The 57,671-nt window shown below is 60.1% G+C and carries 52 protein-coding genes (2 of these 52 cut by a window edge); 39 read left to right on the forward strand and 13 right to left on the reverse strand.

Annotated elements, in window-relative coordinates; all coding sequences use genetic code 11:
- From cysE to TU73_RS16890, 20 genes are all read left to right on the forward strand, one after another.
- Positions 1-683 carry the 3' portion of a serine O-acetyltransferase gene (cysE, locus tag TU73_RS16795; RefSeq protein WP_057013166.1) on the forward strand. Its footprint begins 103 nt before the window's first position, so only the last 683 of its 786 coding nucleotides appear in the window; its start codon lies beyond the left edge, outside the window; the stop codon is at positions 681-683.
- 287 nt (positions 684-970) lie between these two features.
- Positions 971-1,462, forward strand: a complete 492-nt coding sequence (gene iscR / locus TU73_RS16800) for a Fe-S cluster assembly transcriptional regulator IscR (protein ID WP_003194020.1) — start codon at positions 971-973, stop codon at positions 1,460-1,462.
- Between the two features lie 50 nt (positions 1,463-1,512).
- Positions 1,513-2,727 carry an IscS subfamily cysteine desulfurase gene (locus TU73_RS16805; RefSeq protein WP_057013167.1) on the forward strand — a complete coding sequence of 405 codons (1,215 nt, stop codon included), beginning with the start codon at positions 1,513-1,515 and terminating at the stop codon, positions 2,725-2,727.
- A 99-nt stretch (positions 2,728-2,826) separates the two neighbouring features.
- Positions 2,827-3,213 carry a Fe-S cluster assembly scaffold IscU gene (iscU, locus tag TU73_RS16810; RefSeq protein ID WP_043046816.1) on the forward strand — a complete coding sequence of 129 codons (387 nt, stop codon included), beginning with the start codon at positions 2,827-2,829 and terminating at the stop codon, positions 3,211-3,213.
- A 28-nt stretch (positions 3,214-3,241) separates the two neighbouring features.
- The gene (gene iscA, locus TU73_RS16815; RefSeq protein WP_003209680.1) at positions 3,242-3,565 is read left to right on the forward strand and encodes an iron-sulfur cluster assembly protein IscA; all 324 of its coding nucleotides are present in this window, start codon (positions 3,242-3,244) and stop codon (positions 3,563-3,565) included.
- Between the two features lie 8 nt (positions 3,566-3,573).
- Complete coding sequence (gene hscB / locus TU73_RS16820; protein WP_043046817.1) at positions 3,574-4,095, forward strand: co-chaperone HscB; 522 nt, start codon at positions 3,574-3,576, stop codon at positions 4,093-4,095.
- Positions 4,096-4,146: 51 nt separating this feature from the next.
- The gene (gene hscA / locus TU73_RS16825) at positions 4,147-6,009 is read left to right on the forward strand and encodes a Fe-S protein assembly chaperone HscA (protein ID WP_057013168.1); all 1,863 of its coding nucleotides are present in this window, start codon (positions 4,147-4,149) and stop codon (positions 6,007-6,009) included.
- Between the two features lie 3 nt (positions 6,010-6,012).
- On the forward strand, positions 6,013-6,354 hold the full coding sequence (gene fdx / locus TU73_RS16830) for an ISC system 2Fe-2S type ferredoxin (RefSeq protein WP_057013169.1): 342 nt from the start codon (positions 6,013-6,015) through the stop codon (positions 6,352-6,354).
- Positions 6,355-6,368: 14 nt separating this feature from the next.
- Positions 6,369-6,569, forward strand: coding sequence for a Fe-S cluster assembly protein IscX (gene iscX, locus TU73_RS16835; protein ID WP_057013170.1), 201 nt, complete (start codon positions 6,369-6,371; stop codon positions 6,567-6,569).
- A gap of 91 nt (positions 6,570-6,660) precedes the next feature.
- Entirely contained in the window at positions 6,661-7,086 is a 426-nt protein-coding gene (gene ndk, locus TU73_RS16840) for a nucleoside-diphosphate kinase (RefSeq protein WP_003175956.1), read from the forward strand.
- 29 nt (positions 7,087-7,115) lie between these two features.
- Entirely contained in the window at positions 7,116-8,264 is a 1,149-nt protein-coding gene (gene rlmN / locus TU73_RS16845; RefSeq protein ID WP_005791178.1) for a dual-specificity RNA methyltransferase RlmN, read from the forward strand.
- Positions 8,265-8,276: 12 nt separating this feature from the next.
- On the forward strand, positions 8,277-9,035 hold the full coding sequence (gene pilW, locus TU73_RS16850) for a type IV pilus biogenesis/stability protein PilW (RefSeq protein ID WP_057013171.1): 759 nt from the start codon (positions 8,277-8,279) through the stop codon (positions 9,033-9,035).
- Positions 9,035-10,012: a RodZ domain-containing protein gene (locus tag TU73_RS16855; protein ID WP_057013172.1), complete on the forward strand. Its 978-nt coding sequence runs from the start codon at positions 9,035-9,037 to the stop codon at positions 10,010-10,012. The genes pilW and TU73_RS16855 overlap by 1 nt, the downstream gene beginning before the upstream one ends.
- 2 nt (positions 10,013-10,014) lie before the next feature.
- Positions 10,015-11,124 (forward strand): flavodoxin-dependent (E)-4-hydroxy-3-methylbut-2-enyl-diphosphate synthase, encoded by a 1,110-nt coding sequence (ispG, locus tag TU73_RS16860; RefSeq protein WP_034115889.1) that lies wholly within the window; start codon positions 10,015-10,017, stop codon positions 11,122-11,124.
- 23 nt (positions 11,125-11,147) lie between these two features.
- Positions 11,148-12,437, forward strand: coding sequence for a histidine--tRNA ligase (gene hisS, locus TU73_RS16865; RefSeq protein WP_057013173.1), 1,290 nt, complete (start codon positions 11,148-11,150; stop codon positions 12,435-12,437).
- A gap of 41 nt (positions 12,438-12,478) precedes the next feature.
- On the forward strand, positions 12,479-13,120 hold the full coding sequence (locus tag TU73_RS16870) for a YfgM family protein (RefSeq protein ID WP_003194010.1): 642 nt from the start codon (positions 12,479-12,481) through the stop codon (positions 13,118-13,120).
- Positions 13,113-14,264 (forward strand): outer membrane protein assembly factor BamB, encoded by a 1,152-nt coding sequence (gene bamB, locus TU73_RS16875; protein ID WP_057013174.1) that lies wholly within the window; start codon positions 13,113-13,115, stop codon positions 14,262-14,264. The genes TU73_RS16870 and bamB overlap by 8 nt, the downstream gene beginning before the upstream one ends.
- 134 nt (positions 14,265-14,398) lie before the next feature.
- The gene (gene der, locus TU73_RS16880; protein WP_046069439.1) at positions 14,399-15,868 is read left to right on the forward strand and encodes a ribosome biogenesis GTPase Der; all 1,470 of its coding nucleotides are present in this window, start codon (positions 14,399-14,401) and stop codon (positions 15,866-15,868) included.
- A 134-nt stretch (positions 15,869-16,002) separates the two neighbouring features.
- A complete protein-coding gene (locus tag TU73_RS16885; RefSeq protein ID WP_057013175.1) occupies positions 16,003-17,151 on the forward strand; it encodes a pyridoxal phosphate-dependent aminotransferase in 1,149 nt (382 codons plus the stop codon).
- Positions 17,139-17,930, forward strand: a complete 792-nt coding sequence (locus tag TU73_RS16890) for an amidohydrolase (protein ID WP_057013176.1) — start codon at positions 17,139-17,141, stop codon at positions 17,928-17,930. The genes TU73_RS16885 and TU73_RS16890 overlap by 13 nt, the downstream gene beginning before the upstream one ends.
- Positions 17,931-18,092: 162 nt before the next feature.
- On the opposite strand, the gene leuA is transcribed toward TU73_RS16890, so the two are convergent.
- The 4 genes from leuA to TU73_RS16910 all read right to left on the reverse strand — a co-directional run bounded on the left by leuA (position 18,093) and on the right by TU73_RS16910 (position 23,200).
- Positions 18,093-19,772 carry a 2-isopropylmalate synthase gene (gene leuA, locus TU73_RS16895; RefSeq protein WP_057013177.1) on the reverse strand — a complete coding sequence of 560 codons (1,680 nt, stop codon included), beginning with the start codon at positions 19,770-19,772 and terminating at the stop codon, positions 18,093-18,095.
- A gap of 322 nt (positions 19,773-20,094) precedes the next feature.
- Positions 20,095-20,916: a M23 family metallopeptidase gene (locus TU73_RS16900; RefSeq protein WP_057013178.1), complete on the reverse strand. Its 822-nt coding sequence runs from the start codon at positions 20,914-20,916 to the stop codon at positions 20,095-20,097.
- A gap of 3 nt (positions 20,917-20,919) precedes the next feature.
- A complete protein-coding gene (gene xseA / locus TU73_RS16905) occupies positions 20,920-22,299 on the reverse strand; it encodes an exodeoxyribonuclease VII large subunit (RefSeq protein ID WP_057013179.1) in 1,380 nt (459 codons plus the stop codon).
- A 10-nt stretch (positions 22,300-22,309) separates the two neighbouring features.
- Complete coding sequence (locus TU73_RS16910; protein WP_057013180.1) at positions 22,310-23,200, reverse strand: LysR family transcriptional regulator; 891 nt, start codon at positions 23,198-23,200, stop codon at positions 22,310-22,312.
- Positions 23,201-23,299: 99 nt separating this feature from the next.
- Here TU73_RS16910 and TU73_RS16915 point away from each other — a divergent pair, with 99 nt between their 5' ends.
- From TU73_RS16915 to guaA, 4 genes are all read left to right on the forward strand, one after another.
- Complete coding sequence (locus tag TU73_RS16915; protein ID WP_057013181.1) at positions 23,300-24,067, forward strand: sulfite exporter TauE/SafE family protein; 768 nt, start codon at positions 23,300-23,302, stop codon at positions 24,065-24,067.
- 143 nt (positions 24,068-24,210) lie between these two features.
- Positions 24,211-24,759, forward strand: coding sequence for a hypothetical protein (locus TU73_RS16920; RefSeq protein ID WP_057013182.1), 549 nt, complete (start codon positions 24,211-24,213; stop codon positions 24,757-24,759).
- Positions 24,760-24,877: 118 nt separating this feature from the next.
- The gene (gene guaB / locus TU73_RS16925; RefSeq protein WP_016977684.1) at positions 24,878-26,347 is read left to right on the forward strand and encodes an IMP dehydrogenase; all 1,470 of its coding nucleotides are present in this window, start codon (positions 24,878-24,880) and stop codon (positions 26,345-26,347) included.
- An 81-nt stretch (positions 26,348-26,428) separates the two neighbouring features.
- Positions 26,429-28,006: a glutamine-hydrolyzing GMP synthase gene (gene guaA, locus TU73_RS16930; RefSeq protein WP_057013183.1), complete on the forward strand. Its 1,578-nt coding sequence runs from the start codon at positions 26,429-26,431 to the stop codon at positions 28,004-28,006.
- Between the two features lie 232 nt (positions 28,007-28,238).
- On the opposite strand, the gene TU73_RS16935 is transcribed toward guaA, so the two are convergent.
- Both TU73_RS16935 and TU73_RS16940 read right to left on the reverse strand, forming a co-directional pair.
- Positions 28,239-28,721, reverse strand: coding sequence for a M24 family metallopeptidase (locus tag TU73_RS16935; protein ID WP_231984763.1), 483 nt, complete (start codon positions 28,719-28,721; stop codon positions 28,239-28,241).
- 108 nt (positions 28,722-28,829) lie between these two features.
- On the reverse strand, positions 28,830-29,732 hold the full coding sequence (locus TU73_RS16940; RefSeq protein WP_057013184.1) for a LysR substrate-binding domain-containing protein: 903 nt from the start codon (positions 29,730-29,732) through the stop codon (positions 28,830-28,832).
- Positions 29,733-30,052: 320 nt separating this feature from the next.
- On the opposite strand from TU73_RS16940, the gene TU73_RS16945 reads away from it, so the two are divergent.
- From TU73_RS16945 to TU73_RS29015, 5 genes are all read left to right on the forward strand, one after another.
- On the forward strand, positions 30,053-30,448 hold the full coding sequence (locus tag TU73_RS16945) for a hypothetical protein (RefSeq protein ID WP_231984764.1): 396 nt from the start codon (positions 30,053-30,055) through the stop codon (positions 30,446-30,448).
- Positions 30,441-30,767, forward strand: a complete 327-nt coding sequence (locus TU73_RS16950) for a hypothetical protein (RefSeq protein WP_057013185.1) — start codon at positions 30,441-30,443, stop codon at positions 30,765-30,767. The genes TU73_RS16945 and TU73_RS16950 overlap by 8 nt, the downstream gene beginning before the upstream one ends.
- 21 nt (positions 30,768-30,788) lie before the next feature.
- Entirely contained in the window at positions 30,789-31,628 is an 840-nt protein-coding gene (locus TU73_RS16955) for an MBL fold metallo-hydrolase (protein WP_057013186.1), read from the forward strand.
- A gap of 212 nt (positions 31,629-31,840) precedes the next feature.
- Positions 31,841-32,218, forward strand: coding sequence for an MFS transporter (locus tag TU73_RS16960; protein WP_057013187.1), 378 nt, complete (start codon positions 31,841-31,843; stop codon positions 32,216-32,218).
- Between the two features lie 7 nt (positions 32,219-32,225).
- Positions 32,226-32,399 (forward strand): hypothetical protein, encoded by a 174-nt coding sequence (locus tag TU73_RS29015; RefSeq protein ID WP_156421236.1) that lies wholly within the window; start codon positions 32,226-32,228, stop codon positions 32,397-32,399.
- A gap of 74 nt (positions 32,400-32,473) precedes the next feature.
- Here TU73_RS29015 and TU73_RS29365 read toward each other — a convergent pair whose 3' ends face one another.
- The 4 genes from TU73_RS29365 to treR form a co-directional block, all read right to left on the reverse strand.
- A complete protein-coding gene (locus TU73_RS29365) occupies positions 32,474-33,157 on the reverse strand; it encodes a TerD family protein (RefSeq protein ID WP_231984765.1) in 684 nt (227 codons plus the stop codon).
- Between the two features lie 824 nt (positions 33,158-33,981).
- Positions 33,982-34,776 carry an APH(3')-II family aminoglycoside O-phosphotransferase gene (locus TU73_RS16970; RefSeq protein WP_331713907.1) on the reverse strand — a complete coding sequence of 265 codons (795 nt, stop codon included), beginning with the start codon at positions 34,774-34,776 and terminating at the stop codon, positions 33,982-33,984.
- A 7-nt stretch (positions 34,777-34,783) separates the two neighbouring features.
- Complete coding sequence (locus TU73_RS16975; RefSeq protein ID WP_057013189.1) at positions 34,784-39,496, reverse strand: membrane-targeted effector domain-containing toxin; 4,713 nt, start codon at positions 39,494-39,496, stop codon at positions 34,784-34,786.
- Between the two features lie 88 nt (positions 39,497-39,584).
- Positions 39,585-40,289, reverse strand: a complete 705-nt coding sequence (treR, locus tag TU73_RS16980) for a trehalose operon repressor (protein WP_057013190.1) — start codon at positions 40,287-40,289, stop codon at positions 39,585-39,587.
- Between the two features lie 237 nt (positions 40,290-40,526).
- Here treR and treP point away from each other — a divergent pair, with 237 nt between their 5' ends.
- The 5 genes from treP (at position 40,527) to TU73_RS17005 (ending at position 47,959) form a co-directional block, all read left to right on the forward strand.
- A complete protein-coding gene (treP, locus tag TU73_RS16985; RefSeq protein ID WP_057013191.1) occupies positions 40,527-41,969 on the forward strand; it encodes a PTS system trehalose-specific EIIBC component in 1,443 nt (480 codons plus the stop codon).
- A gap of 119 nt (positions 41,970-42,088) precedes the next feature.
- Positions 42,089-43,735: an alpha,alpha-phosphotrehalase gene (gene treC / locus TU73_RS16990; protein ID WP_057013192.1), complete on the forward strand. Its 1,647-nt coding sequence runs from the start codon at positions 42,089-42,091 to the stop codon at positions 43,733-43,735.
- Positions 43,736-43,826: 91 nt separating this feature from the next.
- Entirely contained in the window at positions 43,827-45,047 is a 1,221-nt protein-coding gene (locus TU73_RS16995) for a maltoporin (protein ID WP_057013193.1), read from the forward strand.
- A gap of 102 nt (positions 45,048-45,149) precedes the next feature.
- A complete protein-coding gene (gene ptsP, locus TU73_RS17000; protein ID WP_057013194.1) occupies positions 45,150-47,678 on the forward strand; it encodes a phosphoenolpyruvate--protein phosphotransferase in 2,529 nt (842 codons plus the stop codon).
- A 2-nt stretch (positions 47,679-47,680) separates the two neighbouring features.
- Complete coding sequence (locus TU73_RS17005) at positions 47,681-47,959, forward strand: PTS sugar transporter subunit IIB (protein WP_057013195.1); 279 nt, start codon at positions 47,681-47,683, stop codon at positions 47,957-47,959.
- 136 nt (positions 47,960-48,095) lie between these two features.
- Here TU73_RS17005 and mltF read toward each other — a convergent pair whose 3' ends face one another.
- The gene (gene mltF, locus TU73_RS17010) at positions 48,096-49,556 is read right to left on the reverse strand and encodes a membrane-bound lytic murein transglycosylase MltF (protein ID WP_057013196.1); all 1,461 of its coding nucleotides are present in this window, start codon (positions 49,554-49,556) and stop codon (positions 48,096-48,098) included.
- A 286-nt stretch (positions 49,557-49,842) separates the two neighbouring features.
- On the opposite strand from mltF, the gene purL reads away from it, so the two are divergent.
- The 5 genes from purL to TU73_RS17035 all read left to right on the forward strand — a co-directional run bounded on the left by purL (position 49,843) and on the right by TU73_RS17035 (position 55,455).
- Positions 49,843-53,739, forward strand: coding sequence for a phosphoribosylformylglycinamidine synthase (purL, locus tag TU73_RS17015; protein ID WP_057013197.1), 3,897 nt, complete (start codon positions 49,843-49,845; stop codon positions 53,737-53,739).
- Between the two features lie 4 nt (positions 53,740-53,743).
- Positions 53,744-54,055 carry a YqfO family protein gene (locus TU73_RS17020; RefSeq protein ID WP_054897795.1) on the forward strand — a complete coding sequence of 104 codons (312 nt, stop codon included), beginning with the start codon at positions 53,744-53,746 and terminating at the stop codon, positions 54,053-54,055.
- A gap of 331 nt (positions 54,056-54,386) precedes the next feature.
- Positions 54,387-54,665 carry a type II toxin-antitoxin system RelE/ParE family toxin gene (locus TU73_RS17025; RefSeq protein WP_057013198.1) on the forward strand — a complete coding sequence of 93 codons (279 nt, stop codon included), beginning with the start codon at positions 54,387-54,389 and terminating at the stop codon, positions 54,663-54,665.
- 14 nt (positions 54,666-54,679) lie between these two features.
- A complete protein-coding gene (locus TU73_RS17030) occupies positions 54,680-54,967 on the forward strand; it encodes a HigA family addiction module antitoxin (RefSeq protein WP_057013199.1) in 288 nt (95 codons plus the stop codon).
- A gap of 194 nt (positions 54,968-55,161) precedes the next feature.
- Positions 55,162-55,455 (forward strand): DUF6124 family protein, encoded by a 294-nt coding sequence (locus TU73_RS17035; RefSeq protein ID WP_231984766.1) that lies wholly within the window; start codon positions 55,162-55,164, stop codon positions 55,453-55,455.
- Positions 55,456-55,571: 116 nt separating this feature from the next.
- Here TU73_RS17035 and nagE read toward each other — a convergent pair whose 3' ends face one another.
- Both nagE and ptsP (TU73_RS17045) read right to left on the reverse strand, forming a co-directional pair.
- The gene (gene nagE, locus TU73_RS17040; protein WP_057013200.1) at positions 55,572-57,278 is read right to left on the reverse strand and encodes an N-acetylglucosamine-specific PTS transporter subunit IIBC; all 1,707 of its coding nucleotides are present in this window, start codon (positions 57,276-57,278) and stop codon (positions 55,572-55,574) included.
- 26 nt (positions 57,279-57,304) lie between these two features.
- Positions 57,305-57,671 carry the 3' end of a phosphoenolpyruvate--protein phosphotransferase gene (ptsP, locus tag TU73_RS17045; RefSeq protein WP_057013201.1) on the reverse strand. Its footprint extends 2,144 nt past the window's final position, so 367 of the gene's 2,511 nt are visible here — the last part of the coding sequence; the start codon falls outside the window, past its right edge; the stop codon is at positions 57,305-57,307.

The following is a 57,671-nucleotide window of genomic DNA, read 5'->3' on the forward strand; positions in this document are numbered from 1 at the left end:
TCTGGATCCATCGCCTGTCTGCTGTGTTGTGGGGCATGGGTTGGAAATGGCTGGCGCGGCTGGTATCGAACTTCGGTCGCTGGCTGACCGGCATCGAGATTCACCCTGGCGCCAAGGTCGGTCGCCGCTTCTTCATCGACCATGGCATGGGCATCGTGATTGGCGAGACCGCCGAGATTGGTGATGACGTGACGCTTTACCAGGGTGTGACCCTGGGCGGTACCACTTGGAATAAAGGCAAGCGTCACCCGACCCTGGAAAATGGCGTAGTGGTAGGGGCGGGCGCCAAGGTGTTGGGGCCGTTTACCGTGGGCGCCGGCGCCAAGGTAGGCTCCAATGCCGTGGTGACCAAGGCTGTACCTGCTGGCGCCACCGTGGTGGGCATTCCGGGTCGCATCATCGTCAAGCCGGAAGTCGGCGACGAGCAGGAAGCCAAGCGCAAGGCCATGGCCCAGAAGATCGGCTTCGATGCCTACGGCGTCAGCGAAGACATGCCCGATCCGGTGGCCCGCGCCATTGGCCAATTGCTCGACCACCTGCAGGCGGTGGATGGCAAGTTGGACGGCATGTGTGGCGCCCTGAAGGACCTGGGCAGCCCCTACTGTGCCAAAGACTTGCCTGAACTGCGTGAAGAAGACTTTGCTGAAATCAAGGACGAAGCCGCTACCACCAAGGCAGGCTGAACGCGGTCCATTGTGGGAGCTGGCTTGCCTGCGATTGCGGTGGCCAGCAACCTATAGGCAAGCTGATAGACAGCTGTCGCAGGCAAGCCAGCTCCCACATTTGATCTCCATTGGCTCAATGGTCTTGCGGCAGGCCTGGTTACGCTGTTCGATCCCACCCCATACTGCTATGATTCGCGCGCCCTTTTTACGGGTAATCCCGACTAAAGCACTAGGTCTTATAGTTGACTTAAATACTCGGGAATCGCATACTTGCTCCCATTCTGAAACACCTTGGTACCTTGTCCATGAGACTGACTACAAAAGGCCGATACGCGGTGACCGCCATGCTTGACCTGGCTTTGCACGCGCAAACTGGGCCGGTGTCCCTGGCCGATATCTCCGAGCGCCAAGGCATTTCCCTGTCTTACCTCGAACAGCTGTTCGCCAAATTGCGCCGCAGCAACCTGGTTTCCAGCGTTCGTGGTCCAGGTGGCGGCTATCAATTGTCCCGCGACATGCAGGGCATCCAGGTAGCCCAGGTGATCGACGCGGTGAATGAATCCGTCGATGCCACCAAGTGCCAGGGCCTGGGTGATTGCCACGCTGGCGACACCTGCCTGACGCACCACTTGTGGTGTGACTTGAGCCTGCAGATCCATGAGTTTTTGAGTGGTATCAGCTTGGCTGATCTTGTGACTCGCCGTGAGGTGCAAGAAGTAGCCCAGCGTCAGGACCAGCGCCGTTGCAACACCAAGGCGCCGCGCCTGGACAAGATCGAAGCGTCCGCCGTCGAGTGACAGCCGCAGAGCTAACGGCACGCCAGCCAGCCTGATTTAGGAGAAAGTCCATGAAATTGCCGATTTACCTTGATTATTCAGCGACCACCCCGGTTGATCCGCGTGTTGCGCAAAAAATGAGCGAATGCCTGCTGGTCGACGGAAACTTCGGCAACCCGGCCTCCCGTTCCCATGTATTCGGCTGGAAGGCCGAGGAAGCGGTGGAGAATGCTCGTCGCCAGGTCGCTGACCTGGTCAATGCCGACCCACGTGAAATCGTCTGGACCTCTGGTGCTACCGAGTCCGACAACCTGGCTATCAAGGGCGCCGCGCATTTCTACGCGACCAAGGGCAAGCACCTGATCACCACCAAGATTGAGCACAAGGCTGTCCTCGACACCATGCGCCAACTGGAGCGTGAAGGTTTCGAGGTCACCTACCTCGAGCCGACCACCGACGGTATCGTCACCCCGGCCATGATCGAAGCCGCGATGCGTGAAGACACCATCCTGGTTTCCGTGATCCACGTGAACAACGAAATCGGCACTATCAACGACATCGCAGCCATCGGCGAGCTGACCCGCTCCAAAGGTGTGTTGCTGCACGTCGACGCTGCCCAGTCCACCGGCAAGGTCGACATCGACCTGTCCAAGCTGAAAGTCGACCTGATGTCGTTCTCGGCCCACAAGACCTACGGCCCTAAAGGCATCGGCGCGCTGTACGTGAGCCGCAAGCCACGCGTGCGTATCGAGGCCACCATGCACGGCGGCGGTCACGAGCGCGGCATGCGTTCCGGTACCCTGGCGACCCACCAGATCGTCGGCATGGGCGAAGCCTTCCGCGTAGCCAAGGAAGACATGGCTGCCGAGAACGTGCGCATCAAGGCGTTGAGCGACCGCTTCTACAAGCAGGTCGAGAACCTTGAAGAGCTGTACGTCAACGGCAGCATGACTGCCCGCGTGCCGCACAACCTGAATTTGAGCTTCAACTACGTCGAAGGCGAGTCGCTGATCATGGCGCTCAAGGACCTGGCGGTTTCGTCCGGTTCGGCCTGCACCTCGGCGTCCCTTGAGCCTTCGTACGTACTGCGCGCCCTGGGCCGCAACGACGAATTGGCCCACAGCTCGATCCGCTTTACGTTCGGCCGCTTCACCACCGAAGAGCAAGTCGACTACGCCGCGCAGAAGGTCTGCGAAGCCGTGACCAAGCTGCGTACCTTGTCCCCGCTGTGGGATATGTACAAGGACGGCATCGATATTTCCAAGATCGAGTGGGCGGCACACTAACTATAGAAGCCGCCACCCAAGCTCTGTAGGAACGTGGCGGAAAACGCAGGCGTTTCTACAGGGTTCCAGAGCGGCCCTGATGAGTGAGGATTCAGTACCATGGCTTACAGCGAAAAGGTCATCGACCACTACGAAAACCCGCGCAACGTCGGCAAGATGGACGCGCAAGACCCTGATGTGGGCACCGGCATGGTCGGCGCTCCGGCGTGCGGCGATGTGATGCGCCTGCAGATCAAGGTCAACGAGCAGGGCATTATCGAAGATGCCAAGTTCAAGACCTATGGCTGTGGTTCGGCCATCGCCTCCAGTTCCCTTGCGACCGAGTGGATGAAAGGCAAGTCCCTGGATGAGGCTGTCACCATCAGCAACACCCAGCTGGCCGAAGAACTGGCCCTGCCGCCAGTGAAAATCCACTGCTCGGTGCTTGCGGAAGACGCCATCAAGGCGGCTGTTCGCGACTACAAGCAGAAGAAAGGCTTGATCTAAGCATTTGGCGACGAGTAAGGAGTCAACGATGGCTATCAGCATGACAGAAGCGGCTGCGCAGCACATTCGCCGCTCCCTGAATGGGCGCGGTAAAGGTGAGGGGATTCGTCTGGGTGTTCGCACCACAGGCTGTTCCGGCCTTGCCTACGTGCTGGAGTTTGTCGACGAGGTGGTTGAAGAGGACCAGGTGTTCGAAAGTCACGGCGAGAAAGTGATCATCGATCCCAAGAGCCTGACCTACCTGGACGGCACCGAACTCGATTTCGTCAAGGAAGGGTTGAACGAAGGCTTCAAGTTCAACAACCCCAACGTGCGCGGTGAATGTGGCTGCGGCGAAAGCTTCAACATCTGAGGCTACTCGTGGGTACTCCTTGTCATTTCGCTTTATTCGAGCTGCAGCCGAGCTTTCGCCTGGACCTCGATCAGCTTGCCACGCGCTATCGAGAACTGGCGCGTGGCGTGCATCCGGACCGCTTTGCTGACGCTTCCGAGCGTGAACAACGCCAGGCCCTGGAGCAATCGGCCAGCCTCAACGAAGCCTATCAGACGCTCAAAAGCCCTGCGAAACGCGCGCGCTACCTGCTTGCGATGAACGGTGGCGAGCTGCCATTGGAAGTGACCGTGCATGACCCGGACTTCCTGATGCAGCAGATGCAGTGGCGCGAAGAACTCGAAGACTTGCAGGACGAAGCCGATGTGGCGGGTGTCGCGGTTTTCAAGCGTCGTCTGAAAACCGCCCAGGATGAGCTCAACGAAAGCTTCGCAGCCTGTTGGGATGATGCTGCGCAACGCGAGCAGGCCGAACGCCTGATGCGGCGCATGCAGTTCCTCGACAAGCTCACCTACGAAGTGCGCCAGCTAGAAGAGCGCCTCGACGATTAACCCAGTGCTGCCCGTGATGCACGCCTGATAGACAGATAAGACCTGATTACCATGGCCCTACTGCAAATCGCCGAACCCGGCCAAAGCCCTCAACCGCACCAGCGTCGCCTGGCGGTCGGGATTGACTTGGGCACTACCAATTCCCTGGTCGCCGCCTTGCGCAGCGGCCTGTCCGAGCCACTGCCCGACGCCGATGGCCAGGTGATCCTGCCGTCCGCCGTGCGTTACCACGCTGATCGTACCGAAGTCGGTGAGTCGGCCAAGTTGGCGGCGTCCTCCGACCCCCTGAATACTGTGCTGTCGGTCAAGCGCTTGATGGGTCGTGGTCTGTCCGACGTCAAGCAATTGGGCGACCAGCTGCCGTACCGCTTTGTCGGCGGTGAGTCCCATATGCCGTTTATCGATACCGTCCAAGGGCCTAAGAGCCCCGTGGAAGTGTCGGCCGATATCCTCAAGGTGCTGCGCCAGCGTGCGGAAACCACCTTGGGCGGAGAACTGGTCGGTGCGGTGATCACCGTTCCCGCGTATTTCGATGACGCGCAGCGCCAAGCTACCAAGGACGCGGCGAAGCTCGCCGGCCTGAACGTGCTGCGCCTGCTGAACGAGCCGACTGCGGCCGCTGTAGCCTATGGCTTGGATCAGCACGCTGAGGGCCTGGTTGCTATCTATGACCTGGGCGGCGGCACCTTTGATATTTCGATCCTGCGCCTGACCGGCGGTGTGTTCGAAGTGCTGGCCACCGGTGGCGACAGTGCCCTGGGCGGCGATGACTTTGACCACGCCATTGCAGGCTGGATCATCACCAGCGCCGGTTTGTCTGCCGACCTGGACCCAGGTGCGCAGCGTAATCTGCTGCAAACCGCCTGCGCGGCCAAAGAGGCGCTGACTGACGCTGCTTCTGTTGAGGTTTGCTACGGTAGTTGGTCCGCACAGCTGACCCGCGAAGCCTTCGATGCGCTGATCGAGCCGATGGTCGCACGCAGCCTCAGGGCGTGTCGCCGTGCTGTGCGTGACTCCGGTGTCGAGTTGGAAGACGTGGCTGCGGTGGTCATGGTCGGCGGTTCCACCCGCGTACCGCGCGTTCGCGAGGCAGTGGCCGAAGCCTTCGGTCGCCAGCCGCTGACAGAAATCGACCCGGATCAAGTGGTCGCCATCGGCGCTGCGATCCAGGCCGATACCCTGGCCGGCAACAAGCGTGACGGTGGCGAACTGTTACTGCTCGACGTGATTCCGTTGTCCCTGGGGCTGGAAACCATGGGCGGCCTGATGGAGAAGGTGATTCCGCGCAACACCACCATCCCTGTCGCCCGCGCCCAGGATTTCACCACCTACAAAGACGGCCAGACGGCCATGATGATTCATGTGCTGCAAGGTGAGCGCGAGCTGATCAGCGATTGCCGCTCCCTGGCGCGCTTTGAATTGCGCGGTATCCCGGCCATGGTCGCGGGCGCAGCGAAGATTCGCGTGACCTTCCAGGTCGACGCCGACGGCCTGCTCAGCGTGGCGGCCCGTGAGCTGGGTTCGGGCGTTGAGGCCAGCATCCAGGTCAAGCCGTCCTACGGCCTGACCGACGGCGAAATCGCCAAGATGCTCAAGGACTCGTTTCAGTACGCCGGCGACGACAAGGTCGCCCGTGTGCTGCGTGAGCAGCAAGTGGATGCCCAGCGGCTGCTCGAAGCGGTGCAGGGCGCCCTTGATGCTGATGGCGAGCGTCTGCTGGACGCCGAGGAACGCATGGTCATCGACCTGCAGATGCAGGAGTTGGCCGAACTGATGAAAGGCAACGATGGTTATGCCATCGAGCAGCAGACCAAGCGCTTGTCGCAGGTCACAGACGCCTTTGCCGCCCGCCGTATGGATCAGACGGTTAAAGCCGCGCTGGCGGGCCGCAACCTGAATGAAATTGAGGAATAACTGATGCCGCAGGTCACTTTTCTACCGCACGCCGAACATTGCCCTGACGGCATGGTCGTGGAGGCTGAGACCGGCAAGTCCCTCCTCGACGTCGCCCATGACAACCATATCGAGATCGAAAGTGCCTGTGGCGGCGTGAATGCCTGCACCACTTGTCACTGCATCATTCGTAAAGGTTTCAATAGCCTCAACGAGGCCGATGACCTGGAAGAAGACTATCTTGATAGGGCGTGGGGTCTTGAGCCGACGTCGCGCCTGAGCTGTCAGGCGAAAGTCGGCACCGAAGATCTCACTGTCGAGATCCCGAAATATTCGCTCAACCATGCGGCCGAAGCGCCGCATTGATTCAAGGAACTGTCATGAGCCTTAAATGGGTTGATGTGCAAGAGATCGCTATCCTGTTGGCCGATGGCAACCCGGAGCTGGATCCTTACTCCCTGAACTTTGTAGCTTTGCGTGACATGGTCATGGCATTGCCCGGGTTCGAAGATGAGCGTGATCGCGGCGGTGAAAAGGTTCTGGAAGCTATCCAGACAGCTTGGAAAGAAGAACAGGACTGACGCCTCCTTTACGCAGTTAGGCAATACCCAATAACCCGCGTATAATTCGCGGGTTTAATTTTTCGTAAATTACCGTTTCTGGAGTTACACCATGGCTGTTCAACGTACTTTCTCCATCATCAAGCCTGACGCTGTTGCAAAAAACGTCATCGGCGAGATCACCACTCGTTTCGAAAAAGCCGGCCTGAAGGTTGTAGCCTCGAAACTCAAGCAACTGTCCAAGGCTGAAGCTGAAGGCTTCTACGCTGAGCACAGCGCTCGCGGCTTCTTCGGCGACCTGGTTGCCTTCATGATCTCCGGTCCTGTTGTCGTACAGGTGCTGGAAGGCGAAAACGCTATCGCTCTGAACCGTGAGCTGATGGGCGCTACCAACCCTAAAGAAGCCGCTGCCGGCACCATCCGTGCTGACTTCGCTGAATCCATCGACGCCAACGCTGTTCACGGCTCGGACTCCGAAGCCGCTGCTGCTCGCGAAATCTCGTACTTTTTCGCTGCTACTGAAGTAACCGCTCGCTAAGCAACGGCTTAAAGAGTGAGGGTGAATCCATGACTACATCGACTGTTAAAACCAACCTGCTGGGTCTGACTCAGCCGGAAATGGAGAAATTCTTCGACTCAATCGGGGAGAAGCGTTTCCGTGCCGGTCAGGTAATGAAGTGGATTCACCACTTTGGCGTCGACGATTTCGACGCCATGACGAACGTCAGCAAGGCCCTGCGCGACAAGCTCAAGGCCATTGCCGAAGTGCGTGGTCCCGAGGTTGTCAGCGAGGACATTTCCAGCGACGGCACCCGTAAATGGGTGGTGCGCGTGGCGTCCGGCAGCTGCGTCGAGACCGTGTACATCCCCCAGGGCAAACGCGGCACACTGTGCGTTTCGTCCCAGGCAGGCTGTGCCCTGGATTGCAGTTTCTGCTCCACCGGCAAGCAAGGCTTCAATAGCAACCTCACCGCCGCCGAAGTCATCGGCCAGGTGTGGATTGCCAACAAATCCTTTGGTAGCGTCCCGGCAACCGTCGACCGTGCCATCACCAACGTGGTGATGATGGGCATGGGTGAGCCGCTGCTGAACTTCGACAACGTAATTGCGGCCATGCACCTGATGATGGACGACCTGGGCTACGGCATCTCCAAGCGCCGCGTGACCCTGTCGACCTCCGGTGTGGTCCCGATGATCGATGAGCTGGCCAAGCACATCGACGTCTCCCTGGCGTTGTCGCTGCATGCACCCAATGACGCATTGCGTAACCAATTGGTGCCGATCAACAAGAAGTATCCGCTTAAGATGCTGCTCGAATCTTGCCAGCGTTATATGGCGACCCTGGGCGAGAAGCGCGTGTTGACCATCGAGTACACCATGCTCAAGGACATCAACGACAAGGTCGAGCACGCGGTTGAGATGATCGAACTGCTCAAGAATACTCCGTGCAAGATCAACCTGATTCCGTTCAACCCGTTTCCGCATTCTGGCTACGAGCGGCCGAGCAACAACGCGATCCGTCGTTTCCAGGATCAACTGCACCAGGCCGGCTACAACGTCACCGTGCGCACCACCCGCGGTGAAGACATCGACGCCGCCTGTGGTCAATTGGTAGGGCAGGTGATGGATCGCACCCGCCGCAGCGAACGTTATATCGCCGTGCGCGAACTTAACGCCGCTGAAGATTTGCCGCAAATTGCTGTGAATCGAATCTGAGAGAGGACCTCTATGCCCTTGCGCCTTGCGCTGCTTTTACTGGTTACCGGCCTTGTGGCCGGTTGCGTTTCATCGGGCCATGTCAGCCCTTTGCAAACGGATAAAGGCCGTGATGAGGCGCGAGTTGCCTATGTGCAGTTGGGCTTGGGGTACCTGCGCCAAGGCATGAGCGAGCAGGCCAAGGTGCCGTTGAAAAAGGCCCTTGAGCTGGACAGCGATGATGCCGATGCCAATGCCGCACTGGCCCAGGTATTCCAGGCCCAGGCCGAGCCTGAACTGGCCGACCGCTATTTCCACAAGGCCCTGGCTTCACGCCCTGCCGACCCACGGCTGCTGAACAACTACGGCAGTTTCCTGTTCGAGCAGAAGCGTTATGACCTGGCGTCGCGTTATTTCCAGCAGGCTGCCGCCGATACCCTCTACCCGGAGCGTTCGCGGGTGTTCGAGAACCTCGGGGTGACCTCGATGCATCTTGGCCAGCGTGACAATGCACGCCAGCACCTTGAAAAAGCCTTGCACCTGAACAGCCGCCAGCCACGGGCATTGCTCGAAATGGCTGAGTTGTCGTACGAAGACAGGCATTATGTGCCGGCACGAGACTATTACGAGCGTTTTAGCCTGCTCAGCGGGCAAAATGCACGTAGTCTATTGCTCGGTGTGCGCCTGGCGACGGTTCATGAAGAACACGACACGGCCGCACGTTTTGGCCAGCAACTCGAACGACTCTATCCCGGTACGCCGGAATATCAGCAATACCTGTCGGAGCAATGATGAAAGCCGCGCACCCGGAAGATGTAGCAGCTAATCGCGTCAACCCAGGCGAAACCTTGCGCCAGGCCCGTGAAAGCAATGGTTGGACGCTGGCGGAAGTGGCCCTCAAGCTCAATTTGACCAGCACGTCCCTGGCCAACCTGGAAGCCGGCGCGTTCGACAAGCTGCCCGGGCATACGTTTGCCCGCGGCTATATCCGCGCCTATGCCAAATTGCTGGGGATCGACCAGACCGTGCTGGTGCAGGAATTCGACCAGTTCACCGGTACCGACTCCCAGGGCAGTAACGTCCATGGCCTGGGGCGCATCGAAGAACCAACACGGGTTTCCCATACGATTTTGCGGATTGTCAGCCTGTTACTGCTGATTGCCGTGATCGGCGGCGGGTTCGTCTGGTGGCAAGACCAGGCTTCCCAACGCAGCAAAGACCTGACCAGCAACGCCATGGAGCACGTCGAAGTCGAAAGCGCCGACGGCACTACCCAGATTCATCCGCTGGATGAGCCGGAAGACCAGGCCGTTGTAGAAGCGCAGACCACGCCGCAAGCGCCGGCCACTGCCGAGCAGCCTGTGCCGGAAACCGCCACGGCACCGGCTGCGACGCCTGCGGTACCGGCTCCAGGGACTCCGACAGCGCCTGTGGCTCAGGCCCCGGCCGTACCGACACCTGCCCCCGCGCCAGCCGCACCGACAGCGCCGGCGATGTCGCCTCCCACCACCCCAGCGTTGATCGCCGGTGATGGGCGCGTACAGATTACCTTCATCGCTGACTGCTGGACGCAGGTCACCGATGGCAACGGCAAAGTGCTGTTCAGCGGTTTGAAGCGTAAGGGAGATACGCTGGACCAGGGCGGCAAGCCTCCTTTGACGCTGCGTCTGGGCTTTGCCCGTGGCGCGCAAGTGGCCTACAACGGCCAGCCTGTAGACGTGGCGCCGTTCACCAGTGGCGAGACTGCTCGCCTCAAGTTGGGACAATAGTCATGCACGGCGAATCTCCAATCAAACGTCGCGTATCGCGCAAGATCTGGGTCGGCTCTGTGCCGGTGGGCGGCGATGCCCCCATTGCAGTGCAAAGCATGACCAACAGCGACACCAACGATGTGGCAGCTACCGTGGCCCAGATCAACCGTCTGGAAGCGGCCGGTGTAGACATCGTGCGGGTTTCCGTACCGGACATGGATGCCGCCGAGGCTTTCGGCCGCATCAAGCAGCTGGTCAAGGTGCCGCTGGTTGCCGACATTCACTTCGACTACAAGATTGCGTTGCGCGTCGCCGAGTTGGGCGTGGATTGTCTGCGTATCAACCCGGGTAATATCGGTCGCGAAGACCGTGTGCGCGCCGTGGTGGATGCTGCCCGTGATCGCGGTATCCCGATCCGCATCGGCGTCAACGCCGGCTCCCTGGAAAAAGACCTGCAGAAAAAATACGGCGAGCCGACGCCGGCTGCCCTGGTCGAGTCGGCACTGCGCCATGTTGAGCACCTCGAGCGCCTGAATTTCCAGGACTTCAAGGTCAGCGTAAAGGCCTCCGACGTGTTCATGGCGGTAGAAGCCTACCGCCTGCTGGCCAAGGAAATCGTGCAGCCGTTGCACCTGGGTATCACCGAAGCGGGCGGTTTGCGCTCAGGCACAGTGAAATCTGCCGTGGGTCTCGGTATGCTGCTCGCCGAAGGGATTGGCGATACTATCCGCATCTCCCTGGCGGCAGACCCAGTAGAGGAAGTGAAGGTCGGCTACGACATTCTCAAGTCCCTGCGTTTGCGTTCCCGTGGTATCAACTTCATTGCCTGCCCGAGCTGCTCGCGGCAGAACTTCGACGTGGTGAAAACCATGAACGATTTGGAGTTGCGCCTCGAAGACCTGCTGGTGCCGCTGGATGTCGCAGTGATCGGTTGTGTGGTCAACGGGCCGGGCGAAGCCAAGGAAGCCCATGTGGGCCTGACTGGCGGTACGCCGAACCTGATTTACATCGACGGCAAGCCGTCGCAGAAACTGACGAATGACAATCTGGTGGATCAGCTGGAAAAGCTGATCCGCGAGAAAGCGGCCGAGAAGGTCGCCGCTGACGCAGCGCTGATCGCTCGCGGCTGATTGAACGAATTTAAGGATCTGATGTGAGCAAGTCTCTGCAAGCCATTCGTGGCATGAACGACATCCTGCCGGAGCAGACGCCACTGTGGCGCTACTTCGAAAGCACTGTCGCGCGTCTGTGTGATAACTACGGTTACAAGCAGATACGCACGCCGATCGTCGAGTTCACCGAGCTGTTCAAGCGCTCCATCGGTGAAGTGACCGACATCGTCGAAAAAGAGATGTACACCTTTGAAGACCGCAACGGCGACTCCCTGACCCTGCGTCCGGAAGGCACTGCCGCATGCGTGCGCGCCGTTCTGGAGCATGGCATCACCGGTGGTGGCCAGACCCAGAAAATGTGGTACATCGGCCCGATGTATCGCCACGAGCGCCCGCAGAAAGGCCGTTACCGCCAGTTCCACCAGATCGGTTGCGAAGTCTTCAACCTGGACGGCCCGGACATCGATGCCGAGCTGATCGTGCTGACCTGGCGCCTGTGGGGCCAGTTGGGCATCCGTGACGCGGTCAAGCTCGAGCTCAACAGCCTGGGCACCAGCGAATCCCGCGGGCGTTATCGCGAAGCCCTGGTCGAGTATCTGTCGGCCCACCTGGACAAACTGGACGAAGACAGCCAACGCCGTCTGAAGACCAACCCGTTGCGCGTCCTGGATACCAAGAACGCCGACACCCAGGCCGTGCTGGTCGATGCGCCGAAAATGGCTGATTACCTGGACGACGAGTCCCGGGTGCATTTCGAGGGCCTCAAGGCTCGTCTGGATGCAGCCGGTATTCCCTACGTGATCAACCCTAAGCTGGTGCGTGGCCTCGACTACTACAGCAAGACCGTGTTCGAGTGGGTCACCGACAAGCTCGGCGCACAGGGCACCGTGTGTGCCGGTGGTCGTTACGACGGCCTGGTGGAGCAAATGGGTGGCAAGCCGACCCCGGGCGTAGGTTTTGCCATGGGCATCGAGCGGCTGATCCTGCTGCTGGAAACCCTGGAGCAGGTCCCGGAAGAAATTTCCCGTCAGGTGGACGTGTACCTGTGCGCCTTCGGCGAGGCTGCCGAACTGGCGGCCCTGGCCTTGAGCGAAAAAGTACGTGACCAACTGCCCAACCTGCGCCTGCAGATCAATGCCGGCGCTGGTAGCTTCAAGAGCCAGTTCAAGAAGGCCGACAAGAGCGGTGCGCTGTATGCACTGATCCTCGGCGATGATGAGCTGGGCCAGCAAGTGATAGGTTTCAAACCCCTGCGTGGCCAGGGCGAACAACAGAACATTGCCTTTGATGCGCTCGCCGCGCACTTGGCCACCTGCGTCGTGCAGGGTTGAAGCTGTCGAACAGCCGAATTTAGCGATTAAGGAGTATTGGGGTGTCGAGTACTGATGATGAGCAACTGGCCGAGTTCAAGGACTGGTGGCAGCGTAACGGCAAGCCCCTGGTCACTGGCGGCCTGCTGGCTTTAGTGGTGGTGTTCGGCTGGCAGGCCTGGACCAAGTATCAGGCCAACCAGTCCCAAGGCGCCTCGATCGTTTATCAGCAATTGCTGGAAACCACCCTGACGCCGGACGGCAAGCCCGACCCTGCGCAGGTGGCAGACCTGGCCGGCAAGCTGAAGAACGAATTCGGCGGTAGCACCTACGCCCAGTACGGCAGCCTGTTCGTCGCGAAAGTCGCGGTCGATACCGGCAAGCTGGATGACGCCGCCACCGAACTGAAGGCCATTGCCGACAAGCCGACCAACCCGACCCTGGGTGAAATCGCACGTCAGCGCCTGGCACAGGTATTGGCGGCACAGAACAAGGCTGACGAAGCACTCAAACTGCTCGACGGCGATGCTGACAAGGCATTCGTGGCCACTCGCGAAGAGCTCAAGGGCGACCTGTTGGTCCAATTGGGTCGTACCGACGAAGCCCATGCTGCGTACCAAAAAGCCAAGGCGGCGCTGTCTGATGAAGCGGCGGTCGGTGGCTTACAAATCAAGCTCGACGACTTGGCCAAAGGGGATGCGTGACGTGATCCGTTGGAAACATGCAGCATTGCTGGCTCTGGCCGTTTTGGCCGCGGGTTGCAGCAGCAACAGCAAAAAAGAACTGCCTCCTGCCGAGCTGACCAGCTTCAAGGAAGAAGTGGTCCTGCAAAAGCAATGGAGCCGCTCCGTCGGTGATGGCCAGGGCGACCTCTACAACCTGTTGCAGCCGGCCATCGACGGCGACAACATCGTCGCCACCGACTCCACCGGCGTAGTCATTGCCATGGATCGCATGAATGGCGATGTGAAGTGGAAAAAAGACCTCGAGCTGCCGGTTTCCGGTGGTGTGGGCGTCGGCTACGGCATGGTGCTGATCGGCACGCTCAAAGGTGATGTGGTCGCACTCGACTCCAGCACCGGCGAAGAGAAATGGCGCGCTCGCGTGACCAGTGAAGTGCTCTCGGCACCGGCGACCAACGGCGATATCGTCGTGGTGCAAACCCAGGATGATCGCGTGATCGGCCTGGAGGCGTCCACCGGCGACCAGCGCTGGTTGTACGACAGTACCCCGGCGGTGTTGACCCTGCGCGGTACCAGTGGTCCGATTGTGACCAACAACCTCGCCGTTGCAGGCCTGTCGACCGGTAAAGTGGTTGCCTTGAATACCCAGAACGGCGTGCCGGCCTGGGAAACTCGTGTGGCTATCCCGCAAGGTCGTTCCGAACTGGATCGCGTCGTGGATATCGACGGTGGCTTGCTGCTGTCGGGTGAAACCCTTTACGTCGCCACCTACCAGGGCCGTGTTGCCGCACTGGACCTGCAAAGCGGTCGCGTCAACTGGCAGCGTGATGCTTCCAGCTATGCGGGTGTCGCCCAAGGGTTTGGCAGCGTCTATGTGAGCTTGGCCTCCGGCACCGTTGAAAGTGTCGATGAGCGTTCCACCACTGCACTGTGGAGCAACGACTCGCTGGCTCGCCGTCAACTGTCGGCACCGGAAGTCTTCTCCAGCTACGTCGCGGTAGGTGACTTCGAAGGCTACCTGCACCTGCTGAGCCAGGTGGACGGTCGTTTTGTAGGTCGCCAGCGTATCGACAGCGACGGCCTGCGTGCGCGTCCGCTGGTGGTGGGTAACATGCTTTATGTGTATGGCAACGGCGGCACGCTGGAAGCCCTGACCATCAAGTAAGAACTATGCTTGGGGTAACACCCAGGCGGCCCTGCTTCGGCGGGGCATGCGGCATCTGACGATGCTGCCCCGAGCACCAGCCGCTGCCCTGCAGCGGCTTTTGTATTTTCTGAAATAACGAAGTGGAGAGCCGCATGGTTCCCGTAATCGCCCTGGTGGGCCGACCTAACGTCGGCAAGTCCACCTTGTTCAACCGCCTGACCAGGACTCGCGACGCCATCGTCGGCGACTTGTCCGGTCTGACCCGTGATCGCCAATACGGTGAGGCAAAGTGGCAAGGGCGCTCCTACATTATTGTCGACACCGGTGGTATCTCCGGTGACGAGCATGGCATGGACGAAAAGATGGCCGAGCAGTCGCTGCTGGCCATTGAAGAAGCCGATGTCGTGCTGTTCCTGGTGGACGCCCGCGCCGGCTACACCGCTGCCGACCAGATGATTGGCGAGCACCTGCGCAAGCGTAACAAGCGTTCCTATCTGGTCGCCAACAAGATCGACAACATCGATCCTGAGGCGGCCCGTGCCGAATTCAGCCCGATGGGCCTGGGAGACGCGATCCCGGTCGCCGGTGCCCACGGTCGCGGCATCACCCAGATGCTGGAAATCGCCCTGCGCGATTTCCCCAAGGATGATGTCGAGGAAGAAGAGGGTGATGAAGAGATCGTTGCCGAAGGCGAGGAAGCCAAGCGCATTCCTGGCCCGAGCGAAAAAGACGGTATCAAGATCGCCATCATTGGTCGCCCGAACGTCGGCAAGTCGACCCTGGTCAACCGCATGCTCGGTGAAGACCGCGTTATCGTTTACGACCAGCCCGGCACCACTCGCGACAGTATCTACATCCCGTTCGAGCGTAACGACGAGAAGTACACGCTGATCGACACCGCGGGTGTGCGCAAGCGCGGCAAGATCCACGAAGAAGTTGAAAAGTTCTCCGTGGTCAAAACCCTGCAGGCAATCAAAGACGCCAACGTGGTGATCTTCGTGATGGACGCCCGCGAAGGCGTGGTAGACCACGATCTCAACCTGCTGGGCTTTGCCCTGGAAGCTGGTCGGGCCCTGGTTATCGCGATCAACAAGTGGGACGGCATGACGCCGAGCGAGCGCGATTTCGTCAAGATCGAGCTACAGCGCCGGTTGTTCTTCGTTGAGTTTGCCGATATCCACTTTATCTCGGCGCTGCACGGTACCGGCGTAGGCAACCTCTACGCCTCCGTACAGAACTCGTTCAAGTCTGCGGTTACCCGCTGGCCGACCAACCGCCTGACCCAGATCCTCGAAGACGCCGTGGGCGAGCACGCCCCGCCGATGGTCAACAACCGCCGGATCAAACTGCGTTACGCCCACTTAGGTGGTGCCAACCCGCCGATTATCGTGATCCACGGTAATCAGATCGAGAAGGTACCCAAGTCCTACGTGCGTTACCTGGAAAACACTTACCGCCGAGTCTTGAAACTGGTCGGTACGCCGATCCGCATCGAGTTCAAGGGTGGCGAGAACCCATACGAAGGCAACAAGAACACACTGACCGACCGTCAGGTGAACAAGAAGCGTCGTTTGATGACTCACCACAAGAAGGCCGACAAGAAGCGTCGCGACAAGAAATAGCAGGCGCTTTAAGTTGTGAGCGACAAGCTGCAAGAGAGGGCTCCTTTGGAGCCCTTTTTTGTGCGCGACCGTTTGTGCCTTGACCCGATGCAATTGGCAGCTTAAAACTTGGGGCTCACCTGCAGGGGCCTCCGATGATCACCAGCAAGCTGCCGAACGTCGGCACGACCATTTTCACCACCATGTCGCAACTCGCTGCTGAAACCGGCGCGCTCAACCTGTCCCAGGGTTTCCCGGATTTCAATGGCCCGCAAGGTTTGCTCGACGCAGTGGGCAAGCATATCGCTCTGGGTCACAACCAATACGCGCCCATGACCGGCTTGCCCGTGTTGCGTCAGCAGGTGGCCGCCAAGGTTGCTCGCAGTTATGGCGCCATAGTCAATGTCGACAGCGAGGTGACCATCACCCCTGGCGCCACTGAGGCGATCTTCTGCGCGATCCAGGCGGTGATTCGCAATGGCGATGAAGTCATCGTGTTCGACCCCAGCTACGACAGCTATGAGCCCTCGGTGGAGCTGGCCGGTGGTCGTTGCGTGCACGTGCAACTGAGCCTGGACGGTTTTGCCCTCGACTTCGAGAAGATCAAGGCGGCGCTGTCACCGCGCACCCGCATGATCATCATCAACTCGCCCCATAACCCGACTGGCGCACTGATCAGCCGTGCCGAGCTGGACCAGTTGGCCGAACTGATCCGCGACCGCGATATCTACCTGGTCAGCGATGAGGTCTACGAACACCTGGTGTTCGACGGCGTGCCCCACATCAGCGTTCTTGCCCACGAAGAGCTGTATCAGCGTGCTTTCGTGGTCAGCTCTTTCGGCAAGACCTATCACGTGACCGGCTGGAAAACCGGCTACGTGGTCGCTCCCCCGGCTCTCAGCGCCGAACTGCGCAAGGTGCATCAATATGTCAACTTCTGCGGCGTGACGCCTTTGCAGTACGCTTTGGCAGACTTCATGGCCGAGCACCCGGAGCACGTTGAAGAACTGCCGGCGTTTTACCAAGCCAAGCGTGACTTGTTCTGCGACCTGCTGGCACCGTCCCGCTTCAGCTTTACCCGGGTGGCCGGCACTTACTTTCAACTGGTGGATTACTCGCAGATTCGGCCGGACCTGGATGACGTTGCCATGTCGCTGTGGATGACCCGCGAACACGGCGTGGCAACCATTCCTGTCTCGGTGTTCTACCAGCACCCACCCCAAGGCCAGCGCCTGGTGCGCTTGTGCTTTGCCAAACGCGAGGAGACGCTGCAACAGGCGGCGGAAAAACTATGCGTGATCTGAGTGCACTACCGAACCTCAACGTCGCCCTGATCCAGACCAGCCTGGTATGGCATGACCGCCAGGCCAACCTCGAGCATTTTCAACTGCTGCTGGAACAAGCCAATGGCGCCGATCTGATCGTGCTGCCGGAAATGTTTACCACCGGTTTCTCCATGGAGTCGGCCACCCTGGCCGAGCCGGAAAATGGCCTGACCCATCAATGGCTCCAGGCGCAGGCGGCTAAATACAACGCGGTGATCACCGGTAGCGTGATTATCCAGACCGCCGATGGCAGCCATCGCAACCGCTTGCTGTGGGCCAGGCCGGATGGCGAGGTGCTGCATTACGACAAGCGCCACCTGTTCCGCATGGCCGGCGAACACCATCACTACACCCCCGGCGAGCGCCAGGTGCAGTTTGAGTTGAAGGGCTGGCGTATTCGTCCGCTGATCTGCTACGACCTGCGCTTCCCGGTATGGAGCCGGGATGCCCAGGACACTGACCTGCTGCTGTACACCGCCAATTGGCCCGGTGCGCGGCGTCAGCATTGGAACCGGTTGTTGCCGGCGCGGGCGATTGAGAACCTGTGTTACGTGGCGGCGGTGAACCGGGTGGGCACCGACGGCAAGGGTTTTGTCTACACCGGCGATAGCCAGGTATTGGATTTCCAGGGTGAGACTTTGTTGAGTGCGGGGGAGGCGGATGGGGTGTTCCAGGTAATCCTGGATGCGGCGGAGTTGTCTGCTTATCGGACCCGGTTCCCGGCGAATCTGGATGCCGATAGCTTTCAGTTTGTCTGATAGACCGCTATCGGGGGCAAGCCCCCTCCCACATTTGAATGTATTCGCAAATCAAAGTGGGAGGGGGCTTGCCCCCGATGAGGCCATCAGCAACACCATAGCCCCCAAGTAAAAAGGCCCCTGGATTCGCATCCAGAGGCCTTTTGCATTTCAGCAATCAAGTTACGCCGCTTTGGCTTCCAACTGGCTCAACGAACGGTTCAGCGCACTGAACAGCGCCTTGAAGCTGGCTGTAGTGATGTTTTCATCGATACCCACACCATGCACCGGACGCTCGCCATTCACACGCAGTTCAATGTAGGCCGCCGCCTTGGCGTTGGTGCCTGCACCGATCGCATGCTCGTTGTAGTCCATGATCTCCACGCCAATCGGCAGGCCAGCCACCAAGGCTTCCAGCGCACCGTTGCCTTTGCCTTTCCAGTGGAGGTTGGTTTCGCCCTGGCCTTTGCCGGACACTTCTACTTCGACAAAGCTGTTGCCGTTCTCTTCCTGCAGGCGATGGCTGACCAATGCATACGGCGTGTTGGCTTGCAGGTACTCACGCTGCAGCAAGGCGTAGATCTGCGGTGCGGTCATTTCCAGGCCAACGCGGTCGGTCTCGGCCTGTACCACCTGGCTGAATTCGATCTGCATGCGGCGTGGCAAGCTGATGTCGTATTCCTGCTCCAGCAGGTAGGCGATGCCGCCTTTGCCCGACTGGCTGTTCACGCGGATCACGGCTTCGTAGCTGCGGCCAATGTCGGCCGGGTCGATCGGCAGGTACGGTACTTCCCACAGCGCATCGTCTTTCTGCTGGGCGAAGCCCTTGCGGATCGCGTCCTGGTGGGAGCCGGAGAACGCGGTGTGGACCAGGTCGCCCACATATGGGTGACGCGGGTGCACCTGGATCTGGTTGCACTCTTCGACGACCTTGCGCACGCCGTCGATATCGGAAAAGTCCAGTTCGGGGTTAACCCCCTGGGTGTAGAGGTTCAGCGCCACGGTCACCAGGTCGACGTTGCCGGTACGCTCGCCGTTGCCGAACAGGCAGCCCTCGACACGGTCGGCGCCGGCCATCAGGCCCAGCTCGGTGGCGGCCACGCCAGTGCCACGGTCGTTGTGGGTGTGCAGGCTGATGATCACGCTGTCGCGACGGTTGATATGGCGACCGAACCATTCGATCTGGTCGGCATAGATGTTCGGCGTGGCGCATTCAACCGTGGCCGGCAGGTTGAGGATCATCTTGTGCTCGGGCGTCGGGTTCCACACGTCGATAACGGCGTCGCAGACTTCCTTGGCGAACTCCAGCTCAGTGGCGCTGAAGGTCTCTGGGGAATATTCGAAGGTCCACTGGGTTTCCGGCTGCTGGGCAGCGTACTTGACAAACAGCTTGGCCGCGTTGACCGCGATGGCCTTGATGCCGTCCTTGTCCTGGTTGAACACAATGCGGCGAAACGACGGTGACGTAGCGTTGTACAAGTGCACGATGGCCTTCTTGGCACCGCGCAGGGATTCAAAGGTACGTGCGATCAAGTCTTCACGGCCCTGGGTCAGCACCTGGATGGTGGTGTCCTCGGGGATGTGGTTGTCTTCGATCAGGGTGCGCACGAAATCGAAATCGGTTTGCGAGGCGGCCGGGAACGACGCTTCGATTTCCTTTACGCCAACCGCGACCAGGGTCTTCCAGAAGCGCAGTTTTTTCGCGGCGTCCATCGGCTCGATCAACGATTGGTTGCCATCACGCAGGTCGGAACTGCACCAGATGGGCGCGGTGGTGATGGTCTTCGATGGCCAGGTGCGGTCCGGGATATCGATAGTCGGGAACGCGCGGTATTTGGAAGACGGGTCTTTGAGCATGCTCATCGGGGAATCCTTTGTGTAGGGGCCGAGAAGAGGCGGCCTGCCATGGAACTGTTATTGGGGATAAAGCTTAGGGCGAGGCAGATCGATTCAGCCTGGCAGTCGTGCGCTGACGAGGCACAGGCTGCGGTGCTGGCGAAGCTGAATGAGGGTGTGAGAGGTTTTCATAAGCCCAACCCTAACCGCAGGGGTGAAAGATGGCAAGCAGCCGATAAAATTTGAGATAAGTTCTGCTCTGTACGGAATAAACGAGATTTTATGCCAGGTTTGAAGTCGGTAGCTGGTTTTAATTGCGCAGCGGTGATAGGGCGCGCAATCGTGTGTTTCAGGGTTGGAATGCGCCTATAAAGATCGCCGGGTCAACCCGTGCATCGTTCAGGCTGACGTTCCAATGCATGTGCGGCCCCGTCGCCCGTCCGGTCGAACCCACTTTGCCTACGACCGCACCGCGCACCAGTTGCTGGCCCACCTTCACGTCGATCTTCGACATATGGCAGAACATGCTGATAAAGCCTTGGCCATGGTCGACGAACACTGTGTTGCCATTGAAGAAGTAGTTGCCAACCAGAATCACCTTGCCGTTCGCGGGCGTCTTGATCGGCGTACCGGCCGGCACGGCGAAGTCGAGGCCCGAATGCGGGTTGCGCTCTTCGCCGTTGAAGAAGCGACGCACCCCGAACTTGCTCGACAATGGGCCGTTCACCGGTTTGTCCAGCACCAGGTTGCTCGGCAGGGTGGGGCTGAAACTGCGGTAAGCCTTGAGCTGTACCGCCAGCTCGCCTTCGATGCGCTTGAGCTGGGCCGGGTCAGGGTTGACCTGGCTTTTATTCTTCAGCGTGATGCGCTGCTCCGGGTACTTCTTGTAACCGACGATAAACGGCAAGTTGCGCCCGCCGCTGCTGATGCGCTCGTTACCGGGCCTGACCGTCAACGGGATACCGACGATGGCTAGCCAGTTGTCCTGTTCTTTGACCACCAGTACGGGTTTGCCTTGGTATGTGGCTTTGGGCGCCGTGGCGGCAGGTCCCAGTTCGACCACCGCCACGCCACCGGGCACCGGCTTGTTCAAGGTGCGGGTGATATAGCTCTCAGCGTGGGCGTTAACGGCCAGGCACAACAACAGCAACAAGCTCAATAGACGTGGCATCAATCAATCCAGTAGCGAAAGGGTGACGGGTGTCAGGTGATTGTCTTCCACCCGCACTTGCAGTTGACCTTCACCCAGGCGTGCGGTCAGGCGCTGGCCGGTGTGGGTTTGTGCGGCATTGCGAATGGCCTGGCCGCGTTCGTCGAGCAGGATGCTGTAGCCACGACCCAGGGTTGCCAACGGGCTGACCACCTGCAACGTCTGCACCTGGCTTTGCAGTTGCAGGCGTCGCGCCTTGAGGCCTTCGCGCATGGCACGAGGCAGGCGTTCGGCGAGGCTGTCCAGGCGCTGGCGCAACAGCGCCAGTTGGCGCCCCGGATGCTGGCCGGCGAGGCGGGTTTCCAGGCGGATCAGACGCTCGCGACGGGTATTGAGGCTGCGCTCGAAGGCGCGGCGCAGGCGCATGTCCAGGTCATCCAGGCGCTGGGCCTGCTGGCGCAAACGCTCGCCCGGGTGACGCAGGCGCCGGGCCATGCCTTCCAGGCGCAGGCGGTCGTGGGTCAACCGGTTGCGCATCAGCATCACCAGGCGGCGGTGCAGGTTGTCGACCTGGCGCACCAGGTGGCTGGCGTCCGGTGCGAGCAACTCGGCGGCGGCAGAGGGCGTAGGCGCACGCACGTCCGCGACAAAATCGCAGATGGACACATCGGTTTCATGGCCGACGGCACTGACGATGGGCGTAACGCAGGCGTCCACCGCCCGGGCCACGGCTTCCTCGTTGAAGCACCAAAGATCTTCCAGCGAGCCGCCGCCACGGGCCAGGATCAACGCGTCGAAACCACGCGCGTCGGCCAGTTTCAATGCGCGCACAATCTGCGCGATGGCTTCGCGGCCCTGCACGGCGGTGGGGATCAAGGTCAGTTCAATGTTCGGCGCCCGGCGGCGGAACACACTGATGATGTCGCGAATCACCGCGCCGGTCGGCGAACTGATGATGCCGATACGCCGAGGGTGCGCGGGCAGTGGCACCTTACGCTCGGCGCTGAACAGGCCCTCGGCACTGAGCTTTTCCTTCAAGGCGTCGAAGGCCAGTCGCAGCGCGCCATCACCGGCAGGTTCCACCGTATCGAGAATCAGCTGGTAGTCACCGCGGCCCTCGAACAACGAGACCTTGCCGCGCACCTTGACCGCCAGGCCGTCCTTCAACGCCTGGCGCACCCGTGCCGCGTTATTGCGAAACAGCGCGCAACGCACCTGGGCGCCGCTGTCCTTGAGGGTGAAATACACATGGCCGGAGGCCGGGCGGGCGAGGTTGGAGATCTCGCCTTCGACCCAGATATTAGTGAACACGTCTTCCAGCAACACCCGCGCACGGCCGTTGAGCTGGCTGACAGTCAGGACTTCGCGGTCCAGGCCCAGGCGGGCAAAGGGATCTTTAATCATGGGCGGCAGTTTATAGGCATTCGTGCAGGGTTTGACAGAACTGCTCCACCAGCGTGCTCGGCAGTTGCGCGCAGGCCAAGGCTACGGTGCTGTGACAGTCCGGGTCGGCCAGGGACAAGAAGTGCAGGTTCGCAGGGGCGATGTCCTGCATGGACTTGGGTAGCAGGGCAATGCCGAAGCCGGCCTGGATCAATTGCAACTGCGTAGTTTTGCGAGACATCACTCGCGCCGCCCTGGGGAAAAAACCGGCGCGCATGCATAGCTCTGCCGACAGATAACTCAGCCCGCCACGTTGAGGATGAGGGATCGAGATAAACGCTTCATCCTTGAGCCGGGCCAATTCCACCGGTGTGGTGCTGTGTGCCAATGGGTGATTCGGCGGTACCGCCAACACCAACGACTCAGTGTACAACGGCACCACGCGCACGCCTTCGCGCTGGCGCAACACCGGCAAGCGCAACAGGCCGACGTCCAGGCGACCGTCGGCGATTTCTTCCAGTTGGGCCTCGGAGGAGAGTTTGGCGATATCCATCGACACTCCGGGGCAGCGTTCCAGCCAGGTGCTGATGCCTTGCAGTAGCGCGCCGCTCATCGGCACGGTGCTCGAATGACTCAGGCGCAAGGTGCCGAGTTGGCCATTGCCCACCTGCATGGCCATTTCGCTGGCCTTGAGCAGCTCACTCAACAGATTGCGCGCCCGGGGATAAAAGGCTTCACCGGCCGCCGTCAGTCGCGGCTGGCGAGCGGTGCGCTCGAACAAGGGGGTCTGCAGTTGGTTTTCCAGCGCCTTGATCTGCCGGCTCAAGGCCGACTGCGCCACGAACAGACGCTCGGCGGCGGCGCTGAAGCTGCCGCTGTCGACGATTTCGACGAAGTAACGCAGTTGCCGGTTAGAAATCACGGGTCATGCCTTTTCGAGATGGCTGGATGGCTTTGAAGATATTAGTCGCAACACTCCATCATGGCTAAAGTGAAGGTCAGGTCTTTCAAGGAATAACCCATGAGCGCGGTTGAGTGGATGAGTCAGTGGTCGTTCGGCGCGGTGGATTGGCTGGTGATCGGCCTGGGCATTGTGGTGGCCTATATCGTGTTTGGCATCGCCGGCTTCGGCACGGCGTTGGTGGCGGGGCCGCTCCTGCTGATGTTTATGCCGCTGTCGAAGATCATCCCGCTGCTGGTGCTGCTGGATTTCGTCGCGGCGTTTGGCGGCCTGTTGCAAACGCGACGGGAGGTGAGTACGCCGGAGCTGCTGCGATTGCTGCCGTGCATGGCGATAGGCTGCACCCTGGGCGTGGTGTTTTTGCTCAATCTGCATTCGGATCTGCTACTGCTGTTGATGGGGTTGTTTATCAGTGCCTACGCCCTTTATAGCCTGGCGGTAAAAGCCCGGCCGACACAGCTGGCGGCGGGTTGGTCGATCCCCATGGGCACGGTGGGCGGCTTGTTTGGTGCGTTGTTTGGCAGTGGCGGCTTTTTATATGCCATTTATCTCAATAGCCGATTATCCAAGGACGCGGCGCGGGCCACACAAAGTGCGCTGATCAGTTGCAGCACGGTGGTGCGCCTGAGTTTGTTTCTGATTGCCGGGGTATACGCGGATCTGCCCTTGTTGATGTTGGCGGTTTGCCTGTTGCCGGCGATGGCCCTGGGATTGTGGTGTGGACGCAGGCTGACGATGCGCATGTCTCGTGAGGCGTTTGTGCGTTTGGTGACCTGGTTGGTGCTGGCCAGTGGTATTGCGTTGATCGGGCGGTATTTGAGCACTTGACCTGTGTGGAGCAGGGATTAAGCTGCCAGCCTTCAGGGCGCCATCGGGGGCAAGCCCCCTCCCACCTTTGAAGGCATTCACAATTCAAAATGTGGGAGGGGGCTTGCCCCCGATGGCGTCAGACGGCACACCGCAGGACTCCCATGAACTCCCAAAGCATCCTCGTCCCGAAAATTTCGACCTTGCCGGTCCACGAACCCCGCGCCCGGGCAATCGTGCGCTGGCTGGTGCGCAAGAACATCATCAAGGAAGAGCTCACCACTTGCGGTCGTACCGGTAACCGCATGGCCTACGCCCTGGCCGATGGCGCCCGCGCCGTGGTGCTGCACCCCGAGGCGCTGCCGTTCAACGAGCCGGTAAATGGCCTGGAGATCATCTACAAACGTTGCATCTATACGCCGGCCAAGGGCTTTCTCGAAGAGGCAGGTTGCCCGGAATGCCTCAAGGAAGTCGGCGAGGCGCTGTTTGAAAGCCTGGAAGACTGGATGCCTGGCCACACCGATAACTTCACCTGCCCGTTATGTGGGCATGAGGACGACATCAACGGCTTCCTGTTCCTGCAGGAGTGCGGTTTTTCCAACCTGGGCTTCATCTTCAACAACTGGGCGGAGGCGGGCTTCAAGCAGAGCTTTATCGACGAGTTTGCCGATTGGCTGGACCAGAAGGTCAGTTGGGTCAAAGTCGAGCTATAACCCTGATCAAATTACCCATCTATCAGTAATACCAAGTTTGTCAGAGTTTTACATTGAGCCTGGCAGGGTGCATGTATATAATGGCGCGCTTCCATTTTCCCGCTCGGGAGCCCCCGCGATGCTGCGTATCAGCCAAGAAGCTCTGACATTCGACGACATTCTCCTAGTGCCCGGTTATTCCGAGGTGCTTCCTAACGAAGTCAGTCTCAAGACCCGCCTAACCCGTGGCATCGAGCTGAATATTCCCCTGGTTTCCGCTGCCATGGACACCGTCACCGAAGCCCGTCTGGCCATTGCCATGGCTCAGGAAGGCGGCATCGGCATCATCCACAAGAACATGACCATCGAGCAGCAAGCTGCCGAAGTGCGCAAGGTCAAGCGTTACGAAGCCGGTGTGGTGAAAGATCCGATCACCATCGAGGCCGACGCCACCGTGCGCGACCTGTTCGACCTCACGCGCCTGCACAATATCTCCGGCGTCCCGGTGCTGCACGATGGCGACCTGGTCGGCATCGTCACTTCCCGTGACGTGCGTTTCGAGAACCGCCTTGAAGTCACCGTCCGCGAAGTGATGACGCCTAAAGAGCGCCTCGTCACTGTCAAGGAAGGCGCCGACAAGAACGATGTGCGCGAACTGCTGCACAAGCACCGCATCGAGCGCGTGCTGATCGTCGACGACAAGTTTGCCCTCAAAGGCATGATGACCGTCAACGACATCGAAAAAGCCAAGGCTTACCCGCTGGCCAGCAAGGATGACCAAGGTCGTCTGCGTGTTGGTGCTGCCGTGGGTACCGGTAAAGACACCGGCGACCGCGTTTCGGCCCTGGTTGCTGCCGGTGTTGACGTGGTGGTGGTCGACACTGCCCACGGTCACTCCAAGGGCGTGATCGACCGCGTGCGCTGGGTCAAGCAGAACTTCCCTGACGTGCAGGTGATCGGCGGCAACATCGCCACCGGCGCTGCGGCCAAGGCCCTGGCCGAAGCCGGCGCCGATGCGGTCAAGGTTGGTATCGGCCCTGGCTCGATCTGCACCACGCGTATCGTCGCCGGTGTGGGCGTGCCGCAGATCAGCGCCATCGCCAACGTCGCCGCTGCCCTTGAAGGCACGGGCGTGCCGTTGATCGCCGACGGCGGCATCCGTTTCTCCGGTGACCTGTCCAAGGCCATCGTTGCCGGAGCCTCCTGCGTGATGATGGGCTCGATGTTCGCCGGTACCGAAGAAGCGCCAGGCGAGATCGAACTGTTCCAGGGCCGTTCGTACAAGGCTTACCGCGGCATGGGTTCGCTGGGGGCCATGTCCCAGGCGCAAGGCTCTTCCGATCGTTACTTCCAGGACTCCTCGGCAGGCGCCGAGAAGCTCGTCCCGGAAGGCATCGAAGGCCGTGTGCCGTACAAAGGCACCCTGAGCGCGATCATCCATCAACTGATGGGCGGTCTGCGTTCCTCGATGGGCTACACCGGCAGCGCCGACATCGAAGAAATGCGCACCAAGCCAGAGTTCGTACGGATCACCGGCGCCGGCATGGCTGAATCCCATGTCCACGACGTGCAGATCACCAAGGAAGCGCCAAACTACCGCGTAGGTTGAGGCTTCCAGCAAAACGTTAAGTAACCGGGGCTGTTCTTTCAGCCCCGAGTTGTTTCTGATTCATTAGACGAGACTGACTTCATGGCCCTCGACATTCACGCCCACCGCATCCTGATCCTCGACTTCGGTTCCCAGTACACCCAACTGATCGCCCGCCGCGTGCGTGAAATCGGCGTTTACTGCGAACTGCACCCGTTCGATATGGATGACGCAGCGATCCGCGAATTCGCTCCTAAAGGCGTCATCCTCGCCGGTGGCCCCGAGTCCGTGCACGAAGCCGACAGCCCGCGCTGCCCGCAGGCGGTATTTGACCTGGGCGTGCCGGTGTTCGGCATCTGCTACGGCATGCAGACCATGGCCGAGCAACTGGGCGGCAAGGTTGAAGGTTCTGAGCTGCGTGAATTCGGTTATGCCCGTGTCGACGTGGTTGGCAAGAGCCGCCTGCTGGACGGCATCGAAGACCACATCGACGCTGACGGCCTGTTCGGCCTCGACGTGTGGATGAGCCACGGTGACAAGGTCACCAAGATGCCGCAGGACTTCCACATCCTGGCCAGCACCCCGAGTTGCCCGATCGCCGGCATGTTCAGCGACGAGCGTCGTTACTACGGCGTGCAGTTCCATCCGGAAGTGACCCACACCAAGCAAGGCGGGCGCATCCTGTCGCGCTTCATCCTCGACATCTGCGAGTGTGAAGCCCTGTGGACCCCGTCGAAAATCGCCGAAGACGCTATCGCCCAGGTGCGCGCCCAGGTCGGCACCGACAACGTGCTGCTCGGCCTGTCCGGCGGCGTTGACTCCTCGGTTGTGGCTGCCTTGCTGCACAAAGCCATCGGCGACCAGCTGACCTGCGTGTTCGTCGACAACGGCCTGCTGCGCCTGCACGAAGGTGAGCAAGTGATGGCCATGTTCGCCGAGAACATGGGCGTCAAGGTGATCCGCGCCAACGCCGAGGAGCAGTTCCTCAACAACCTGGCCGGCGAGTCCGACCCGGAGAAAAAGCGCAAGATCATCGGTCGCACCTTCATCGACGTATTCGATGCCCAGTCCAACAAACTGGACAACATCAAGTACCTCGCCCAGGGCACCATCTACCCTGACGTGATCGAGTCGGCCGGCGCCAAGAGCGGCAAGGCCCACGTGATCAAGTCCCACCACAACGTGGGTGGCCTGCCTGAGGAAATGAACCTCAAGCTGGTCGAGCCGCTGCGCGAACTGTTCAAGGACGAAGTCCGCCGCCTGGGCCTGGAACTCGGCCTGCCATACGACATGGTCTACCGCCACCCATTCCCGGGCCCGGGCCTGGGCGTGCGTATCCTGGGTGAAGTGAAAAAGGAATACGCCGACCTGCTGCGTCGCGCCGACCACATCTTCATCGAAGAACTGCGCAAAGCCGACTGGTACCACAAGGTCAGCCAGGCGTTCGTGGTGTTCCAGCCCGTGAAATCGGTGGGCGTTGTAGGCGATGGCCGTCGTTACGCGTGGGTCGTGGCGCTGCGTGCCGTAGAGACTATCGACTTCATGACTGCGCGTTGGGCACACCTGCCTTACGAACTGCTGGAGACGGTCAGCGGCCGGATTATCAACGAGATCGAAGGTATCTCGCGCGTGACTTATGATGTGTCGAGCAAGCCGCCGGCGACTATTGAGTGGGAGTGAGAGAGCTCCATCGATACCATGTCGCGGGCAAGTAATGCCGACATGGTATCGAGGACGCTTAGCCTCGCAAATGTCAGCAGTGACTGTGTGGCAGTCTCCACGATGGTGTTGGTATGGGTTATTAATCACCATCGGCCTCGCCACTGTTATCGGCTGCGACCAAATCAAGAGTGAAGGCGTTTCTTGGTAAGTGAACGGGTACCACAGGTTTCATAACAGCATCCTGTGATACTCAGTCGATCAACCTGCTCAGCAATCGGTGCCCATCATGAGTCACCTCGACCATCGCCGAAAGCATCACGCTATCCGCGCCGTCCTGGGTAAGGACGGTCCGGAACTCCGGTGGTTGGAACCGCACGCCGAAGGTGCCTGACTTCGCCACCACATAGATGTTTAACACCTGACCGGATTTCATCAGAGTTTCATCATTGACGGGGCTCTTATAACCGAGCTTTTGAGGTTTCTGAATCCGCATCTGGCCCATGGAGTATCCCACTAGCTCATGCACGGCCACCACTTGGTCGGCATCAAGCTCCTGCTGAATGGCAGTGCCCACGTTAGTTAACCGCTCGCCAGCTCGAATCTGGGGAATACCTTTTCGCAGCGCCGGTCGAGCTGTCATCAATAGTTGCTGCTGTTGTTCAGTTGCATTGGGGGTCGCGAATGTCCATGCCTGGGCTACATGGGCCTGTGGCGATGCGGCTACCAACTCCACTTTGACAACGATGCATTACCTCGCATCGAGGCTGGATTAAAACACTCTCGTTGGGAGATCGGGCGGCAACGTAGCCCCTCTACCTGATAACAATAGAAAAGATCTTTCCTACGCTTTAACCGCTGTTCCATTCTTCGCTTCGTCGAGCAGCCATTGAGCAAAAGCTTGTATTGGCTCTCTATCCAATCCGATGGGCCCAGGGAGTATGAGGCAGAAGGTTTTGGAGATGGTTTTTCCCTCCGGCCACGGGGCGATCAGGCTTCCTGACACAAGTTCGGTTTCAACGTACAGACGCGGTACTAGCGCAACGCCGAGGCCGGCCAATGCGGCTTCTATCAACATTCCATGGAGATCAAAGCGTGCGCCAATTGCAGGATTGGTCAACGGGCTTCCGGTCTCCTGGGCGTAGTGTTGCCAAGCTTCAGGGTTCTGTCGTCGGTGAAGGCGCGGTAATTCGTCCAGTGCGGTTGTTCGATTACGTCCTGTCAAAAGTTTAGGATGGCAAACCGGAACCAGCACTTCATGCAAAAGTTCGTGAGTCCGCATTCCCGTCCACGCTGGGTGCTCGAAATGGATGGCAGCATCGAATCCGCTCCCGGCCAGGACAAAGGGTTCCATGCGCTCGGCCAAATGCACAGTAATGTTCGGATGCTTCTGCTGGAATCGTCCCAAGCGAGGAATGAGCCATCGCATCGCGAACGTCGGGATGGTGGCGATGTCCAGGCTCGCGCCGTCGTTCGGCTGCCCCATTAAGTACTGACTGTCCCGATCCAAGCGGTCAAGCGATTCGCGAACTTGGGCCGCATAGCGTTCCCCGTTGGGCAGGAGTCGGACACGATTACCGACCCGCTCGAACAGCGTGACCCCGAGGAAGGCTTCCAACCGGCCAATCTGGCGACTTATAGCTCCTTCAGTCAAAGACAGTTCCTCTGCCGCGCGCGCGAAGCTGCCGTGGCGGGCTGCGGCTTCAAATGCTGTCAGTACCGTGCTGCTGGGGATCTTCCTTCGCATGAGCGTTTCCGTTCTGAAGATGGCGATCCAGCTTAGCTTGATCTTTTGTCACTGAAGCATACCGAATAATCGTTTTATACGGCGAGATCAAGGTCATACCATGACGAGACATCAACAAAGAGGGCCGGACGTACAACAAGTCTGGTAGCGAGTTATCCATGATCTACACCGTCGAGTGAAGCTTTGCCGACCCAGCCAGCGAAGCAGAGTGGAATGATTTCTATAGCCTGGAAAAGCTACCGGCGCTTATTTCCGTGAGCGGATTCCATACTTCGCAGCGCTTCAAGGCGTTTAGCGCTGGTTGCCCTGTGTACCTGGCCATGCACTCGATCGACGGTCTGGCTGTGCTTGAGGGCGATGAGTATCGCCAAAAAGGCGGGGGCAACTTCGCACGCTGGCAGCAGCACATCACGGATTGGCACCGCAATCTTTACGGCGGCCTTGAGCGTGCACCTTCCATCGGTGAAGGCGAACATCTGATCGTGAGCGCAGTCGGTCCCGAGCCGCTCATCGAGATGGGGCTCACGCCTGAGCAGATGTGGGCCGTGGCATTGGAGAAGTGTCCTGAAAACAGGTGGCTGGCGAAGCTGGATAGCTCCACGAGTCTCGGTTTGGATGCGCTTCCCAAGGGCGTGCATCTGTATGCCCCGATGACCGCGCAATTGACGAGCCACGGTGGCACAGTGCCGCAGACGCAGGCGTACAACCATGCCTAACCTGACGATCTTCATCCAGGCGGAAAAGATACCGCCCGAAGCGTATCTTTCGGAACTCACTGAAGAATGCGCTCGGCTTTGCACCGACGTCCTCCAGGCTGCGTTGGACAAGGTGCATGTCATCTATGTCGCTGCTCGCCAGGGGCGCGGGCATCCTGCTTACGCGGAAATCAGGTACCGCCTCGAACCGTTCAGAACGCCATCGCTCATGGACGCCTTCATGGCGCGACTGGATGAAGCCATAAAGCGCCATACGGGGCTGACGGCGCGCATCCGTTGCTTCGGCTATTCGTCCCCCGCCATCTACGCGCGGAACTGATGACGCGCAAGGAGTGCCGCAATGAACGACATGAAATTTCCGGGCCAGCAGATCGGCGACTTTTCGATTACGGCCATCAGTGACGGATACCTTTGCGCAAGTCTAGATCTTCTCTCCAATATCGATTCTATGGAGGCGTCCAAGTTGCAGCAGGACGCAGGCGTGAGCGACCCATCCTTGATCCACATCAACTGTTACCTGGTGCGTGGAAGGGGTCGCACGATCCTCATCGACGCGGGAGCTGGTGGGTTCAAGCAATGGGGTGGAAAGTTGATAGCGAATCTCGCGCTTGCTGGCGTGCAGCCCGCTGACATTGACACCATTCTTCTGACCCATGCACATCCCGACCATGTTGGGGGGCTACTTGACTCTTCAGGGGAAGCAGCCTTTCCCGATGCAGAGCTAGTCGTCCACCAGCGTGAGGTTTCTTTCTGGGAAGACGATGGCAATCTCAGTCGAGCGAGTGGGCGTGCTCGTGGCAACTTCCTGTTTGCTCGGAAGGTGTTCGATCAGTATCGGGAGAAGACGCGCCTGTTTACTGATAGCGAAGTTCTCCCTGGCATTAGTGCGATGCCCCTTCTGGGGCATACCGCAGGACATTCCGGTTATCGTCTCGATTCCAATGGTCGTAGTCTGCTGGTTTGGGGGGATATCGTTCACTTCCCCCAAATTCAGATTGCTCGTCCCGACGTATCCATTGCATTCGACCTAGATCCGCTTCTTTCCGCCGAAACACGATCCAAACTATTGAATGTTGTTAGCTCGGATAAGATTCTTATCGCTGGTATGCACCTTGGCGAACTCGGATTTGCACATGTCGAGCGGCTAGGCAAGACCTATAAAATTTCCTACGAAACTTAGCGGCTGTTCGAGATGCCTACGCGCATGCCTCCGTTGGAGGTGTCCGGCGGTGTGCTCGATTCGCTTGCAGGAGCTTCTGATGACCCAACGTATTCTTTTCGTCCTGACCAGCCACGACCGCAAGGGGCCGGCCAGCGCCGCCGATGCGGCGCCCAGCGGTTTCTATCTGTCCAAGGTCACGCATCCGCATCGGGTGCTGGCAGACGCCGGCCATGCGGTCGATTTCGTCAGCCGGTCTGGCCGTCGTGCTGTTGGCGATATGGGTATCGGCACCGTCGTTGCCGTTGATGGTGTTGCTGACGGGCCTGCTCGGTGCACTGACCTATGCGGCGGTGCCTGCCTTGCAGGCGCGGGTGATCGGGTTGTCGCACATCTACGCGCCGCAGGCACCGGCAGTGGCTGCTGGGCTGAACATCGCCGGCTTCAATGGCGGCATCGCGTTGGGTTCGCTGCTAGGCGGGGCCAGCCTGGAAGCGATGGGTCTGACCAGCACGGCCTGGGTCGGTGCGGTTGCCGTGGGCCTGGGGATCGTCTGGATGCTCTGGCAGATGCGGCGTCCCACGTTCCTGGGCGCAAGAACTCATAAATAGGTGAACGATGGATCTTCGGTATCTTCGCTGCTTCCTGGCCGTAGCCGAAGGGGGGGAGCCGGTGCTGATCGAAATGACCGGCGGACGGACGGTGTATGTGACCCGCTGTGAAGCTCGGGACGTGGTGAAGGGCAACATGCGCTATCTGGATCACGATATCAGCCACGCCTACGCTGACTGACATTTTTGTTTTTGGGCAGAAAGCTTCGAAGCAAGAGTTGTCGCTTTAATGATCGGTAAAGATTGCTGTAGGTATCAGAGAAACTGTGATCGGATCAAATCCGTATCGAACGGCGTTATCCCTTGATCAGGCGAAAACACCGTCTCTGCCTGCTGCGGTGAAGCCACTCGTTCTCCCCGTGCTCGAACATGTAAATCGAACAGTGTCTCCAAATCCGGCTTTGGTGTATGTACCAGCGCTCGCAGCATCAACGATACCCCGCTGAGGTTGTTCTGGACGTTGTTCCACCGCGCAGATGAAGTGAGCCCAAGATCGGCCCAGATCATGTGCCTTTCTTGCAGGTCCATCACGAATGGCAGGCAGATGCCGGTGTCGGAGGCGATGTCGATACGGTCGAACACGGAACGCGGCTCGAATACTTCACCCGACGCTACGTCGGCACGGGCCATCCAACCAGCGAAACATTCTGGAAGATCGCAATACGGCTGCTCGGTGTATGAGTTGATAGAGGTGACTACGTAGCGGACACCCCTCTTGACGAGGAGGTCGAGGTCAAGGTCGATGAACTCCGAAGCCCCTTCGGGCGCGTCGACGATGTCGCCGCTGTGGTAGCCGCCGAAGCCCTTCAGGTTGTAGTACGCCACCGTTTGTTTGAACACGAAGTTGGCGTCAAAAAATGCGGCGGACAAGTCGATATCCGTGCGTCCATGGCCGTTCTTCCACCACAGGAACAGGCGTATGAAACGCGTGTCAGGCATAGGCAGCCGACTGCCCCGTACCAGCGTACGTAGCGACTTCGATGAGGCCCGCTGCGCCAGCGGCACCTTATATTCGCGTAATGCTGGATCGATGAAACAGCGGCCTAGTGGCGCAAGCGGTGCAAAACGCGTTACAAGAGCCTCCTCGCAGATTCTGGCCGCACGAGCCAATACGCCTGGAGCGAGATGTTCGCGTCGATCCTCAATACCATAGACTTTGGCGAATGCGCCTTTCGGTGTGAACGCTCGCAGGGGCAGGGGGCGCGGAGCACGTACGTGGGCCAGTAACTGAAGCAGGACAGGTGAGGAAACTAGGGGCGCAACCGCCTCGAACGCCTCGAGTACCGATTCTGGTTCCGTCGCGCGCCGTACTTCAGTTCTATCGGCGACAATGTGCTGATTTGCTCAATCAGAGGCTCTGAAAATACACACCCGAACGCTGCGACTTCGCGGACAGCCGATACGACCTGAGCGCGCGTGGCACCGCCAGTGCCCACCGGAACGTGGACTTTGCTACGGCGACGCAGGAACATATCTTGATTCATGCTTGATTTTCTCCCTTCGGCGCCGTAATGGATGAGCTGCGTGGTCCTACAGCGGATGTAAAAACGCCTGCAAGACGCAGGCGCGGTGTGGAGAGCGAAACCCCTAGGTCATAGGAGGTTAGAAGGAAGGTGTTCCATAGCCACGCAGGCATTCTACGTAAGGTTGTATCTGTTTGGCAGGTTGCTGCGTGTCCCAACGGTAACAAACTGCTTCGTCAGAAGACGGCGGAAAGCGACCATATCTTACGAGCCGCTGATTTCTGGGGCCGCGGCAGCCCTTCAATAGAACTCGTCAAGCAAGCAGTAATACGCAATGCGCTGCTCATCGGGCTCTACGCCATAGCACTCGAAAAACGGTGCCACCCATGCCTGTCCAAAGTTTTGGTTAAGGCTGCGCGCTGCCAGGGCCAGGTCCTGGTAGCGGTCACTGACGCCTAAGCGACCACAATCGATAAAACCGCTGAAACGGCCGTCTGCTGTCATGAAGTTCGGCAGGCAGGCGTCGCCATGGGTGACCACGAGATCCTGAGTGGTCGGCCGTGTCGCTAACAGTTCGTCCAGCACTTGCTCGGCGCTTTGCCCTAGTCGCTCATCGTCAAAGTCGGTCTCGTCGACCAGGCCGGCGTTGACGTGGTTTCGGGCAGTGGCGATGCGTAGGTCAAGGGTGTGATCGAAGGGGCAAAGGGCGATGGGAACCTGATGCAGCTTGCGCAGGGCATTCGCCAGGATCTCTACGATGTGCGCCACAGGCAGGTCGTCGACCGTCGCCAGGTCCTTTCCTGGCATGGCGCTCATCAGTAGCCAATGGCGATCCTTGTCTATCACCTCATCCACGACAATCGGTGCCGGTAGCCCGTGTTGCCGCAGCCAGCGCAGGCGCTCGATTTCGTCCTCCAGCTCAGCGAACTCTCCAAGGGGCTCGGACTTCAGGAACAGGTCCTCGCCTTGTTCGCCGCGCAGTCGATAGACGTCTGCGCGCGACTCGCCGATGGACTGTTGTTCAATCAGTGCATGGGGGAACTGTTCGCGCCATTTGCTCGGGATATTCACGGTGTTCTCATTTCCTGGTTTCAACTGTTGCTCATAGCGGTGCCGGTTTGCCAACCATCACCATACCCATGTCTTCAAGCGCGGCAAACAACGCTTTGAGGCTGTCAAAGCGTTTGCCGCTAACGCTCGGCCAATTGGGTCGCTCGATAAAGAAGTAGCCGTTCTGGTTACGAATATCCGTAGAGACCAGCTCTCCCAGTTTGCTGCGATGTTTCAGGATGGGCGACACCGACGACGAATCGACGGTAAACGTTCCGCAGCGTTGCAGCAGGGCGTCCAACTCTGCGGCGGTTGCAGGTTTTCGGGGGATTTGCGACTGAAACAGCAGGTCGCTTTTCACCGCGCCTTCCTCGCCGGATGCCGGGATTCCAGGGTCCGGGATGATGCCCTGGGATTGCCCGGGCGCAACATCTTCTACCCTCAGGCCATGTACTTCTTCCAGTTCGCTCAGCCCGGGAACCCCCTTGTAGCTGCTGACGTGGGTATTGCCCACCAGCGCCACCCATTTGTGCGCACCTTGGGCCGCCTGGTCGGCGCGAATCACGGTACTCGCGTAGTAGTTCATCAAGGCGTGGCGTTGCGCTCCTCGGGCGATCTGGCTATCGGTCACGGCAGGAATAAACCCATCGGTCCGATAACTGGCCAGGCAATCAATGGCCTGGATGCGGATCTTGCGCGCGCGGGCGGCTTTGATCAGCTCCATGAAGTTGTATTGCCCCAGCGGATCGGTGCCCATGCCGTTATCGAGGCTCTGCAGGTAACGCCTGAGCGTCTCGGGCATTTCGCCGCTTTCGAAGAAGCTGTCCAGGGCGGCCTGGTGAAAGTCGCGCAGCAGGTGCTCGCAGTACAGCGTCTTGACGTTTTTCTGCGCCAGTAACTCCATGTGCTCGATCAGCAGTTGTTTGCTGCCCACGCCGCTGTGGGCTTCGCCGACCACGATGCCACGGCCATCCTCCAGCAGTGCCTCCAGCCAGGTTGCCGTGGGGGCCTTGGCTGGCACCGAGGGAATGGGTGGGCGATTGGCCGCACGGAACCGACGCAGGAAGGCCACCGCATCCTTGAACAGTTGCTGCCTTCTGCTTTTGAACGGCGCGTACGGGTCGGCGCCGTTGTCAAAGAGGTTAACGCCCTCGTCGCTCAGGGCATATTTTGCAGTGCCCGGTCCGGCGGCGGCATTTTCCAGGGGGGGACGCGAGTCTGGCGGTATTTCATAGGCGGTGGCCGGGCTTTGCACCGTCGGCGCCGGTCGGCGGCCAGGCACCCGGTTCAGGAGTTGCCCGGCGCCGCCTTTCAGGCCAGGCCTGGGCAGCACTTCCCATTCACCTTGTGCGTTGACGCGCACCGGGATGGCTTCCGAGAAGGAGAAGGGATTTTCAGGGTTGATGATTGCCCAATGTCCGCCGTCATTGACGTCATTGATGTACTGCACGTAATACGGCGTGTCGTTGAGCAGGATCGCCGCCGCCGGGTTGGACTCCAGACGATAGATACCTTGATCCCGGCCGGGCTCGCTGACCGGGTTGCGGCCTTCGAGGATTTCATTGGCTTCCCACGATGGGGGGATTTCTGGCCGTAGGCTGGCCTCCACCGCGCCGGTGGGAATGGCCGAAGGTGCCAGGGCTGCGCCTGACTCGACCGTGGTTTCTACGGCAGCCTGCACGGCAGGGCGCTCCAGCTCTATTGCGGGAACCAGCGTCTTGGCCGGCGGCAGGCCTTTGAGCGTGAGGCCGTTTGCGCGCAGGGCGCCGCGCAGCTCAGGCAGCGTCTTGTAGACAGCCCCATTGAGCCTTGGGAAGGCATCGCGATCAATGAAATAACCGGCGTCCGAGTGCTGGATGCGGTTGCGTACCAGGTTGTTCAGGCGGTTGCGGTGAATAAGCGTCAGCTCATCACGGGTCTGTTGCATGACGCAGTCGCCAGGTGAGCTGAGGACTCTTTCAAGGTCTCTCTGTTCAAAGATATAGGGGTGTATTTGTTCGCTCTCACGCATGGGCACTTGCAGGGAAAGGTCGGTGTCCAGCGCATTGAGCGGCGGCTTCACCTGATCGAACGTGGACAGGTTGTTCACCTTGGGTCCATAAGCGATTTTGATCTGACTGCCTTCGCCGCCGAGTTCCTCGGTAATGCGCAGGCTGGTCCCACCGTTTATTTCACTGATCCCGGCCACCCCTCTGAAGGTGTTGGTGTTTTGCGCTCCGGTGAGCACCACCCATTTGCCGACGCCGTTTTTGGCCTGGTCAAGGCGCAGGATTTCACTGGTGATGAAATTCTTCGACATTTGCACGTCCACGGCCGACCCCTTGGGCAGGTAGTTGGCCAGGCATTCGCTGGCCTGGATGCGTATATGGTTGTCGCGGGCGGCGTGCAGCAGTTCCAGGGTGTTGAAGCGGCCCATATTGGTCGGGTCCAGCTCGCGCAGATACTTGCCCAAGCGGTCGGGCATGACGCCACTGCGAGCGAAGGTGTCCAGGTCCAATTGGTGCAGGTCGTTGTAGAACCTGTGCAGGTACAGGGTCTTGACGCCCTGCTTGGCCAGGTTGGGCATTTGCTTGATCAATAGATAGGTACTGGCGACCCGGTTCGGGCTCTCGGCGATGACCAGGCCCTCGGCATTTGCCAGGCTTTTTTCAATCAGTTGCTCGGGGTTCATGCCTGGCGTGATGGCAGGCAGTGCCGGCCGCTCGGGCAGGGCGCTGGCGAAAAATGGCCGGGAGAAGAAATTGCGCGCGCTGCTGAGGATTTTTGCCCGCATGGGGTTGATGAAGTAGTCCGAGGTGCTGAAACTGCCAGCTTCGCCCGTGGGGGTGATGATCGGCTTGATGTAGTCCGGCCCGCCAGACATGGCGAGGCCGATGTCGAAACTGCTCTGGTTCTTCAGATCAAAAGGGGTCGGTAGACTGGAGGACGGGTTTGTAAAGCCCGGCTCCCCATAGGCACTTGGCCGGCGATAGTCGGATGCAAGTGGCGGCCGTGTGCTCGTGGTCGGGGTGTCCATCGGGCTGCCGCCGCGCATCGCCTCGGAGGGGCGCAGCACCCGCTCCCATTCGCCCTCGGCATTCAGGCGTACGGGCAGTGAGCCGGTGCTGGCATGCGGGTTCAACGGGTCGATGATGGCCCAGGTACCGCCGCCGTTCACGTCCACTTCATAACGCACGTAAAACACGGCGTCCTTGAGCTTGATCAGGGTTGAAGGGTTGGCATTGATGCGGTAGATCTGTTCAAAACGTCCGCCTTCGGTCATCGCCGTGGCGCCGTCCAGCCCTTGCAGGCGCCGCCAGCTCGACGGTATTTGCCCCAGGCCGTCGCCGGGCAGTTGGGGCAGTGTGGGTGGCGCCGGCACGGCAGGACTTGCAGGTTCGGCAGTCTCGGGGTTCAACGCCTCGTCGTACTTGGCCATCTCGGCCGCTTCCGCCGCGTCGACGTCGGCACCCACTTCGGCGATGGGCCCGGGCCCATGCAGTGCTGCCAGGTTGAACAGGGTGTCGATCGCACTGAACACCGAACCGGTCACCCCGGCCTTGCGCTCGGCACTGGTTCGGCCATTGACCGCCTGGTCGATGTTCAGGGCCAGGTTAGCGATGCTGGCACCCAGCACCGGCAAGGCTACCGGCCAACCGATGACGGCCAGCGGCCCGAATATCTTGAGGCCGGCACTCAGGTAACCGATCCAGATTTTTTTGCTCAGTTGCGCATTGGTGGTCAGCAACTGCTCGGCTTCGTCATACATCGCTGCGCGGGTGCGGTCCCGCAACCAACCGAAGGCGTCCGTGGTGACCGCCTGGTTCTTCTGGTTGATCATGTGATGATCCGACTTGCCCCAGGTTTGCACCAGGCGATTCATCAGGTCACTGATGTCGTCGGTCATGGCCTCGCGGTCAGTCAGGGAGAAGTGGCAGAGGAACAGGTCACGGGTCTTTTTGTCGTCCATGATCCCGAGCATCCACCAGTGCAATTGCGCGGCGGTCTCGAACACTTTGAAGGTTTGCTGATCACCCGGCACATAGAGTACTTGTCGCCCGGCTGCGTCAGTGATGCGCAACAGGTTGGTGGCGACATGGCCGTCCAGGTCGAGGGCGGCGACCTGTGCATCGGGGCCTGGCGCCACGTCGGTTTGCAACATGGCCAGGCTGACCGGCCAGCTCAGGTGCGGGGCCACGGCAGTGATGCAAGTGTGGAAGTCTTCGGCGCTCAGATGCTTGAGTTCGAGGGCTTGTACCGCCTTGCTGAGGAAATTGCATTTGGCTTGGGTGCGGAAGGCGTCGGCGTGGTCCCGCCAGAAGCTGTCGAGTTTATCGCGGTAGAGGTCACTGAACTTGAGGGCCCAGAAGTCCTTGAGCACTTCGTTGGCATGCAGGCGCACTTCATTGGTTTGATTGAAGTCGCCGTATTCCGGACCTTTGGTGTAGAAACCGCCGTACAGGTCCAGCAGGTCTGCGTTGTCGTAATCGGTGGCGCGGAACCGATGAATCACCAACTCGGTCAGGGTCGTCGATTCGTAGGGTTTTTCCAGGACATGTTCCCAGCCGGTAAAGGTCAGCGAACTGCTTTGGGCAGCCTTGAAGCGGTGGTAATAGACTTCGTCCGGGTCAAGGCTCTCGACCCCGTGTTTTTTCAATATGCCGCGGGCGGTTTCGTGAGCCGTATCGTGCAGGCTGGGGCAAGCCTGGATCACGCGTCCGGCCAGGGCCTTGAGGGCTGCCTTGTCGGCGGCGTTGGGCAGGGTGCGGGTTTCGCTCGGACTCATGGGAGTGCTCATCCTTCAAAAGTGAAGGGCGAGATTCCCCCAGGCCGGCGTGGGGAGGGCGCTACATAGTTAGGCTAAGGGGCCGTGCTCAGCGCCGTGCGATATCCGAAAAGTAGAACTTGTCCAACGTATGGCGCGACTCGGTGTACTCGAACTGCCGCCCGTCCTGCAAGAACGTCTGGTTACTCACCACGATTACATGACTTTGCCCGTCAAGGTCCAGGTGCGCCTGGTCATCCTTGCTGCGCGGCAGTGCCTCGATGGTGCGCTGTGCATAGCTGATCTGCAGCTGCAACGTCTGCTCGATAAACGCATAGATCGACTGTTCGGCGATCTCGCGGTCCAGGCCGGGAATCAGCTCGGCGATGAAATGGTTGATGTCGAGGATCACCCTTTTGCCGCCGATGCGTCGTACCCGCTTGATACGGGTGATCAGCGTGCCTGGCTCGGCCTCGAAGTGTTGCAGCAGTGGCCCTTCCAATGGGAGCTGGGTGAATTCAACCACCTCGGTGCGTACGTCATTGCCCAGGTCGGCGTGGGTCTCATGGAAGCTGACGATACCGCCCAGCTGGAACTCGATCGGGTTGGGCGACAACACAAAGGTGCCCTTGCCATGGATCTTTTGGGCAAAGCCACGTTCCTGCAACTGCTCGATGGCGCGTCGCACGGTACCGCGGCTGGCTTGGTAGGCGTCCATCAGCTCGGTTTCGGAGGGCAGGCGCGTACCGCGTTGCAGGCGTTCGGTGGTGATGCTGGCAAGCAGATCCGTGTAGATCTGGTTGTATTTGCTCATGAGATGGCTCTATGCCCGGCTTGCATTCAAGGCAGGAACCTTAGTGGCAGAGGTGGGGTTTGTCCATTGGGCAACCCTATAGCCAGGGGAAAAATCTGACGGGAAGTTCGCGTTAATAAACAAAAGTGTAACTCGTACAGACGAGTTGTTGATTTAACTCGTACAGACGAGTACTTTTGCCCTCGGCGTGCTGCCAACGACTGCCACCCATAAAAACAATCACAGTGGAAAACGAGCATGAGCCACGACTATCCGACTATCGCCCGCGAGATTCTCGAAAACCTCGGTGGGCGCGACAATCTTGAGCAAGCTGCCCATTGCGTGACCCGCCTGCGCCTGGCGCTCAAGGACCCGAGCCTGGTCAACAGCAGTGCGTTGAACCAGGTCGACCTGGTCAAGGGATCGTTCTTTACCGGCGGCCTGTTCCAGGTGGTGATTGGCCCCGGCGAAGTAGAAAGGGTCTATGCCGCCTTGCGTGAAGTCACCGGTCTTGCGGCATCGACCATCGCCGATGTAAAGCAGAAAGGCGCCGACAAGACCAACGCCATGCAGCGCCTGGTGCGCGTGTTCTCCGACGTGTTCATGCCGATCCTGCCCGCGCTGATCATTGCCGGCCTGCTCATGGGCATCAACAACCTGATGGGCGCCAAGGGCATGTTCATCGAGGGCCAGACGCTGCTGGAGGCCTATCCGAACCTGGACGGCCTGTGGAGTCTGATCAACCTGATGGCCAATACCTCCTTCGTGTTCCTGCCGGCACTGGTGGGCTGGTCGGCGGCCAAGCGCTTCGGTGGCAGTGAAATCCTCGGCATCGTGCTCGGCCTGATGCTGGTACACCCCGATCTGCTCAATGCCTGGAACTACGGCAAGGCTGTTGCCGGCCTCGACGGGCAGAGCCTGCCGTATTTCGATATTTTCGGCTGGTTCCAGATCGAGAAGGTCGGGTATCAGGGGCAGATCCTGCCGATCCTGCTCGCGGCCTATGTGATGAGCGTCATCGAGAAGTGGTTGCGCGCGCGGGTGCCCAATGCGATCCAGCTGCTGGTCGTGCCGATCACCACCATCGTCGTCACCGGTGTGCTGGCCCTGGCAATCATCGGCCCGGTTACCCGTCACCTCGGCATCCTCATCACCGAAGGCGTCGTCACCTTGTTCGACCTGGCGCCGATGCTCGGCGGCGCGATCTTCGGCCTGCTCTATGCGCCGCTGGTGATCACCGGTATGCACCACATGTTCCTGGCCGTCGACCTGCAGCTTATCTCCACCCAGGGCGGCACCTTTATCTGGCCGATGATTGTCATGTCCAACCTGGCCCAGGGCAGCGCCGCCCTCGGGGTGTTCTACATGACCCGCAATGCGCGGGACAAAAGCATGGCCTCGACCTCGGCGATTTCCGCCTATTTCGGCATCACCGAGCCGGCGATGTTCGGGGTGAACCTGCGCTTCAAATTTCCATTCTATGCCGCCCTGCTGGGTTCGGCGCTGGGCAGTATTTTCCTGTCGCTGAACAAGGTCACCGCCTCGGCCATCGGCGTTGGAGGCTTGCCCGGGTTCATCTCGATCGTTCCGCAGTACATCCCGGTGTTTGTGATCGGCATGGCCGTCGCGATCGTCGTGCCCTTTGTACTGACCTGTGTGTTGAGCATGAAGATTGTCCGGCCTGGGTATCGGGTCGCCTGATCCACCGCCATCGGGGGCAACCCCCCCTCCCGCAAGGGAATGCATTTCAAATGTGGGAGGGGGCTTGCCCCCGATGAGGCCCTCAAAGCCAGCACACAATTAATTGAAGGAACCCCACCATGCAAAACTGGCAACACTCGGTGATCTACCAGATCTACCCCAAAAGCTTCCATAGCCACGCGGGTAACGCCACCGGTGACCTGCTGGGCATCGTGGACAAGCTCGACTACCTGAAATGGCTGGGTGTGGATTGCCTGTGGATCACCCCGTTCCTGCGCTCGCCGCAACGCGACAACGGCTACGACATCAGCGACTACTACGCCATCGATCCCAGCTACGGGACCATGGCCGACTGCGACCTGTTGATCAGCGAGGCGGCCAAGCGTGGCATCAAGCTGATGCTAGATATCGTGGTCAACCACACCTCCATCGAGCACGAGTGGTTCCAGCAGGCGCGCAGTAGCCTCGACAACCCCTACCGCGACTTCTACATCTGGCGCGACCAACCGAACAACTGGGAATCCAAGTTCGGCGGCTCGGCCTGGGAATACGAAGCGCAGACCGGCCAGTACTACCTGCACCTGTTCGACCATACCCAGGCCGACCTCAATTGGGACAACCCCAAGGTGCGCGCCGAAGTGTTCAAACTGATGCGCTTCTGGCGTGACAAGGGCGTGGGCGGTTTCCGCCTGGATGTGATCAACCTGATCTCCAAGCCCGCCGACTTCCCCGAAGACAACAGCGACGGTCGCCGCTTCTACACCGACGGCCCGAATGTGCACGCATATCTGCAGCAAATGCACCGCGAAGTCTTCGAAGGCCATGACCTGATCAATGTCGGCGAGATGTCGTCCACCAGCCTGGAACACTGCATTCGCTACTCGAATCCGGCTTCGAAAGAACTGTCGATGACCTTCAATTTCCATCACCTGAAAGTCGATTACCCCAACCTGCAGAAGTGGGTGAAGGCCGACTTCGATTTTCTGCAACTCAAGCAGATTTTCTCCGACTGGCAACTGGGCATGCAGGCCGGTGGCGGTTGGAACGCGCTGTTCTGGTGTAACCACGACCAGCCGCGGGTGGTCTCGCGCTTTGGTGACGACGGCGAATACCGCGTGGTCTCGGCCAAGATGCTCGCCACGGCGCTGCACTTCCTCCAGGGCACGCCGTATGTGTACCAGGGCGAAGAACTGGGCATGACCAATCCTGGCTTCGACAAGATCGAACAGTACCGCGATGTGGAAACCCTGAACATCTTCCGCCTCAAGCGTGATGCCGGGGAGTCCGAGGCGTCGAGCATGGCGGCGATCATGCAGAAATCCCGCGACAACGGTCGCACGCCGATGCAGTGGAGCAGCCAGGCCAATGCCGGTTTCAGCCGTGGCGAGCCCTGGATTGGCGTTGCGGCCAACGCTGCGCAGATCAACGTTGAAAACCAGCTGGATGACCCGGATTCGGTGCTGCATCACTACCGCGCCCTGATCGCCCTGCGGCGCCGCGAACCGCTGATCCAGGAAGGCATTTACCGCCCACTGCTGCAAGACCATCGCCAGGTCTGGGCGTACCTGCGCGAAGGCCATGGCGAGCGCCTGCTGGTGCTCAACAACTTCTACGGCACGCCGTGCGAAATCCAGCTGCCCGACCAGGTGATCAATCCGTCGAGCGCGCAGCGGCTGCTCATCAGCAATTACCCCGATTGCCCGGCGCGCACGAGCACGGTGGTGTTGCGCCCCTATGAATCGTTTGTGCTGCACCTGACGGACTGAATGCCCCTGTAGGAGAGAGCAAGCTCGCTCCTACAAGTGATCGCGTCACGCAACAAAGTAAGAAAAAACAATAAAAATAAAGGAGCGTTTCATGAAAACAACAATAAAACTGGGCCTTATTGCGTCGTGCCTCGCGGTGCCGTTTGGCGCCCAGGCCCTGGAGTTCGCCGGTTACTTGCGCAGCGGCGCGGGCACGGCAACGGGCAGTGGCAAGCAGCAATGTTTCCAACTGCCGGGGGCGCAAACCAAATACCGCTTGGGTAACGAATGCGAGCAATATGCCGAACTGGAACTGCGCCAGGACCTGCTGACCCTCGACGACGGCTCGGTGCTCAGCGTGGATGCCATGGCGTCCCTCTACAACAAGTACGACCGCGCCCTGAAGTTCCAGGGTGAAAACAACGGCTCGGCGCGCATGCCGCAGATGTATGCGCAATGGTCCAACCTGCCCAGCCTCAACGGTGGTTCGCTGTGGGCCGGGCGGCGTTACTACAAACGTAACGACATCCATATCTCCGACTTCTACTACTGGAACCAGAGCGCCACCGGTGGCGGGATCGAGGACGTGCTGATCGGCGGCTTGAAATACAGCTACGCCCTGTCGCGCAAAGACAACCTGTACCAGAAGGAATACGCCACCCGCCACGACTTCAACGTAGCAGGTTTCAATACCAACCCGGGCGGCGAGTTGGAGCTTGGCCTGAGTTATATCGCCAAGGCCGGTGGGCGTGATACCAACAGCGGTTGGGCGCTGACCGCGCAGCATGTGCAAACCCCGTTCCTGGGCGGCAAGAACAAGTTTGCCTTGCAGTACGGCGAAGGCCCAGGCACCGGGTTGGGCTACACCGGCAATACCCGGTTGGACAAGAGCAGCAAAAGCTACCGTGCCGTGGAGTTCTTTGACTGGCAGATGACCCCGCGTTTCGGCGGGCAAGTCCAGGCGGTGTACCAGAAGGATGTACGCCCGGGGCGTCAGGACCAGAACTGGATGTCCCTGGGTGTACGCCCGGCGTATGCCATCAGCGAGCAATTCAAGCTGGTCGCTGAACTGGGTCACGATCAGGTCGAGGCCACCGGCGGCACACGCAAGCTGAGCAAATTCACGTTCGCGCCGACCTGGTCGCCCAAAGGCCCGGAATTCTGGGCGCGGCCGGAAGTGCGGTTGTACTACACCTATGCCAGCTGGAACCAGGCGGCCAAGCGCGCAGCGAATGAACTCGCGGCGGGCTCGGCGTTATCCGATACCGGTGCCTATGGCACGGCACGGCACGGGTCGAACGTCGGTGTGCAGGTCGAATATTGGTGGAAGTAATCCGGTAGGTGTACGCGGGCCCGCTCCCACCTTAGGTCTTCGTCATCCTCAACCTTGCATCGACTCAATGATTTTTAAAGAACAACACAAACAGGTGAAGTCATGACCACATCTCAACCCCTGGAACTGCTGGCACCCTTGTCCGGGGTTTTGCTGGCGCTGGATCAGGTGCCTGACCCGGTATTTTCCGGCCGCGTGATTGGCGATGGCCTGTGCATCGACCCCACCTCGCAGACCCTCTGCGCGCCGTTGGCCGGGGTGATCAGCAACATTCAAGACAGCGGCCACGCGGTCAGTGTCACCGCTGATAACGGTGTGCAGGTGTTGCTGCATATTGGCCTGGACACCGTCAACCTGGCGGGTGAGGGCTTCACCCGGCTGGTCGAGGAGGGCCAGCGGGTGGAGGCCGGGCAGCCGTTGATCGAGTTCGATGCCGACTCTGTGGCGCTCAATGCACGCAGCCTGCTGACCTTGATGCTCATTGTGAGTGGCGAGCCGTTTGTACAATTGGTGGCTGATCAGGCGCTGGTCGAGCCCGGCCAGCCACTGTTGCAGGTCTCACCGGGGCAGATGCCCGCCGAGGTGGACGAGGAGCAGGGCAATGCGCTGTTCTCCAAGCCAGTGACCTTGCCCAACGCCAACGGTTTGCACGCTCGCCCTGCGGCAGTGCTTGCCCAGGCGGCGAAGGGGTTCAGTTCAAGCATTTACCTGCATAAGCAAACCCTGAGTGCGAATGCCAAGTCGCTGGTGGCGATCATGGCGCTGCAGACCTCCCGGGGCGATAGCCTGCAAGTGAGCGCCGCGGGTACCGATGCCGAAGCGGCGATCCAGGCGCTGGTGGCGTTGTTACTGGACGGCTGTGGCGAGACGGTGGCGGCGGCCGAAGTAGTCAAGCCTGCCGCGCCGGTATCATCGGCGACCTTGATGCGGGGCGTGTGTGCATCACCGGGCTCGGCGTTTGGGCAGGTTGTCCAAGTGGCCGAACCGGCGCTGAATATTCCTGAAGCCGGTGCCGGCGAAACCTTCGAGCGTGCCGCATTGGCCCGTGGCCTGCGGGCGGCAGCCGAAGCGCTGCAAGCATTGCAAGCCAAGGCCGGCGGCTGTGCCCAGGCCGAAATTTTCCGTGCCCACCAGGAATTGCTCGAAGACCCGACCCTGCTGGAGCAAGCCCACGGCCTGCTCGCCCAAGGCAAGAGCGCCGCCTTTGCCTGGAACAGCGCCACGCTGGCGACCGCGAAACTCTTCGAAGGCTTGGGCAAGGCGCTGCTCGCCGAGCGTGCGGCGGACCTGGCCGATGTCGGCCAGCGCGTGCTCAAGCTGATCCTGGGCGTTCCCGAACGCTCATTGGACCTGCCTGAGTGCGCCATCCTCGTCGCCGAACAACTGACGCCCTCGCAGACCGCCGGCCTGGATACCAGTAAAGTGCTGGGTTTCGTCACCGTCGCCGGTGGGGCTACCAGCCACGTAGCCATCCTCGCTCGGGCGCTCGGCCTGCCGTCCATTTGCGGGGTGCCGGCTCAAGTATTGGCCCTGGCCAACGGCAAACGAGTATTGCTCGATGCCGACAAAGGCGAGCTGCACCTGGAACCGGACCTGGCTGAAATCGAACAACTGCAAGCGGTTCGCCAACAGCAAAAGATGCGGCTGCAGCGTGAAGTCGCACAGGCATCCCTGGCGGCCATCACTCGCGACGGCCATCATGTCGAAGTCACGGCCAACGTCGCCTCGCTGCAGGAGGTCGAGCAGTCCCTGACCCTGGGCGGTGAGGGCGTGGGCCTGCTGCGTTCGGAGTTCCTCTACCTGGACCGCAACCGCGCCCCGAGCCCGGAGGAACAAGCCAGCACCTACAGCGCCATCGCCCGTGCCCTTGGCACCGAGCGCAATCTGGTGGTGCGCACCCTGGACGTGGGAGGCGACAAACCCTTGGCCTATGTGCCGATGGAAAGCGAGACCAACCCGTTCCTGGGCTTGCGCGGTATTCGGCTGTGCCTGGAACGCCCCGAACTGCTGCGCGAACAGTTGCGCGCGATCCTCGCCAGTGCGGGGTTGACGCGGTTACATATCATGCTGCCGATGGTCAGCCTGCTCTCCGAATTGCACCTGGCGCGCCGGATGCTCGAAGAAGAAGGGCTGGCGCTCGGGCTCACCGAATTGCCCAAGCTGGGCATCATGATTGAAGTGCCTTCGGCGGCGTTGATGGCGGATGTGTTTGCGCCCCATGTGGATTTCTTTTCCATCGGCACCAACGACCTGACCCAATACACCCTGGCCATGGACCGCGATCACCCGCGCCTGGCCAGCCAGGCCGACAGCTTCCATCCCGCTGTGTTGCGCCTGATCGCTAGCACCGTCAAGGCGGCCCACGCCCATGGCAAGTGGGTGGGCGTGTGTGGTGCGCTGGCCTCTGAACCATTGGCGGTGCCGGTGTTGATCGGACTTGGCGTGGATGAACTGTCGGTCAGCGTACCGCTGATCCCGAGCATCAAGGCCACCGTGCGCGAACTGGAACTGGTCGACTGCCAACTCATCGCCCGCCAGGTGCTGGGCCTGGAGGAAGCCGGCCAAGTGCGTGAGGCCCTGCGCCTGTACCACGCGGCCACCGTTAAAACCTCACCTGTCGTGGAGCAATGAGCATGTTCGAGAAATTGCAGCGGGCGTTCTGGAAAGCCTTGACGCCGGATTTGGTGGCGGAGTCAGTCGCACCCACGACCCCGAGCCTGTTGTCGGCCGATGTGCTGAGTGCATTGGGCGGGGAGGGGAACGTCACGTCACAGCAGCACGTGGCACTCACGCGGGTGCGCGTGCAATTGAAGGAGGTGGGGCATTTGGATGAGTCGGCGTTGAAGGCAGCGGGTATACCAGCAGTGATGGTGTTGACGGGGGGGGTAGTCCATCTGCTCACCGGCCTATAAGGCGAAGATGATCAAATGTGGGAGCCGGGCTTGCCCGCGATAGCGGTGTGTCAGGCGCCGAATACCTTGACTGTCGCTCCGCCATCGCGGGCAAGCCCGGCTCCCACAGGGATTTGCAGTGTTCGGGCTGTCGTGATCAGAGTTGCGGGGTGTCTTGTGGCGGCTTGGTCTTGTCCACACCCGGCACATGCAGGTTGCCTTCCACCACCTGGTCGCCTTCCAGCTGCGGCTGGGTCACCCAGGTAAGGATGTCGTAGTAACGCCGGATGTTCGCCACAAAGTGCACCGGCTCGCCGCCCCGGGCGTAGCCGTAGCGGGTCTTGCTGTACCACTGCTTCTGCGACAGGCGTGGCAGCATCTTCTTCACGTCCAGCCACTTGTTCGGGTTCAGGCCTTCTTTCTTCGCCAGCAGGCGTGCGTCTTCCAGGTGGCCGGTACCGACGTTATAAGCGGCGAGGGCGAACCAGGTGCGGTCAGGCTCGGCGATCTTGTCGTCCAGTTCATCCTTGATCTTGGCCAGGTACTTGGCGCCGCCCATGATGCTCTGCTTGGCATCCAGGCGGTTGGACACGCCCATGGCCTGCGCGGTGTTCTGGGTCAGCATCATCAGGCCGCGCACGCCGGTCTTGGAGGTGACGGTCGGCTGCCATAGAGACTCCTGGTAACCGATGGCTGCCAGTAGCCGCCAATCGACCTTTTCAGCCTTGGCATAGGCGCGAAAATGCTTCTCGTACTTGGGCAGGCGCTGTTGCAGGTGCTGGGCGAAGGTATAGGCACCCACATAGCCGAGTACATCGACGTGCCCGTAATAGCGATCTTTCAGACGCTGCAGCGTGCCGTTCTTTTCGACCTTGTCCAGGTAGCCGTTGATCTCATTGAGCAGGCTGTTGTCGTCGCCGGCGGCCACGGCCCAGCTCTGGTGGCTGGCATTGCCGAGGTCGAACGCCACGCGCACATTGGGGAAGTACACCTGGTTCATCGCCACTTCGTTGGAGTCCACCAGGGTCAGGTCGATCTGCCCCTCGTCCACCATGCGCAGCAGATCGACTACCTCAACGGCGTCGGATTCTTCGTATTCGATTGCAGGATTCTGCTTTTTCAACGCCGCCAGTTGCTCGGCATGGGTGCTGCCCTTGAGCACCATGATCTTCTTGCCCACAAGGTCAGCGGCATTGGTTGGGCGCGATTGGCCGTTGCGGTAGATGATCTGTGGGGTCACTTCCAGGTACGGGTGGGAAAATCGCACTTGCTGCTGGCGCTGTTCGCTGCTGACCAGGCCCGCGGCAGCAAGTACAGGACCGTTGGGTTTGCCCAACTGGTTGAACAGGTCGTCGAGGTTATCGGCGGTCTCGATTTCCAGCTTTACTCCCAGTTCGTCGGCAAAGCGCTTGACCAGTTCGTATTCGAAACCGGTTTCACCGTTGCGGTCCTGGAAATAGGTGGCCGGGCTGTTCCGGGTGACCACCCGCAATACGCCATCCTCCTTGATTCGCTCGAGGGTGCTGGGTTTGTCAACACAGGCACTGAGCATCAGGAAGAGCAAGGTGGCGATGAGCCATTTGACCCATCGCGGGCGCAAAACGGTTGGGGAGAACATCTGCGCAGTATACGCAAACGGCCCACGGCGCCATATCTCGACAGCGGCGCACTTGTCTGCTAGCGCCGCTCAAACTGTGCTGCAGCCCGCAGAAACGCGGCTTGGCGAGCGATTGTGACGGATAAAATAACTGCGCCCAACGCCGTGGATAGCGCCACGATTGCGTGCAAAGCGTGCCAACTGACGTTCGGCTGCGGCCGCCGGTAGCGTTTCGGGTGCCGTTGGCGAAGGTTTACGCTAGAATGCACGGCCTCAAAGCACACCCCCTTCCGAGGCTGTCCCGAAGATGTTGATCCTGCGCGGCGCTCCTGCCCTTTCTGCCTTTCGCCACAGCAAACTCCTTGAGCAACTGAGCCAGAAGGTTCCAGCTGTTACAGGCCTTTATGCTGAATTTGCTCACTTCGCCGACGTAAGCGGCGTCTTGACCGCCGACGAACAGCAAGTGCTGGCACGCCTTCTGAAGTACGGCCCAAGCGTTCCCGTGCAAGAGCCGACCGGCCGCTTGTTCCTGGTTCTGCCGCGGTTCGGCACCATCTCGCCCTGGTCGAGCAAGGCCAGCGATATCGCCCGCAACTGTGGCCTGGACAAAATCCAGTGCCTGGAGCGTGGTATCGCTTTCTATGTCGCCGGCCAGTTCAGTGATGCCGACGCCGAGCTGATCGCCAGCAGCCTGCACGACCGCATGACCCAGATCATCGTCAGCCAGCTGGAACAGGCTGCCGGCCTGTTCAGCCACGCTGAACCCAAGCCGCTGACCGCGATTGACGTGCTGGGCGGTGGCCGCGCCGCCCTCGAGAAGGCCAATACCGAACTGGGCCTGGCCCTGGCCGAAGACGAGATCGACTACCTGGTCAACGCCTTCAACGGCTTGAAGCGCAACCCCCACGACATCGAACTGATGATGTTTGCCCAGGCCAACTCCGAGCACTGCCGTCACAAGATCTTCAACGCCAGTTGGGATATCGACGGCGAGAGCCAGGAAAAAAGCCTGTTCGGCATGATCAAGAACACCTACGTGATGCACAGCGAAGGCGTTCTGTCGGCTTATAAAGACAACGCTTCGGTCATCGTCGGCTCCGTCGCCGGCCGCTTCTTCCCGGACCCGGAAACCCGCCAGTACGGCGCGGTGCAGGAGCCGGTGCACATCCTGATGAAGGTCGAGACCCACAACCATCCGACCGCGATTGCCCCATTCCCGGGCGCAGCCACCGGTTCGGGTGGCGAAATCCGCGACGAAGGCGCAACCGGCCGTGGTGCCAAGCCAAAAGCTGGCCTCACCGGTTTCACCGTATCCAACCTGCAGATCCCGGGCTTCGAACAGCCGTGGGAAGTGCCGTACGGCAAGCCTGAGCGCATCGTCACCGCGCTGGACATCATGATCGAAGGCCCGCTGGGCGGCGCCGCGTTCAACAACGAATTCGGGCGCCCGGCGCTGACCGGTTATTTCCGTACCTTCGAGCAGTCCATTACCACCCCCCGTGGCGATGAAGTGCGCGGTTACCACAAGCCGATCATGCTGGCCGGCGGCATGGGCAACATCCGCGAAGAACACGTCAAGAAAGGCGAGATCCTGGTCGGCTCCAAGCTGATCGTACTCGGCGGCCCGGCGATGCTGATCGGCCTGGGCGGCGGTGCGGCCTCTTCCATGGCCACCGGCACCAGCTCGGCCGACCTGGACTTCGCTTCCGTACAGCGTGAAAACCCTGAGATGGAGCGCCGCTGCCAGGAAGTTATCGACCGCTGCTGGCAATTGGGTGACAAGAACCCGATCAGCTTCATCCACGACGTCGGCGCTGGCGGTTTGTCCAATGCCTTCCCGGAACTGGTCAACGATGGCGACCGTGGTGGCCGTTTCGAACTGCGCAACATTCCAAACGACGAGCCGGGCATGGCCCCGCACGAAATCTGGAGTAACGAATCCCAGGAACGCTACGTGCTGGCCGTCGGCCCTGAAGACTTCGCACGCTTCCAGGCCATCTGCGAACGCGAGCGTTGCCCGTTTGCCGTGGTCGGCGAAGCCACTGCCGAGCCGCAGCTGACGGTTACCGATAGCCACTTCGGCAACAGCCCGGTCGACATGCCGCTGGAAGTGCTGTTGGGCAAGGCCCCGCGCATGCACCGTTCGGCCGTGCGCGAAACCGAACTGGGCGATGATTTCGACCCAAGCACGCTGGAGCTGGCCGACAGCATCGAACGCGTGCTGCACCACCCGGCCGTGGCGAGCAAGAGCTTTTTGATCACTATCGGCGACCGCACCATCACAGGCCTTGTTGCCCGTGACCAAATGGTCGGCCCATGGCAAGTGCCTGTGGCCGACGTTGCCGTCACTGCCACCAGCTTCGACGTGTACACCGGTGAAGCCATGGCCATGGGCGAGCGTACGCCGCTGGCCCTGCTGGACGCTCCGGCGTCGGGCCGCATGGCCATTGGTGAAACCCTGACCAACATCGCTGCTTCGCGCATTGGCAAACTGTCCGACATCAAGTTGTCGGCCAACTGGATGTCCGCTGCCGGTCACCCGGGTGAAGATGCGCGCCTGTACGACACGGTCAAAGCCGTCGGCATGGAGCTGTGTCCGGAACTGGGTATCACCATTCCGGTGGGCAAGGACTCCATGTCCATGGCCACCCGTTGGAACGAAGATGGCACCGACAAGAGCGTGACCTCGCCGCTGTCGCTGATCGTCACCGGTTTCGCGCCGGTCACCGATATCCGTCAGACCCTGACCCCGCAACTGCGCATGGACAAGGGCACCACCGACCTGATCCTGATCGACCTGGGCCGTGGCCAGAACCGCATGGGCGCCTCGATCCTGGCGCAGACCCACGGCAAGCTCGGCAAGCACGCCCCGGACGTCGATGACGCCGAAGACCTCAAAGCCTTCTTCGCCGTGATCCAGGGCCTCAACGCCGACGGTCACCTGCTGGCTTACCACGACCGTTCCGACGGCGGCTTGCTGACCAGCGTTGTCGAGATGGCCTTCGCCGGCCACTGCGGCCTGAACATCGTGCTCGACAGCGTTGCCGAGGATGCCGCCGAGATCAACGGCATCTTGTTCAACGAAGAGTTGGGCGCCGTGATCCAGGTTCGCCAGGACGCGACTCCGGACGTACTCGCACAATTCAGCGCCGCCGGCCTGGATGACTGCGTGGCCGTCATCGGCCAGCCGATCAACAACGGTGAAGTCAACATCTCCTTCAATGGCGATACGGTGTTTGCCGGCCAGCGCCGCCTGCTGCAACGCCAGTGGGCCGAGACCAGCTACCAGATCCAACGCCTGCGCGACAACGTCGAGTGCGCCGAGCAGGAATTCGACGCGATCCTGGAAGAAGATAACCCGGGCCTGAGCACCATGCTCAGCTTCGACGTCAACCAGGACATCGCCGCGCCTTACATCAAGAAGGGCATTCGCCCACAGGTTGCCGTGCTGCGAGAGCAGGGCGTCAACGGCCAGGTGGAAATGGCCGCGGCGTTCGACCGCGCCGGCTTCAATGCGATTGACGTGCACATGAGCGATATCCTCGCCGGCCGCGTCGACCTCAACGAATTCAAAGGCCTGGTGGCCTGCGGTGGTTTCTCCTATGGCGACGTGCTGGGTGCCGGTGAAGGCTGGGCCAAGTCGGCGCTGTTTAACAGCCGTGCCCGCGATGCGTTCCAGGGCTTCTTCGAGCGCAACGACAGCTTCACCCTGGGCGTTTGCAACGGTTGCCAGATGATGTCCAACCTCAGCGAACTGATCCCGGGCAGTGAGTTCTGGCCGCACTTTGTGCGCAACCGTTCCGAGCAGTTCGAAGCCCGTGTCGCCATGGTGCAGGTTCAGGAATCCAATTCGATCTTTCTGCAGGGCATGGCCGGTTCGCGCATGCCGATCGCCATCGCCCACGGCGAAGGCCATGCCGAGTTCGCCAGCGAAGAAGCGCTGCTCGAAGCCGACCTGTCCGGCACCGTGGCCCTGCGCTTCGTCGACAACCACGGCAAGGTCACCGAAACGTACCCGGCCAACCCGAACGGCTCGCCGCGCGGGATCACCGGCCTGACCAGCCGCGACGGCCGCGTGACTATCATGATGCCGCACCCGGAGCGGGTATTCCGCGCCGTGCAAAACTCGTGGCGCCCGGAAGAGTGGAACGAAGATGGCGCCTGGATGCGCATGTTCCGCAACGCTCGCGTGTGGGTGAACTAAGGCCGTGTACAAGCTCGCCTTCTTCGTGCCCGACAGCCATGTAGAGACGGTGAAAACCGCCGTCTTCGCAGCCGGCGGCGGGCGCATCGGCGACTACGACAGCTGCGCTTGGCAGGTGCTGGGCCAGGGCCAATTCCGCGCGTTGGACGGCAGCCAACCGTTTATCGGGCAGGTGGGCCAGGTTGAAGTAGTTGAAGAGTGGAAAGTTGAGTTGGTGGTGGCAGATGAATTGATCGTGGCTGCTGTGGCTGCGTTGAAGCTCAGCCATCCCTATGAGACACCTGCGTATGAGGTGTGGCAGTTGGCGGATTTTTGATCGGCTGGCTGCATAACAAGAAACCCGCTGGGCCAGTTTGGTCAGCGGGTTTTTTGTTGGCTGCAAGGGCCTCATCGCGGGCAAGCCCGGCTCCCACAGTTTGATCGTATTGTCCTGTCATGCATCAACCCTCTGTGGGAGCTGGCTTGCCTGCGATGGCGCCGGTGCAGGCTCCTTAGACTTTTCTGACAAGCCTTTCAGGTTGTCCGTCGGAACCTGTCTTCCTAGCCTGCCGGTTTGAATTTTCTAGGCGGTGGAGTGATATGAGTCTGACGATCAGAACTGATATGCGGCTATTGCAGAGTGTGATGTATCACATCACAATCGCGCCATGATCGTTAGCTGGAAACATAAAGGCCTTCGTGTTTTTTATGAAACGGGCTCAACGAAAGGGATCAATGCGAACCATGCAAATCGCTTGCGTCGTGTCTTGCTGATTTTAGACAGCGCGAGCCACTGGAGCGATCTGGAACTGCCAGGTTGGCGCTTCCATCGCTTGAAGGGAGATCTTGTCGACTATTGGTCGGTGAGCATCAGTGGCAACTGGCGAATCATATTTCGTATGTTCGACGATCAAGTCGAGTTGGTCGACTATCTCGATTACCACTGAGAAGGGGTCTGTTTATGGGTATGCACAATCCTCCTCACCCAGGGGAGATACTGCTTGAGGATGTTATTCCGGGGCTCGGAATGACCATCACTGAAGTGGCAAGGCGCCTGGGTTTCGCCAGGGAGACCTTTTCAAGAATTCTTCATGGACACGCGCCGGTCAGTCCTGATCTGGCGGTACGGCTGGAGCGTGCTGGCATCAGTAAAGCCCAGATGTGGCTCTCAATGCAGAGCAGCTATGACTTGTGGCAGGCAGAACATCGAGAACAGCCTGTTATTGAGCGGTTTGCTCGGGTTGAGTAAATGAGATCAAAGAGCCCGGTTTAGACCGGATTTTTGTTGGGTGCTGGATTTACAGCTCTCGGAGATTTCCGACACGTCTTTCAGGTTGTCCGTCGGAACTCGCACAACTAACCTTCGTCAGTCGCTGCCAATTCAGTGACCGGGACTGCAAGCCTGAAAAATCACTAGGAGCCTATTCCATATGGAGTTTAATGATGATCAGCGACAACTTGCTAACTGGTTCAATCGCATCTCAAGCCGAGTCCCGCCAAGCTGGTGATTCACCGTCCGACCAGATCTTCACCGTACTACCCAGTCTGAACACCGAAACCCTGCTCGCCAATGCTTCCCAAGACCTGGCATCCGTGCAGGCACTGGCGGGAAATCTGGCTTTTGATGTCGACGGCCCGCAGCGAGATGCAGTGCTGGGGATTCATCGGATGGTGGAGGGAATCCAGTTGATGGTGGATCGAGTGTTGGATTTATTTGAGGTTTCTGAGCAGAAGTAATCGGGCGCCTGCAGGGCCAATTCGCGAGCAAGCCCGCTCCCACATTTTGAATGTATTCACAGATCAAAATGTGGGAGCGGGCTTGCTCGCGAAAGGGACAGTTCAGGCAAAAAGATTTAAGCCCCAGCCCCAATTTCCGGGCCACTGACCAGTCGCTCCAATACCTCGCCCAACCCTAAAGCCTTGTCACCAATCAACAGGTGCCAAACACCGCTGTCCAACTGGCTCACACCCTGGCAACCCAACGCGGTCAGGTGCGCTTCAGACAACCCCGAATCATCCCCCAATTCCACCCTCAGCCGGGTCATCGCCACCGCTTCCAGATGCCGTATATTCCCCCGGCCACCCAACGCATTCAGCCATTTCTCGGCCTCCTGCACATTCACCGTCACGGGCTTATCCACAGGCGCAACCGCTACAGGCACTGCGGCAACAAACCCCGGCATCGCCAAGCGAATTTCATCGGCAATACTATCGGCCATCGGCCCGACCACTACCTGCAAACTGCCGCCGTTCCCCGGCCGCACCACAGCCATGGCGCCCAGCGCTTTCAACTCTGCATCCACCGCCTTGTTGCGATCCACCATGTCCAAGCGCAGCCGCGTGGTACAAGCACCCACACTCAGCAAATTCTCAGCACCACCCAACGCCTGGATATAAGCCGTAGCCCGTTGGTTATCGCTCATCGCTTCGGCCTGCACCACCTGGATATCCTCCCGGCCCGGCGTCTTGAGGTTGAAGCGGCGGATGCAGTAGCTGAACACCGTGTAGTAGATCACCGAGTAGGCCAGGCCCACCGGTACCACCAGCCAGCCATTGGTGGACTTGCCCCAACCCAGCACCATGTCGATAAACCCACCGGAGAAGGTAAACCCGAGGTGAATATTCAACATATTGGTGACGGCCATCGACAGGCCCGTCAGCACGGCGTGGATCAGGTACAGGAACGGTGCCAGGAACATGAAGGCAAATTCAATCGGTTCAGTCACCCCGGTCAAAAACGAAGTCAGTGCCATGGACAGGAAAATTCCGCCCATCACTTTACGGCGTTCCGGCAATGCATTGCGGTACATCGCCAGGCATGCAGCGGGCAGGCCGAACAGCATCACCGGGAACATGCCGGTCATGAACTGGCCGCCTTTCGGGTCGCCGGCAAAGTAGCGGGTCAGGTCGCCCGTGACCACCGCGCCGGTCACCGGGTCGGTGAAGCTGCCGAACACGAACCACGCCATGTTATTGAGGATATGGTGCAACCCGGTGACGATCAGCAGGCGGTTGAATACGCCAAACACGAAGGCACCGAAGCTGCCGCTTTCCATCAGCAGCACGCCGAAGCTGTTGATGCCGTGCTGGATCGGCGGCCAGATCAGGCCAAAGATCACGCCCAGGCCCACCGCCGAAAAGCCGGTGACAATCGGCACAAAGCGTCGCCCACCAAAGAACGCCAGGTACTCCGGCAGCTTGATGTCCTTGAAGCGGTTATACAGCCCGCCCGCCATCAGGCCGCTGGCGATACCGGCGAGCATGCCCATGTTGATGGTGGTATCCATCACCTTGAGGGTCGAGATCATTACCAGGTAGCCAATCGCCCCGGCCAGGCCGGCCGTGCCGTTGTTGTCGCGGGCAAAGCCCACGGCGATGCCGATGGCGAAGATCAGCGCCAGGTTGGCGAAGATCGCCTGCCCGGCATCGTGCATCACCGCGATGTTGAGCAAGTCGGTGTCGCCCAGGCGCAGCAAGAGGCCGGCGATTGGCAGGATCGCAATCGGCAGCATCAGGGCGCGGCCCAGGCGTTGCAGGCCTTCGATAAAGTGTTGGTACATGGCGTGTCTCCCTATTCTTGTTGTTTTCAGCTCAGCGGCCAGTGGTGTTGACAGGCTTGGCGAACGGCCTTGGCGCTGCTCAGGTCAAGCAGCTCAAGGCTCAGTTGCCGGCATTGCGCCGCGTCCAGGTGGCGGACGCGGTCCTTGATTTCGCCGATCTGCGGCGGGCTCACCGACAGCTCGCTGACCCCCAGGCCGACCAGTACCGGCGTAGCCAGTGGGTCGGACGCCAGGGCGCCACAGACGCCGACCCAACGCCCATGTTTTGCCGCACCCGCGCAGGTCTGGGCGATCAAGCGCAGCAGCGCCGGGTGCAGGGCGTCGACCCGGGCAGCAAGGCCGGCGTGGTCGCGGTCCATGGCCAGGGTGTACTGGGACAGGTCATTGGTGCCG

Origin of the sequence: Pseudomonas libanensis, from assembly GCF_001439685.1 — a bacterium.
Lineage (GTDB): Bacteria > Pseudomonadota > Gammaproteobacteria > Pseudomonadales > Pseudomonadaceae > Aquipseudomonas > Aquipseudomonas libanensis.

What these genes read in the sequence shown, in the direction of transcription:
- iscR (WP_003194020.1), top strand. Translation starts at nt 971, where the DNA reads ATGAGACTGACTACAAAAGGCCGATACGCGGTGACCGCCATGCTTGAC.
- TU73_RS16805 (WP_057013167.1), top strand. Translation starts at nt 1,513, where the DNA reads ATGAAATTGCCGATTTACCTTGATTATTCAGCGACCACCCCGGTTGAT.
- iscU (WP_043046816.1), top strand. Translation starts at nt 2,827, where the DNA reads ATGGCTTACAGCGAAAAGGTCATCGACCACTACGAAAACCCGCGCAAC.
- iscA (WP_003209680.1), top strand. Translation starts at nt 3,242, where the DNA reads ATGGCTATCAGCATGACAGAAGCGGCTGCGCAGCACATTCGCCGCTCC.
- hscA (WP_057013168.1), top strand. Translation starts at nt 4,147, where the DNA reads ATGGCCCTACTGCAAATCGCCGAACCCGGCCAAAGCCCTCAACCGCAC.
- fdx (WP_057013169.1), top strand. Translation starts at nt 6,013, where the DNA reads ATGCCGCAGGTCACTTTTCTACCGCACGCCGAACATTGCCCTGACGGC.
- iscX (WP_057013170.1), top strand. Translation starts at nt 6,369, where the DNA reads ATGAGCCTTAAATGGGTTGATGTGCAAGAGATCGCTATCCTGTTGGCC.
- ndk (WP_003175956.1), top strand. Translation starts at nt 6,661, where the DNA reads ATGGCTGTTCAACGTACTTTCTCCATCATCAAGCCTGACGCTGTTGCA.
- rlmN (WP_005791178.1), top strand. Translation starts at nt 7,116, where the DNA reads ATGACTACATCGACTGTTAAAACCAACCTGCTGGGTCTGACTCAGCCG.
- pilW (WP_057013171.1), top strand. Translation starts at nt 8,277, where the DNA reads ATGCCCTTGCGCCTTGCGCTGCTTTTACTGGTTACCGGCCTTGTGGCC.
- TU73_RS16855 (WP_057013172.1), top strand. Translation starts at nt 9,035, where the DNA reads ATGAAAGCCGCGCACCCGGAAGATGTAGCAGCTAATCGCGTCAACCCA.
- ispG (WP_034115889.1), top strand. Translation starts at nt 10,015, where the DNA reads ATGCACGGCGAATCTCCAATCAAACGTCGCGTATCGCGCAAGATCTGG.
- bamB (WP_057013174.1), top strand. Translation starts at nt 13,113, where the DNA reads ATGCGTGACGTGATCCGTTGGAAACATGCAGCATTGCTGGCTCTGGCC.
- der (WP_046069439.1), top strand. Translation starts at nt 14,399, where the DNA reads ATGGTTCCCGTAATCGCCCTGGTGGGCCGACCTAACGTCGGCAAGTCC.
- TU73_RS16885 (WP_057013175.1), top strand. Translation starts at nt 16,003, where the DNA reads ATGATCACCAGCAAGCTGCCGAACGTCGGCACGACCATTTTCACCACC.
- TU73_RS16890 (WP_057013176.1), top strand. Translation starts at nt 17,139, where the DNA reads ATGCGTGATCTGAGTGCACTACCGAACCTCAACGTCGCCCTGATCCAG.
- leuA (WP_057013177.1), bottom strand. Translation starts at nt 19,772, where the DNA reads ATGAGCATGCTCAAAGACCCGTCTTCCAAATACCGCGCGTTCCCGACT.
- TU73_RS16900 (WP_057013178.1), bottom strand. Translation starts at nt 20,916, where the DNA reads ATGCCACGTCTATTGAGCTTGTTGCTGTTGTTGTGCCTGGCCGTTAAC.
- xseA (WP_057013179.1), bottom strand. Translation starts at nt 22,299, where the DNA reads ATGATTAAAGATCCCTTTGCCCGCCTGGGCCTGGACCGCGAAGTCCTG.
- TU73_RS16915 (WP_057013181.1), top strand. Translation starts at nt 23,300, where the DNA reads ATGAGCGCGGTTGAGTGGATGAGTCAGTGGTCGTTCGGCGCGGTGGAT.
- TU73_RS16920 (WP_057013182.1), top strand. Translation starts at nt 24,211, where the DNA reads ATGAACTCCCAAAGCATCCTCGTCCCGAAAATTTCGACCTTGCCGGTC.
- guaB (WP_016977684.1), top strand. Translation starts at nt 24,878, where the DNA reads ATGCTGCGTATCAGCCAAGAAGCTCTGACATTCGACGACATTCTCCTA.
- guaA (WP_057013183.1), top strand. Translation starts at nt 26,429, where the DNA reads ATGGCCCTCGACATTCACGCCCACCGCATCCTGATCCTCGACTTCGGT.
- TU73_RS16940 (WP_057013184.1), bottom strand. Translation starts at nt 29,732, where the DNA reads ATGCGAAGGAAGATCCCCAGCAGCACGGTACTGACAGCATTTGAAGCC.
- TU73_RS16945 (WP_231984764.1), top strand. Translation starts at nt 30,053, where the DNA reads ATGCACTCGATCGACGGTCTGGCTGTGCTTGAGGGCGATGAGTATCGC.
- TU73_RS16950 (WP_057013185.1), top strand. Translation starts at nt 30,441, where the DNA reads ATGCCTAACCTGACGATCTTCATCCAGGCGGAAAAGATACCGCCCGAA.
- TU73_RS16955 (WP_057013186.1), top strand. Translation starts at nt 30,789, where the DNA reads ATGAACGACATGAAATTTCCGGGCCAGCAGATCGGCGACTTTTCGATT.
- TU73_RS16960 (WP_057013187.1), top strand. Translation starts at nt 31,841, where the DNA reads ATGCGGTCGATTTCGTCAGCCGGTCTGGCCGTCGTGCTGTTGGCGATA.
- TU73_RS29015 (WP_156421236.1), top strand. Translation starts at nt 32,226, where the DNA reads ATGGATCTTCGGTATCTTCGCTGCTTCCTGGCCGTAGCCGAAGGGGGG.
- TU73_RS29365 (WP_231984765.1), bottom strand. Translation starts at nt 33,157, where the DNA reads ATGCCTGACACGCGTTTCATACGCCTGTTCCTGTGGTGGAAGAACGGC.
- TU73_RS16975 (WP_057013189.1), bottom strand. Translation starts at nt 39,496, where the DNA reads ATGAGTCCGAGCGAAACCCGCACCCTGCCCAACGCCGCCGACAAGGCA.
- treR (WP_057013190.1), bottom strand. Translation starts at nt 40,289, where the DNA reads ATGAGCAAATACAACCAGATCTACACGGATCTGCTTGCCAGCATCACC.
- treP (WP_057013191.1), top strand. Translation starts at nt 40,527, where the DNA reads ATGAGCCACGACTATCCGACTATCGCCCGCGAGATTCTCGAAAACCTC.
- treC (WP_057013192.1), top strand. Translation starts at nt 42,089, where the DNA reads ATGCAAAACTGGCAACACTCGGTGATCTACCAGATCTACCCCAAAAGC.
- TU73_RS16995 (WP_057013193.1), top strand. Translation starts at nt 43,827, where the DNA reads ATGAAAACAACAATAAAACTGGGCCTTATTGCGTCGTGCCTCGCGGTG.
- ptsP (WP_057013194.1), top strand. Translation starts at nt 45,150, where the DNA reads ATGACCACATCTCAACCCCTGGAACTGCTGGCACCCTTGTCCGGGGTT.
- TU73_RS17005 (WP_057013195.1), top strand. Translation starts at nt 47,681, where the DNA reads ATGTTCGAGAAATTGCAGCGGGCGTTCTGGAAAGCCTTGACGCCGGAT.
- mltF (WP_057013196.1), bottom strand. Translation starts at nt 49,556, where the DNA reads ATGTTCTCCCCAACCGTTTTGCGCCCGCGATGGGTCAAATGGCTCATC.
- purL (WP_057013197.1), top strand. Translation starts at nt 49,843, where the DNA reads ATGTTGATCCTGCGCGGCGCTCCTGCCCTTTCTGCCTTTCGCCACAGC.
- TU73_RS17025 (WP_057013198.1), top strand. Translation starts at nt 54,387, where the DNA reads ATGATCGTTAGCTGGAAACATAAAGGCCTTCGTGTTTTTTATGAAACG.
- TU73_RS17030 (WP_057013199.1), top strand. Translation starts at nt 54,680, where the DNA reads ATGGGTATGCACAATCCTCCTCACCCAGGGGAGATACTGCTTGAGGAT.
- TU73_RS17035 (WP_231984766.1), top strand. Translation starts at nt 55,162, where the DNA reads ATGATCAGCGACAACTTGCTAACTGGTTCAATCGCATCTCAAGCCGAG.
- nagE (WP_057013200.1), bottom strand. Translation starts at nt 57,278, where the DNA reads ATGTACCAACACTTTATCGAAGGCCTGCAACGCCTGGGCCGCGCCCTG.